Source organism: Spirosoma luteolum, assembly GCF_054778875.1.
Genome location: NZ_BAAGZE010000003.1, coordinates 115344 through 172451, shown reverse-complemented (window position 1 = coordinate 172451; position 57108 = coordinate 115344). Strand labels below are relative to the sequence as shown.

The window sequence follows — 57108 nt, the reverse complement described above, 5'->3', positions numbered from 1 at the left end:
GCAACCGGAAATAATGTAAAAACGCATGCCGGTCAGGGCTGTTCTGTTAGGTACAGACAACCTAGCAATGACAGACCAGACGATGGGTACCAAACCGATGAATGATGGCCATATGGGGTCGGGCAACTACCCGCGATTTTTTCTGATGCTGGGGGTGTCATTTGTGATTATGCACCTGACCATGTATCTGAACACCGAAACGCTCGACCATCTGTATCTGAGCACCAACCGGCTCTACATGACCACGCTCATGATTACGACGATGGCTGTCGTCATGCTGCTGTTTATGCGCCACATGTACCGCGATGCCCGAATCAATACACTCATTATCACCGGCAGTGTCGTTCTATTCGGGGCGGCCCTGTTTGCCGTTCGGAATCAGGTATTTATCAATGACAAACGGTTTATGCAATCCATGATTCCACACCATTCGATTGCGATTCTGGTAAGCAAACAGGCCAATCTTAATGATCCGGAAGTCAAAGCGCTGGCCACTGGCATTATCGACGCGCAGGAGCGGGAAATTGCGCAGATGAAACGCATACTGGCCCGTATGGATAACAAATAAAGGCCTGACCGCCGGCCCGGCCGCTGAACCGGCTGGCTGGCGGCAAGGCCGATCACCTAAGCCGCCGGCTCTGGCCGGTATACCCGCATGCGTCTGCTCCTGACCGGGCTGGCCGGTAGTTTCCTGCTCAGTCTGACTGCCTTTTTCGGTATGCCCGTAGCACCAGCGCTGGTTGGTCGTCCGGCGGCAACCGTAGCCGACTCAACCCGGCGGCTGGTGTGGGCCGATGAGTTCGACAGGGCCGGTGCGCCCGATCCCAAAAACTGGACGTTTGAGCAGGGCTTCGTTCGGAACCACGAACTACAGTGGTACCAGCCCGATAACGCCTTCTGTGAGAACGGGCTGCTGGTAATCGAAGGGCGCCGGGTCAGTCGGCCCAACCCGACGTACCAGCCCGGCAGCACCGACTGGCGCACGCAGCGGCCCACCATCGACTACACAGCGGCCAGCCTGACCACGCGGGGGCGTCACAACTGGCAGTATGGGCGATTCGAGATGCGGGCCCGCTTTGCTACCGATGCCGGACTGTGGCCCGCGTTCTGGACGCTGGGCGAGCGGGGTGAGTGGCCATCCAACGGCGAAATCGACATCATGGAATATTACCGGGGCGACCTGCTGGCCAACGTCGCGTGGGGCACCGCCAAACGCTACACGGCCAACTGGCGCACCACTAAAACGCCCGTAGCGCGCTTCAGCGATCCGGCCTGGAGCCGCCGGTTCCACGTCTGGCGACTGGACTGGGATTCCCGCCAGTTGCAGCTGTCGATCGATGGGCAGGTGCTGAACACCGTGTCGCTGGCCGAGACCCTCAACCCCGACGGGACGAACCCTTTTCGACAACCGCACTACCTGCTGCTGAACCTGGCGCTGGGGGGCGACAACGGGGGCGACCCCGCCCGGACCCCGTTTCCTACCCGCTACGAAATCGATTACGTGCGGGTCTATCAGTAGGCAACCGGAGCCTACCGGCTGCCTTTGCCGTCATCGTTCGAGATTTTCCGGCTTGTCTTGGCCGGACTGTCTTTCGCCGAGCCAAAGGCGTATGTAAATGTTAGCCGGGCCGATCGGTTCTGGAAGCGTCCTACGAGCTCGGAGCGAAAGGTGGGGGCATCAAGCCGGGCCGTTACGCGGTTGTAGGGAGTGAACGGATTCGACACGTTCAGTGTCAGGCTGGCTTTTTTGGTCCAGAATTCCTTCTTGGCCGATACGCCGTAAAAGTACCAGCCCGTGTTGGTACCCTGCAGGCTGATTTCGCCCGTATTCAGATAGCCATTTCCCTGCAACGTCAGATCATGGGGAAGCTTGTAGCTAAGGTTGGTGCTGACGCTGGCTATCCAGCCCGTATTGCGCTGCTGCAGGGCCGGGCTGGTTAGGTCAACGTATGTCAGGTCGGTGCCGAGCGTGATGTTCAGCGCTGTGGTAGGCTGCAGTACCCCGTTGAGGTTGATGCCATAGCTGGCGTTGCGGCCAATGTTCTGCGGGCCTGACAAACCCACGCCCGACCGGTCGACGGTGGTGACGTATTCGATGGAATTGTTGGTCTGCCGCCAGAACAGGGCGCCGTTGAACGACGAACCCGACTTGCCGAATGTGCTGTACGACAGTTCAGTAGCGTGGGTCAGTTCAGGATTCAGATAGGGGTTGCCGGTCGTTACGTTTTTGGCGTCGGTATAGTCACGGTAGGGGTTCAGGTACCAGACCAGCGGCCGCGAGATACGCTGCGTGTAGCTAAGTTTCAGCGTGTGTTTCTCCCGCAGGGTTTTGGCGATGGTTGCGCTTGGAATCAGGTTGTTATAATCGTTGGTAAACGAGGTGCTGGTGGTCGGGAAGTCGCCGGCGATGCGCGTATGTTCGAGCCGGCTGCCCAGTGTCAGGTTCCACTTGCGTCTGGTTTCCAGTTTCAGTGATACGTAGCCCGCCGTTACCTGCTGGTTGTAGGTGAATACGTTCGAGCGGTTTGGGTCGATCTGGTAATCGGCTTCGAGCCCCGTCCGCGCCGATTCGATGGTATAATCGCTGCCAATGTCGCGCCGGATGGTTTTGGCGCCCACTTCCAGTTTGCCGGTGGTGGTATCGCGGCTGCGTCGGATCGAGAAGGGGTGGGTATAGTCGGTCTGGAGGGTGTATTCCTTGTTGCGGCTGTAGTTGGTGGCCCGTTCGAGGTAGTTGGGTACTTCTGAGTTGATACCCGTCTGGGTAATCGAATAAAAGTAATTGTCGGGCATGCGCGCGTACTGCGTCAGAATAGCCAGCTCCCGGCCCGGCTGTTTGAAGGTGCGCGTCCAGCCGAGGTTGAATTCGGTGTTGCCAAAGGGGTTGCGGTGCTTCACATCACGCCAGTATTCCTGCACGACGGCCCCGGTCTGATCGGTCTGCCGGGTGTAGAGCTGGTTGTTGTTGGGGAAGTTGCCGCCCCAGGCATTGGCCGAGAAGCTGATGCGGTTGAGCGAGTCGGGATCATAGTCGAGGCTCAGGTCGCCGTTGCCCGACAGGCTGCTGTTGTCGCGGCTGTTGCGCTGCAGCAGCTCACCCGCCGGTTGTCCGTCCACCAGCGTGGTGCGCCGACTGTTCCAGTCGCTGATCCGCCGAAACTGATTGCCATTGAGTGAGGTCGCAAAAGCCAGCTTCTGCCCCTTGGTGGTCAGGTTGAGGCCGAGGCTCCGGTTCAGATTGCCCAGCGTAGCGTTCACCGAGCCATTGGTACCCGTAACGGCTTTTTTCGTGATGATATTGATGACCCCGGCCGAGCCGTCGGCATCGTATTTGGCGCCGGGGCTGGTAATGACTTCCACTTTTTTGATCGAACTGGCCGGCATCTGCTTAAGCGCGTCGGCCAGGTTGCGGGCCATAATGCTCGACGGTTTACCGTTGACCAGCACTTTGATGTTGCGGCTGCCCCGCATAGACAGGTTGCCGTCCAGATCGACGGTCAGCATCGGCACCTTGCGCAGTACATCCACGGCGGTGCCGCCCGTTATGGCGATGTCGTTTTCGGCGTTGTAGACCAGCCGGTCGCCCATATCTTCGACCAGCGCTTTCTGCGCTACCACCCGCACCTCGCTGAGCGTTTTGGTATCGGGCCGCAGCTGCAGCTCGCCCAGGTCGGCGGGCTGCCCGGGCTGCACCGTAACGCCCGCCCGAACGGTGGGCAGGTAGCCCACAAACGAAACAGACACCCGGTAGGTACCGGCGCCAACGGCGCTGAAGCCAAAGTGACCCTGTTCATCGGCGGTGGTGCCGGCGCCAAGGGTGCCGTCGGGTTTCAGCAGGGCTACCGTGGCATAGCCAACCGGTTTGTGGGTCGTCGAATCGACCACCGTGCCGGTCAGCAGCGTCAGGCTGGGGGTAGAGGACGTGACTTGAGCCCGAGCGACGCCAAAGGTGCACAGCAGACCCAGCAGGAGACCGAAAAAGTAGTTCATACGTGAGGGAGAAGAGTGGTCGACAGATCGGGTGTAAAAGTAGCGTTGCCCGGTCTGTCGGCTGGTGGGGTACTTGTTAAGGCTTGTTAACGCCCTCGTTAAAGATTGTTAAAGGGGCGTGAGGGACCAGAATCGGTCAAAGGATGCAGGCCATCGGGCCGGCGTTGCGTCGGGCAGAAAATAAAAAACGGGCGGCCCCGCAGGGTCGCCCGTTTGCTGAATACGGTGTGTCGGGCTAGAGGTACTTACCGTCTTTGAGGTAATTGCCTACGTAATCGGCAATGCCTTCCTCAAGCGTGCAGAAGGGACGGTCGTAGCCGATCGACCGGAGCTTGGCCATGTTGGCCTGGGTAAAATACTGGTATTTGTCGCGGATGTCGGCGGGCGTGTCGATGAAGCCGATGTTCGGTTCCAGATCGAGCGCCTTAAACGTGTTGTTGACCAGGTCGAGGAAGGTGCGGGCCTTGCCGCTGCCCAGGTTGTAGATACCCGAGTTGCGCCGGTGGTGCATCAGGTACGAGCAGACCTCAACCACATCTTTCACGTAGACGAAGTCGCGCATCTGCTCTCCGTCGGCAAAATCGGGGTTATGCGACCGGAACAGGTTCATGTGGCCCGTGTTGCGAATCTGGTTGACAGCGTGGAAAATAACCGACGCCATGCGGTCTTTGTGGTACTCGTTGGGACCGTAGACGTTGAAGAACTTCAGCCCGGCCCAGAAAAACGGCTTGCGCTCCTGTTCGAGCGCCCAGATATCGAATTCATTTTTCGAGTCGCCGTAGGGGTTGAGGGGTTTCAGCTGCGGAATCAGCGATTCGTTATCGTCGTAACCCAGCTCGCCGAGGCCATAGGTAGCTGCCGACGAGGCATACACGAGCGGAATCTGATAGTCGATACAGCGGTGCCAGATCTGCTTGGAATACTCGACGTTGAGGTGCTCGAAAATAGCCCGGTCGAACTCGGTGGTATCGGTGCGGGCGCCGATGTGAAAGATAAATTCGACCTCCTGGTAATTCTGATCGAGCCACTCGAAAAACACCTCCCGGTCGACCCGTTCCTGAATACGTTTACCAGCCAGATTGGCTTCTTTACGTGGGTCCGAAAAGTCATCGACCGCAATCACGAAATTGAAATTTTCCTGATTGAGTTTGCTGATCAAACAGCTACCGATAAAGCCGGCTGCCCCCGTAACGATAATCATAAGTCGGTGTAGTAAACGTGTTAGCTTCTATAAAAGGGTATAAATCAAGTTGAAGCCAGAAAAAGCGACCGTAAAGGTACGATTTAGTGGTTAAACAAAAGAATAGTCGATTTTTGGATTAAATTGTATTATTGCAGTACGGCCCGTTCTGAAACCCGTTTATATGGCTGATAACCAGCAGGGGCTTTGGCGAAAGCAATTCGGGAGCAGGGCGCATACGAACGGAGTTCGTACCTTTGCGGTTTAGTTGTTTCATCGGCGTTTCTGGCAACCGCCCCATCTAAACCAGAGCATGGTCTATATCAACAGAATTGAGCATTTCAACGCGGCCCACCGGCTGTACAATCCGAACTGGTCGGAGGAAAAAAATAAGGAAGTTTTCGGGCCCTGCGCCAATATGAACTGGCACGGCCACAACTTCGAACTGATCGTTACTGTCAAGGGTGAACCCGACCCGGATACCGGATTCGTGATCGACCTGAAAGTGCTGGGCGATATCGTCAAGCGGGAGGTAATCGAAAAAGTCGACCACAAGAACCTGAACCTCGATGTCGATTTCATGCAGGGCAAAATGGCCTCCTGCGAAATTTTCATCATGGAAATCTGGAAGATTCTCGAACGGGCCCTCGCCGAGGTGACCGAAGCCCACCTGCACCAGCTTCGGCTCTACGAAACCCCGAAAAACTTTGTCGACTACTTCGGCGAATAACCACCCGGATCGGCTGTGCCCGCACCGATGGGCCCACGAACGCGTATGACCTACTACCTGATTGCGGGCGAACGCTCCGGCGATCTTCACGGCGCCAACCTCATCCGGTCGATCCGGCAGCACGATCCGCTGGCACAGTGCCGCGCCTACGGGGGCGAGCAGATGGAAGCCGCCGGCGCCACGCTCGTGCGCCACTACCGCGAGATGGCCTTTATGGGGTTCATTGAGGTGGCCCGCAACCTGGGTACCATTCGCCGGATCATGCGCGAATGCCAGGCCGACCTGCTGGCCCATCGCCCCGACGTGCTGGTGCTGATCGACTATTCGGGGTTTAACCTCCGGATGGCGGCTTTTGCCAAACAGCACGGTATCCGGGTGTTCTATTACATTGCGCCCAAGGTGTGGGCCTGGAATCCGGGCCGGGCGCGGAAAATCAAAGCCAGTGTCGACCGGCTGTTTACGATTCTGCCGTTCGAAACCGAGTTTTTTGCGCGTTACGACTACCGGGTCGACTACGTGGGCAATCCGCTGCTCGATGCGCTGTCGGCATTCCGGCCCGACCCCGCCTTTCTGACCCGCCTGCCGGCCGATCCGCGCCCGCTGGTGGCGCTGCTGCCCGGTAGTCGCCGGCAGGAAATCAGAGGTATGCTGCCCACCATGCTCGCGGCCAGCCGTCACTTTCCCGAGTACCGCTTCGTGGTCGGCACGGTCAGCAACCTGCCCGCGTCGCTCTACGATGAGTGGATGCTGGCGTACCCCGAGGTAGCGCGGATGAGCGATGCCGCCTACGACCTGCTCCACGTGGCCACGGCCGCGCTGGTTACGTCGGGTACGGCCACGCTCGAAACGGCCCTGTTCAACGTGCCGCAGGTGGTGTGCTACAAAGCCTCGAAGCTATTCTATGCGCTGGGCAAACGCGTGCTGGCGGTGCGGTTCATCTCGCTGGTCAACCTTATTGCCGACCGCGAGGTAGTAAAAGAACTGATTCAGGACTTCAGCGAGCCGACGGCCGTGGCTGAACTGCGGCAGATTCTGCCGGGTGGCGCCCGCCGGGCCGATCAGCTGGCCGGCTATGCCGAGGTGTGTGCGCGCATGGGCGAACCGGGTGCATCGGAACGGGCCGGTGCGCTGATGGTAGCGGCCCTGCGCCAATCCGTATAAGCACAAAAACCGGCCGCTGGACAGGGCCAGGGCCGGTTCTGTAGGCCATATAATTACGGGTCTTACTTCTTGGCCGGGGCCAGCTCGATGGTATAGAGTTTCTGGCTGTATTTCATCATGGCACCCGTAGCGGCATCGACGGCCCAGCCCACCAGACCGAACAGGTTCAGTACGCTCACAGCGTTAAACTCCTTGTTGAGTTGAAATGTCCGGGACTCGAAATCGTCCAGTTCCATCGTCACCAGTTTAGAACCCAGTGTTCGCTGAACGCTTACATCGACCGGAGTGCGGCCCACGTCGAGCCCATCGATCCGGACGCGGGCAGCAGCCGGCTTGCTTTCAAAGCGAACCACGTCGCGCGTGCCCGTGAAGAGGGTGGCGCAGCTTTGTAACGACAGGGTGCCGGCCAGCAGAACTGCCAGACACCGTTGTTTGGTAGAGGAGAACATATGATTGTGTTAACTTTTAGGCGCAAAAATGCCAAAAGAGATCAATCATCAATCAGAAATTGAGTAGAAGGTAGCTAACCGGCCGCCTGGGGTTAGTTGCACTGCCGTTGTCGGTAACTAGTCGATGATGCCGGTCTGTTCCCACCGCAGCAGCCAGTCTTTCTTGACACCCTGAACCTGCGAGAAAAACTGGTAGAAGGGCAGCATGTCCTGCTGGTAGTTGCCCGTCACGTAGAGCGGTTCGCTCAGCAGCACGAGCTTGCGGGGCCAGTCGAAGCCCACCAGAATGAGGGGCACATTGGCTTTGAGGGCCATGTAGTAAAAGCCCGTTTTCAGTTTGGTAACGTTGGCGCGGGTGCCTTCGGGCGCGATGCAGATGTGCAGCCGCTCGCTGCGGTTAAAAACATCGGCCGTGGCGTCGACCATGTTGGTGGCGCGGTCACGGTAGACCGGCACCCCGCCGAGCGCCCGGAAGAGCCAGCCCGCATACCAAGTGAACAGCGAGCTTTTGGCCAGGTATTGAATCCAGATGCCGATGGTCGGGCGAATACCCAGCCCGATCGGGAAATCCCAGTTGGTCGAATGGGGGGCCACTACCCAGAGCGCTTTGGGAACGGTGGGGACGGGGCCGACGATGCGCCAGCCCCATTGTCTAAACAGCCAGCGCGTGAGGGCAGCAAGCATAAAAAAACAGTTTTCGGTTTACAGTCTGTTGTGTTCGGTTACTACCGGTACTACCGTGCGATGGCTCTGAGCAGGCAGAACATCGTAAACTGAAAACCGAAAACCGTATACACTATTTAGTACTTCCGGTCTTTACGCTCCAGCCATTTACCGGTAATAAACGAAGACACCAGCAGCACAACGTAGAAGAGAAGGGTCAACGGGGTTGATAAATCCATGTCAGTGATCGATTGAATACGGGGCAAAAATACGATGGAAAACCAAGGTCACAAAACGCCCTTGGTGCTTGGCAGGTTATCAAGTTCGCGAATGTCGCGCCGAACGGCCATTTTAATGGCTTTGGCAAAGGCTTTGAAAATGGCTTCGATTTTGTGATGCTCGTTGGTGCCTTCGACTTTGACGTTCAGGTTGCAAAGGGCCGTGTCGGAAAACGACTTGAAAAAGTGGTGGAACAGCTCGGTAGGCATATCGCCCACTTTCTCGCGCCGGAAGTCGGCTTCCCACACCAGCCAGGGGCGCCCCGAAAAATCGATGGCGACCTGCGCCAGCGCTTCATCCATGGGCAGCAGGTAGCCGTAGCGGCTGATGCCCCGTTTGTCGCCCAGGGCCCGCCGGAAGGCTTCGCCCAGCGCCAGGGCCGTGTCTTCGATGGTGTGGTGCTCGTCGATGTGGAGGTCGCCCTGCACCCGGATGGTCAGGTCGGAACCCGAGTGTTTGGCCACCTGGTCGAGCATGTGGTCGAAAAAGCCCAGCCCCGTATGAATATCGGCCTGGCCGGTGCCGTCGAGGTTCAGGTCGACCCGGATCTGGGTTTCGCGGGTGTTGCGCTCGACCGTAACGGTGCGGGCGGGCAGGCGCAGGAATTCGTAGATGGCGTGCCAGCTGCCGGTGGTGAGGGCAATGGCGGCTTTCATGGCGTCGGTCTGGCCCGACACGTCGGCCATCTGAACGGCTTCGAGCCCGTTGGGGGGCAGAAACAGAATGGCTTTGGCGCCCAGGTTAACGGCCAGCTGCACATCGGTGAGCCGATCGCCGATCACGTAGCTGTTGGCCAGGTCATACGTATCGGCGTCGAAATACTGGGTCAGCATACCGGTCCCGGGCTTGCGCGTGGTCGACTGCTGGTGCGGAAAATGCCGGTCGATATGGACGGCGTCGAACGTAATGTCTTCGCCGGCAAAGGTCGCCATCATTTTGTTATGGGCGGGCCAGAAGGTGTCTTCGGGAAAAGCATCGGTACCGAGGCCGTCCTGGTTGGTCACCATCACCAGTTTGTAATCGGTCTCCAGCGCGATCTGGCGCAGGGCCGAAAAAACGCCGGGGATATAATCGAGTTTGGCCAGCGAGTCGACCTGCTGGTCGGGCTGGGGTTCGGCAATGAGCGTTCCATCGCGGTCGATGAACAGAATTTTTTGCATAAAAAGCAGCGATATGACCCACAAAGATACCCCTGCCGGCCAGAATGCTGTTGAAAAACGTGTAGTTTTGCAGCCATCGGGCATGATGCTCAGGCTCTGGTCTATCCCTCCCTTATATAGTACATTAACTACCCCAATACAGCTATACTGTACGCCATACACCTTATCTGTTCAAACCCGTAACGATACCCTTTGTAACTACCAGTACGCATTCTACCAGTACTCTACCATACATACAAAATCAAGTACACATGCCAGCAGAATCCTCCCGATTGACCCGGATAGGGGTCTTTTATGACGGTAACTATTTTCTACACGTAAGCAATTATTACAACTATTCACACGAACGACGCAGCCGGATCAGCATTTCGGGGCTGCACGCCTTTATTCGTCAGCAGGTAGCCGAAAAAGAAGGTGTTAACGAACGCCTGTGCCAGATTGTCGATGCGCACTATTTTCGGGGGCGGCTTAATGCCCACGAAGCCAACCAGCGGGGAAATCAGCTTTTTTACGACCGCCTGTTCGATGATATTCTGATGTCGGAAGGCGTGGTAACGCACTACCTGCCCGTAAAGACCTACCAGGGCTTCCGGCAGGAAAAGGGCATCGATGTGTGGCTCGCACTCGAAGCCTTTGAACTGGCGCAGTATAAGAAATTCGATGTGGTGGTGCTCATCACCTCCGACGGCGACTACGTGCCGCTTATTCGCAAGCTGAACACCGTTGGCTCGCGCATTATGGTGCTGAGCTGGGACTTTGAGTTTCAGAACGAGCACGGCGAAAAACAAGTGACACGCACCTCGCAGGATTTGCTCGAAGAAGTATCGTATCCGGTGGCCATGCACGCCCTTATCGACGACCGTACCCGGCGCAGCGACACCATTATCCAGAACCTGTTTGTGAAGCAGCAGGCCCGGCCCACCTTTTCGCCGACGGCGGCTGCTGTTAATGGCAATAGCAGCTTTGTCAGCACCCCCAACGCTTACGCGGGGCAGTTTCTGGATGAAGACGAGCCTAATTTCAACCTGGCCGATGGCGTCGACGATGACCCGGAGGGCCGCAAGATCAGCACCATCCGCAGTTTAAAAACGGGCTACGGGTTTATCAATTACCCGCCCAACAACCTGTTCTTTCATTATACCAGTCTGATCGATACGGATTTCAACGAACTCCAGATCGACGACGAGGTGGAGTTCACGCTGGGCCGCAACGCCGAAGGCAAAGACATCGCTATCGACGTCCGGCTGATTCGCCCCTAACGCATGAATCGGGTACAGCATACCGTTGTCGACGGCGCGTTGTGGTGGCAGCAGGCCCTGACCTGGGCCGTGGCCACCCAGGCCGGTAACAGCGGTTTTGTGATGGCCCTGGCCAACCACGGTATCGAATACCCCAATGACCCGTTTCCCAACCGGCTTTTTGTCGGGGCGAAACGGGTCATTGCCGTTTCGGCGCTGCACGAGCCCGACGTACTGACCCAGCTGGCCGAGGCCCAGCGCCGGCAACCGTCCTTCTGGGCGGGCTATATCGGCTACGATATCAAAAACCAGCTCGAACACCTCGACAGTCGCCACCCCAACCGGCTGGGCTTTCCGGAGGCTTATCTGGCCGAGCCCGACTGGGTGCTCGATCGGTCCGGTAACACCATCACGATCTACGGCATGGATGATGTCGATGCGCTACTGCGCGCGATCGATACGACCCGGCCCACGGCGGCCCGGCCCGGGTCGGTGCCAGCGGTGCAGTGCCGCGTAACGCCCGAAACCTACCAGGCCAACGTGCGCCGGATTCAGGACGCTATCCGGGCGGGCGATGTGTACGAGCTAAACTACTGCGTCGAGTTTTTTGCCGAATCGGCCCTGCTGGAGCCGCTGGCGCTGTATGAAGCCCTCGGCACCCGCTCACCTATGCCGTTTTCGGCCTTTATGAAACTCGGCGACCGCTACCTGATGGGCGCTTCGCCCGAGCGGTTCCTGAAAAAAACGGGCCGGCAGCTCCGGTCGCAACCCATCAAAGGCACCATCCGGCGCGGCCTGAACCCGGTCGAGGATGCCCGGTTGCGGCAGCAGCTGCTGACTTCGGAGAAAGAACGCGCCGAAAATCTGATGATTGTCGATCTGGTGCGGAACGACCTGGCCCGCTCGGCCGAAACGGGTACGGTACGGGTCGACGAACTGTTTGGCATCTACGGTTTCCGGCACGTGTTTCAGATGATCTCGACCGTATCGGCCACGCTGCGCGCCGACCTGTCCTGGACCGATGCCATCCGCCACGCCTTTCCGATGGGGAGCATGACTGGCGCCCCCAAAATCCGGTCGATGCAGCTCATCGACGAGCTGGAAGTCAGTCGGCGGGGCGTGTATTCGGGGGCGTTAGGATACGTCACGCCCGACAGCGATTTCGATTTCAGCGTCGTAATCCGGTCGCTGCTGTATGATGCCCGGCAGCAGTATGCTTCCTTTTCGGTGGGCAGTGCCATTACCTACGACGCCGATCCGGCGCAGGAGTGGGCCGAATGCCTGTTGAAAGCCAGTGCCATCCGCGCGGTGCTGCGCGGAGAAACGGCGTAACGGCCATCGGGCCATACGCGTGAAGCCGGGCCTTAAAAGCGCGTTTAATAAATAAACCCATCGATTTTGTGGAAAAAGAAGGCACAACTACTCCCTCTGGGGAGTAGTTGTGCAACGGTATAGCGTCTTTTTGGCTCATTGACAGCAGTTTATGCCGATTACGAAATATATAACTAAGACTATAGTTAAATAATGTTAATCGCGTTGTTAGCCTGATTGCCTCCCTTAGCTTTGCCCGACCGCTTGCCCTAATTCCTTCACCCTATTCAACATCCCTATGAAAAACCTTTTCCTGCTGGCCATACTGTGCCTGCTGGCTACGGGGGTTTATGCGCAGAGCGCTACCCCGCCAACCCGTTTCACCCTGCAGGGGCGGGCCGTCGACACACTTGGTACCGCGCTCCCGTCGTCGACCGTGATGCTGCTCAGCCCGAAAGACTCCGTGATGGTCAATTTTGGCCGCGCCGACGAAAAGGGCGCCTTTACGTTCAGGAACCTCAAAACCGGCAGCTACATTCTCAAGATTTCGTTTGTCGGCTACATTCCCTACAGTCAACTCATCAAGGCCCCGGCCGAGGCCACGCTCGACCTGGGTAACCTGCGCATGAAACCCATCACCAAAGAACTGTTCGAGGTGGTAGTGCGGACGGCCAAGGCGCCCCTGACGATCAAGGGCGATACCATCGAATACAACGCGGCTTCGTTTAAGGTACCGCCCGGCTCGACGGTCGAAGACCTGCTGCGGAAGCTGCCCGGCGTGCAGGTCGATCAGGATGGCAACATCCGGGCGCAGGGGCAGGCGGTCAACCGGGTTACGGTCGATGGCAAGCAGTTTTTCGGCAGCGATCCCAAGCTGGCTACCAAAAATCTGCAGGCCGACGCCATTACCAAGGTGCAGGTGTTCAACGACAAAACCGAGCAGTCGAAGCTGACGGGGATCAACGATGGTAAGCAGGAAAAAACTGTCAACCTGCAGCTGAAGGAAGAATTCAAGAAAGGGGGCTTTGGCAAGGCCACCGTGGGGGCCGGTCCGGCATCGAACGGCATTTCGCCCCGCTACGACGGCCGGGGCAATTACAACAAATTCGACAGCAAGCAGCAGCTCTCGGCCGTGCTGCTGGGCAACAACGCCAACCAGGGGGGGCTGTCGTTCAACGACTACCAGGATTTCAGAGGCAGTAACGCCTTCAACTGGAACGACAACGCCGATTTCGGGTTTAGCAGTGGCAACCGCTTTATTTCGTTCGGCGACGACAACGAGAGTCTGACCATTCCGATCAGCGGGGGCGACAACCGGGGTTTCTCGCGCAACATGGCCGGTGGGGTCAACTACAACTATGACACCAAAAAAACCAAGCTCAGCACCAGCTACTACTTCAACCAGACCCGGCTGCAGCTCGACGCCCTGCGCGATCAGCAGCGGGCGCTGACCGGTTCGCTGCTGCACACCACCGATACCAGCAGCCAGAACAATTTCGGCGCCAACCACCGCGTCAGCCTGCGCTTTGAAAAGCAGCTCGATTCGATGCAGACGCTGATCGTAATCAGCAACAGCCGGATCGGTATTGGCAACAACAACCTGTTGAGCCGCCAGTTCATCAACCGCCAGATCGGCGATAATCCCGAGCAGCCCTACACCACCAGTCGCACGCAGAACACCAGCAATAGCAACCAGTTTGCCACGGCCAACACGGCGCTCTACCGGCTTAAATTCCAGAAAAAGGGCCGGAGCCTGGCCCTGTCGGCCACCTACCAGCTCAACCGCAACGACGGCGATCTGCTGCTGCAGGCCCAGAACCAGTTTTTCCAGGCGACAACGGTCAACCAGATGCAGCAGGCGATCAACCAGGCGCAGGCCTCCAACCTGCGCAGCGATCAGTACAAAGCCAACGCGCTGTTTGTGGAGCCCTTTGCCAAGAAATTTTACTGGGAAACGTTCTACAACTTTAACCTCCGATACGACGAAGTCGACCGCGATGTGCTGAACGTGGCCGACTCCCGCCGGCGGGTCGATTCGCTGAGTCTGTATTACAAAAATAATTATGTGTATAACCGCCTGGGCAGCAGTGTCCGGTACTCTTACAAGGGCCTCAACGTATCGGGCGGACTGGCTGGTCAGGTGTTTACCCTCGACGGAAAATTCTCCGCCGATCAGTCGCTGCCGCTGCAATCCATCCGGCGTACCTACACCACGGTGGTGCCGAACGTGGGGCTCAACTACGACCTCAAAAACAACAAGTACCTCTACGGCGGTTACGAAGTAGGCGTTCAGATACCCTCGTCGCGCGATCTGCAGCCGGTGACGATCAACACCAACCCGCTCAACGTGACCAAGGGAAACCCCACGCTGCTGCCGTCGCTGAATCACGAAGTATCGGTTGGGTTCAGTTACTTCAACCCCGGCAGTTTTATCAACTTCTGGTCGAACGTCTACACCACCTCCTACGTCAACCAGATCGTTTACAGCCAGACCGTCGATCAGGCCCTGATCACGACGACCATGCCGGAGAACATTACTGGGGGGCGCAACACGGGTACGTACCTGAACTTTGGCTTTCCGCTGAAGAAAACCAAAGCCACGCTGGGCCTCAACGCGCAGCTGAGCGCGGGCCGCAACCTGACCCGGATTCGGGAGGTGAACCGGGTCGACGGGCAGGAGCAGGAACTGACGAACCAACTCAACGAAACCAGGAATCAGAATTATAACGTGGGCGCCCGGCTCGAACTGACACCCAAAGACTGGCTGACGTTCTATGCCAACGCCAACATAGGTGTTACCAACGCCCGCTATTCTATCAATACGAGCCAGAATCAGACCATCTACAACAACAATTTCCGGGGCGACCTGAACCTGAAGTTTCCGGGCGACATTTACCTGAACACGACGTTCAACTACCGCTCGTACGTCAACGACCGGCTGGGGTTCCGGCAGCAGATTCCGATTCTGAACACCTCGCTCTACCATATTCTGGGCAAAGCCAAACGAGCCGAAATCCGGCTGTCGGCCTATGATCTGCTGAATCGCAACGTGTTCGTCAACCAGTATGCCGGCCAGAACTACACCCAGACCGAGCAGATTCAGACGCTGGCCCGCTATTTCCTGCTTAGCTTTACCTACAACATGCGGGGGGTAACGGCCAAAATGCGCCGGCAGGATTTCTATTGATGCACGGGGCGCCGGGCCCACAGCCCGGTGCCCGACTAACCACCCAAAATTGCAGACTGTTATGTATAAATGCTGTATTCTCCTGCTGTTGCTGACGGCATCGCTGGCCGCATCGGCCCAGAAAACCGAGGGCGTTGTCGAGTACCGACGGATCACCCACTGGTCTAAAATCTACCGGCGCATGACGTTCCTGAGCCAGGAACAGAAAGACCGGATCACGCTGCGCGAAAAGAACTGGGAGGAAGATAACAAGGGCGAAAAGATGAAGCTCCTGTTTTCGCCCACCCAGAGCCTCTACACCTACAGTGGCGATGCGGGCGAAAGCCAGGATGCGGGCTATTCGTGGCGGCAGAGCGACCTGATCATGACCCGCAATTTTGCCGGGGAGCACCAGACCGATATCATGGAAATGCTCGGCAAAGTGTACATCGTCGACGATTCGCTGCGAACTCCGGTCTGGAAAATTGGTAACCAGATCAAAGAAGTGGCCGGTTATATCTGCATGAAAGCCGAAACGCAGGATGTGATCAAAGGCCAGACCATTACGGCCTGGTTTGCGCAGGATATTCCGGTGCCGGCCGGACCCGAGCGACTGAACGGCCTGCCGGGCCTGATTCTGGAAGTCGACATCAACGACGGCGATCTGGAGATTGTGGCGCAAAGCGTTACGTTCCGGTCGCTCACGGCCGACGAGCTGAAAGTGCCCAAAACCAAGGGCAAGAAAATCTCCGACGCCGAGTATAACGACATGCTCAAAAAGAAGATTGCCGAAAGCATTGCCGCCCACGAGAATCCGTACTGGAACATCCGCTACTGACTGAGCCGGGGGTGGCAACTTCTCGTTGCCACCCCCGATTTGTTTAGTGGTAGCGCTGCAGAACCTGCATGATTTTCTGGTAGATAGCCGTGTTTTCGTAGACGCCCCGGAAGTCGAGCGAATGGGGGCCGTAGGCAAACACGGGCACCATAACCCCGGTATGGTCGCTGGTGCTGAACTGCCCGTCGACGTAGCCCCGCCGGATGTCGCCATCGAGCAGCGTCAGGCCACCGGTTTCGTGGTCGGCCGTAACGATCACGAGCGTTTCGCCGTTGCTGTCGGCAAAGCGCAGGGCTTCGCCAATGGCCCGGTCGAAGTCGAGCATCTCGCGCACCACGTAGGTCATGTTGTTGGCGTGGCCGCCGTAGTCGATCTGCGCGCCTTCGGCCATCACAAAAAAGCCATTTCGGTGGGTGCCCAGTTCAGTCATCGTTTTGCGCAGGCTCCGGCTCAGAAAATCGGTGCGCCCCTTCGTCACCGACACCACTGCCGAGTCGTCGAGCAGCACGAAGGGGGCCTTGAGGCCGTCGAGCTGGCCGAATTGGGTGCTGGTCTGGTAGCCCCGCTGCCGGAGCGTGTCGAGTACGCGTTGCTCCTCGAAATACCGTCGTCCACCGCCAATCAGCACCTCGACCGGATTGGTCAGAAAGTCGGCCGCGATTTCCCGTTCAAACACCCGGTCGGGCTGGTGGCCGTAGAAAGCGGCCGGCGTGGCGTCGGTGATGGCCCCGGCCGAGATCAGGCCCGTGGGCATGTGCCAGGCACGCAGGCGGGTTGGCAGCGCCACGAGCGCCCGCCCCGCCGAGTCGACACCAATGGCGCGGTTGTTTGTTTTCTGGCCGGTAGCCATGGCCGTTGCGCCGGCGGCCGAATCGGTGATGTAGGTATCGGCCGCGCCTGTTTTCGAAAAGCCGATATTCAGCAGGCGCGTCAGGTTGAGGTCGCCCCGGTTGGCTGTCAGCCCGGCGTAAATCTGGGCCAGCCCCATGCCATCGCCAATCAGCAGAATCACATTGCGGACCCGGCTGCGGCTGTCGTTGTTGCGGTAGGTGGGCTGGTAGAGGGTATGGGGGCTATTATGCTGGTATTCGGCCGAAGTACGTTTGTGCAGAAACGTGCCCAGTTCCGCAATACGGTCGGTGTTGAGGTAGTCGACGCCGAGATTCATAAGCGTTTTCCAGGCGTTGACCTGGTCGGGCGTGGCCCAGAACCGCACTTTTTTACCCTGTCCGTGAATCCGGTCGACCACCTCCTGAATCGTGGCCAGCTCTTTCCTTACCAGGCGACCCTTGCCATTCCAGCGGGTATAGCGCGTAAAATCCTGGCTGATGAGGCCCACGTGGGTGAGCTGCTCGGGCGTGTAGGTCTGCTCGGGCCGCCCGTCGAAAAGCAGCCACGCGGGGTAACTGGCAAACTGGTCGGGGGCGGGCGTATTTCCACTGACCACTACCCGCACCGGGCCACCCGTTCCAAATACGTCGGGGTAGGCGCTGAGGGCTGCCACCAGCAGCGGAAGCGACTGAGCGGCCGGCGTTTTCAGATCGATAAGCCACTGCAGGCCATAGGGTACATCGGCGTAGGGCCGGCCCTTGTTGGCCCGCACCTGCTCGACGATGGGCTTGATGTAGAGCGACTGGAGCGTGCGTTCGGGCCGGATGTCGGCGGGGCTGTGGGCGACCAGCAGCTGACCATCGCGGGCAAAAATATCGGCTTCGATGGAGCCAAATTCCTGCTCGTAGGCCTGCCAGAACGGAATGGTCTGTTCGTAATCGTTGTGCGAGTGGGCCTGAGCGGCCGTGTAGGTTGGGCGAGACTGAGCGAAAAGGCCGGTGGTGCCAAGCAGGCAGCACAGGCCCAGCAGCCGATGCAGCAGGGACATGGATAAACAGAGCGAAAGAAACAAGATACCGCACCCGGCCCGATGGGGTCAGGTGGCTGGTGCGCCAGCGGGGCCAAAAGTAACGGCTGCCGGCGGGGCCACCGGGGTAGCGGACGTTTCTTAACAGATTGATAATCGACCCGGGCTAGGGCGCGGGCAGGGGCGTTACGCGGATGTGACGCTGTTCGATGCGCGAGAGCTCGGTCATGTGCCCGGCCTGGTAGCGCTGATCGTAACGGGCCACACTGGTGGTATCGGCGTTGTCGCTCTTGTAATTGATGTAATCCTGAAACCGGATACCGCCCACCGTTTGCGGGTTGATGGCTTTGCGGAAGCGGGGCCCCCCTTCGCTGTAGGCCAGGTAGTCCATCGTGTGCGTCGTGCGGTTAAACCAGTACACAAACGTGTCGCCGTGGTCTTTGCCACCACCCTCGGCCCGAAACCGCACCCGCACTTTATCGTACAGCTGCCCCTCGACCTGAGCCGTGCCGATCACGTCGGCCAGCACGGCGGGGTCGCGCAGTTTGGCCGGCAGCAGCACAAAGTACGCCACCGAGTTGACAGCCCGGCTGTATTTGCCGGTTTGCGCTGTATCGAGGGTTTGCGGCTGGCCGTTGCGGGAGCGCGTAAACCCGTCGTTGCTGAGCACCTCCCGAATGGCGGTGCCGCTCGAATCGCGGTAGTTGCGTTCATAGCGGTAGCGCCCGCCCTGCTGCTCGAGGACAAGGTGATACTGCCGAAAGTCGAACGCGATCCGGGTGTTGTCGTAGGCAGTGCCCCCGTGGGCGGCAATGGCCTGATCGATGAGGTCGACCGCTGGGTTGTCGGGCTGGCAGGCGATCAGGAGTGTGAGCAGTACGGCAGGCAGACGCAGGCAGCGCATAGGCGGGGAGGGGTAAGGCACAAACCTACAAAAAAGCCCCGCCAACCCGTACCGAAACCCAGTCGGTGCGCCGTACATTCGCATAGACTAACCCGTAGCCTTCGTGTCGATACCAACGCCCAGCACCGACGAATTCCTGCAGCACATCCGTTTCGAAAAACGCCTGAGCCACCATACCGTTACGGCCTACAGCCACGACATGGCGCAGTTCAGCCAGTTTCTGGCTACCGAATGCGCGGTCAGCCAGCCGGCCCGGGCCGACTTCCGGCACGTGCGGTCTTGGATCGTGAGTCTGGTCGAAGCCGGCCTCGACAAATCGTCGGTCAACCGGAAAATTGCGACGCTGCGGGCTTTTTTCGGGTATATGCTGCGCCGGAACGTGATCACCGCCGATCCGATGGCGCGTATTCAGGCGCTGAAAATGACCCGCAAGCTGCCGGTCTACGTGGAGGAGAAACCCATGGAAATGCTGCTGAGCGACGTCGACTTTCCCGAGACCTTCGAAGGCGTCCGCGACAAGCTGGTACTGGAGCTGCTCTACGGCACGGGCATCCGCCTGAGTGAGCTGACGAGCCTGAAAACTGTGGATGTCGATCTGTATGCCAAAACCATACTGGTGCTGGGCAAGCGCAACAAACACCGGCTGGTGCCGCTTACCCAGCCGCTGCTGGAACTGATTCAGCAATACCTGCGGCAGAAAGAGGTCGAGTTTGGGGGGCAGGCCGATGCCAGTCTGCTTATCGTGAGCGACAAAGGCGTAGGGGCCTATCCGGTGCTGATTCAGCGCATTGTGAAGCGCTACCTGTCGGTCGTGACCACGCTCGAAAAAAAGAGCCCCCACGTGCTGCGGCATTCGTTTGCCACCCACCTGCTCAACCGGGGTGCCGACCTCAACGCCATCAAGGATTTGCTGGGCCATAGCAGCCTGGCCGCTACCCAGATTTACACCCACACCAGCCTCGAGCAGCTCAAGCACACCTACGACCAGGCTCACCCGAAAGCCAAAAAAGAATAGGTCCGGCCGGGTAGGTCCGGCCAGGTGGGTCCGTCTCAGTCGATATCGACAATCAGTTTGCTTTCATGGCCCGTTACGGCCTGCTCGAAGGCGCTTTGCAGCCGATCGAGCGGGTAGGTGCCGGAAATAATCGCCGACGGGGTGATTGTCTGGCGAGCGATCAAATCGAGGGTGCGCCGGAAGTCGGTGGGGTGCCGGTAAATAATTGACGGGATCAGCGAAATGCCTTCCCGGGCCATGCGCAGGGGCGTAAACTGGGCGGGCTGCTCCGACAGGCCGACGAGGATTATTTCGGCGCCCCGCGGGGCGGCCGCCGTTACCAGCGAGGCTGTCCCTGCCGATCCGGCACACTCGAACACCGCCACTACCTCGTGCGCTTCCCAGATCGTATTGAGTGCCGGCGCATCGCCAGCCACGGCGATGGCACCTTCGCGAACGGCCTGCTGGCGTTTGACGGCGTTTAGTTCGCTGACCAGTACGCGGTAGCCCAGCCGCAGGGCTACGTGACTGAGCAGCAGGCCGATGGCGCCCAGTCCGACAATGGCGATGGCATCGCCCGGCCGGGCCGACGACAGCGATAGCGCGTGCAGGCTTACGGCTGTTGGCTCGACACAAACGGCATCGGCCGTACTGACCGCATCGGGCACGGGCCAGCAGAAGGCTTCGGGCAGGCAGATGTACTCCGCAAAACAGCCGGCTTCGGTCAAGCCCACCACCCGCTTGTTGAGGCAGATGTTGCCCCGGCCCTGCCGGCAGAACCGGCAGTGCATGCAGGGAATATTGGGCTCGATCACCACGCGTTCGCCTGCCCTGCGGGTAGTGACGCCATCGCCCAGCGCATCGATATGGCCATAGCCCTCATGGCCAATGATAGTTGGTTGGGCGAGTGGTCGGTGGCCCAGAAACAGATGTACGTCGGAGCCGCAGATGCCTACCCGGCTGAGCCTGACCCGTACCTCACCCGCCCGCGGTTCGGGGATGGGGATCGTGCGGATAGTCAGCTGGCGGGGCGCATCCAGAAAAGCGGCCTTCATGGTGGCGTGGTGCATAGGCAGGGGTTACAGATTGCGGGATTTGAGCGACCAGATACAGCCGCCCATCACCAGCAGGGGTAGCGAAAAGGCCACGAAGAGCTGTTGCACGCTCAGGCCCGCATCGGCGAGGTAGCCAAACAGCAGCGGCCCCAGAATGGCCCCCAGCCGGCCGATGCCTACCGTGTAGCCAACGCCCGTGGCCCGGAACGACGTGGCGTACAGCCGCGACAGGGTTGGCCAGATACCGTTGAAACCTCCCTGAACGAAAAAGCCGATCAGCAGCACCAGCCCGAAAATAAGGCCAGTGGTGAGGGTGGCAAAGGCGTAGGTCTGCATCACCGCAAAGGCGATCAGCATAAACGTCAGGATAGTCTGGCGCAGGCCGAAGCGGTTGCCAATGGCGCCGATAGCCGCCGAACCCAGCGCAGCCCCGATGTTGAGCATGATGCCCACCCCGGTCGCCAGTTCAAACGGCAGCCCCGCATCGGTCGCCAGGGTCGGCACCCAGCTCATCAGTGTGTAGAGGGTGAGGAAACCGAAAAAAGCGGCTACCCAGATCGTGAGCGTGTCTCGTTTGTAGGCGGGGGCGAGCAGGGTCGAAACGCCCGGTGGGGGGGGAGTGGCCGGCCGGACCGGTAAGGCGTTGAGGGGTTCGGCGTTCATGCGGGTCAGCAACCGGTTCACGGCCGTCAGCGAGTCGCCCGTCCGGCCCGTCAGCATAAAGTCGAGCGAGTCGGTCATGAAGAAAAAAACGAGCAGCCACATTAGCAGGGCCAGTGTGCCCGCTACCAGAAACGCGCTGTGCCAGCCGTAGACGGGCAGGTATCGGGCACACAGCAGCCCCGTCAGGATGGCGCCGATGGGCCAGCCCGCCTGCACCAGGCCTACGTTGACATCGCGGTATTTCCGGTTCGAGAACTCCGCCCCGGTGGCGGCCATGGTGGGCAGAATACCGCCGATGCCCAGGCCCGTCAGGAAACGCAGCACCAGCATCAGCGCGTAGGTACGGCACAGGCCAACCCCCAGCATGCTGAGCGCAATGAGCCCCACCGATACCAGAAAGATCCGGCGCCGGCCCCAGCGGTCGGCCAGGGGGGCAATCAGAAAGCAGCCCAGTGTCATGCCGGCCAGTCCGGCGCTGAAGACGTATCCCATCCCGGCTTTGGAGAGGTTCCACTCGGCCATGATGGCCGTGCTCGAAAACGAAACAAGCAGCACATCGATGCCATCGTTGAAGTTGAGGACGAAACAAAGGCCAACCATGAGCCACTGGTAGGCCGACATGGGGCGCTCGTCGAGAAGCGGGCGGGCCGGTGGGGGGGAGGGCATGATCCGGAAACGAGTTTGTCAGTCTAAGAAACCGGCGGGCGCTTTTTTACCCGTTTTGGCCCATTGGCGCAGCAGATCGAAGGCCTGTCCGGTCTGGGCCGGCGTAAAGTTGCAGTGGCCCTGTCCGTTGGTGTAGCGAACGGTGAAGAAGGCGTCGCGCCCCTGCTGATGAACCATGTTCTCGAAATTAACCACCCCGTAGGTGGGCGGAATAAGCTGGTCGTAGAGCGTATGTAGCAAAACCACCGGCCGGTCGATGCGGCCGGTGCGGTCGTAGGGTTTGAAGAGCGGGTCGGGGCTTACCGTGGCTGCCAGCCGCTCGGCCCGCTGATTGACCAGCTGGTTATCGGGAAAACCACTGTATACGGTATTGGTATTGTCGAAGGGGTTTCCCCCGGCTTTGCGGGCGATATCGCGCAGCACGTTTTCGTTGAACAGCAGCGACATGGGCAGGTCGTCGAGCCGGAGATCGTAGCGTTGGGCGAAGGCCACGGCCAGCAGCGAGTCGCGGGCCAGGATGGCCGCCCGCAGGGCACTGGCCCGGTTCCCGGTCAGGCGGCTGTCGGCGGGTGGGGCGGGCTGACTCAGGTCGAATAGCGTCCGCAGCGGGGTAGCGAGACCCGGAAACAGGCCATTGAAGGTTGCGTAAAGGTCGAACTCTTTGCGGCACTGGAGGTAGGGGCGGCTGGACAGGGGACACATGGGCAGGCCACCCTGGTAGTGCTGGCCGAAGTTTTCAAGCGTAGCCAGCGTTACCCCGCCCCCCATTGAGTGACCCACCACAAACGTCGTGTCGGGCTGGCCGTAGGTGCTGACAACGTACTGGCGCAGCGCTTCGGTATCGTCGACACCCCGGGCCAGCGCCAGGCCCTGGTGCTGATAGTCGGAAGCCGCAACGGCGAAGCCCCGGTCCAGAAAGGGGGCCAGCCGGCTGGCCAGATCGGGGTTCTGGCTTTGCCGGGGGCTGCCCATAAACTCGTAGCCATGGGCGTACAGCACCAGCTTGTTTTTCCAGTTGGGTGGGAACATGATGCGGTAGGCCGCCGAGCCCGGACCGGGGCCTTTGATAACGCCCGAGTCAATACGGCTGACCGACTGGGCCAGGGTCGATAAACTGAGCAGGCAGAGCAGCATGGTTTTTTTCATGGGGAAGCCGGATGGGTAGTCGGCCGATCCAACCGAATCGGCTCGCCCAAGATACGGATGATACCGCAACGCAGACTACCGGCGGGGCTGTTGTGGTACCCAGACCGGGGGGCGTGGTGGTTGCTTAAATCAGAAACATTGCCAAAGTTTGCCCCATGATGATTCTTCCCCTGAGCCAGACGCTGTTTTACCTGCTCGAGCAACAGCCCGATTCGGCCGCTGGTGTCCAGTACCTGCGCCAGCAAACCGATCAGCTCCAGCTCGATCCCAAACCGGCGCTGTTCTACCGGGTGTTTACGGCCATGCCCCGCTTTGTGGGCCGCCAGTGGCTGACCGTCCCCGACGATATGGCCTTTGCGCTGCAACGCATCCGCCCCGGCTTCTCCGTGGCTGGCTGGACCCGCGACCGGCTGGCCCGGGTGTGGTGGCTGCTGCAGCTGCCCGCCGACGATGCCGACCGCTATGTACAGCTGATTACCGAGCTGTTCAAAGCCGGCGAACTGAACGAACTGGTGGCGCTCTACTCGGCGCTGCCTGTGCTGGCCTACCCCGAACGGTGGCGTTTTCAGGCAACGGAAGGCATCCGCAACAACATCGCCGATGTCCAGTCGGCCATCATGCTCAACAACCCGTACCCCGCCGAGCAATTTGACGAAGCCGCCTGGAATCAACTGATTTTGAAAGCCTTCTTCACCGATAAAGACATTACGCAGATCATTGGCCTCGACGAGCGCAAAAACGCCCGGCTGGCCCAGACACTGGCCGACTATGCGGCCGAACGGCGGGCGGCCGGGCGTTCGCTTCCCCCGCACATCGAGCGGTTGATGTAGGAGTATAGTTTGTGGTTTGGGGTTTGTAGTTTAAAGTCTACGGTTTATAGTGTACAGGGCAAGGTCGCGCCGGGTTGCCTAAAAGCAGTTTACAGTTTATAGTTTACAGTATATGGGGCAGGGTCGCGCCGGATTGGCTGAAAATGGGTAACGACTGTGTACGCTGAACGGCAGTCAATTGCCGCGACTGGCTGTAAGGATTGGATTGGCCCAGGCATCACTCCGTAAACTGTAAACCACAAACTGTAAACTACAAACCCCAAACCCCAAACTCCTTAATACATCCGATACACCAGACCGGCGGAGAGCATGAGCGAGGGGGCACTGTTGGGCAGCCGGTCGTAGTTAAAGCTAACCTGTTGGTACTGCGCCTGAATATCAACCCCGAGCCGCTGCTCGCGTTTGCCATAGTATTTAAGGCCGATAGCCGGCGCAAAGGCGCCTTTGAAGCCCTTCTGCTGGTCGGCTAGTCCGCCGAAATAGTTGGTGTAATCGACGTAGGCTGCACCACCCGCCAGCTGAATATACGGGCGGAATGCGGCTGAGTTTTGGGCAAAGTAATACGACAGCGACGCCATGGCCGGAATAATGGTCAGCGTGCGGGTCTGAACGGCCGAAACATCCTGCACGGCAGTACCGTCGGTATACGACACCAGCTGCCTGGGCAGCCGCTGCTGATTGTACTGATAGCCCGATTTGAGACCAATCGAGAAATGCTTCGGAAAGAGCCACTCCCCGTCGAGGGCGAGGTTGGTGGGCGAAACCCGGTCGATATAGGTTTTCTGGCCGCCTAGCGGCAGCGCCACGCCGTAGCGGGCCGACAGGCTAAACGAGACATACTCATCGAAAGGTGAGGCAAACACCTCGTTGCGGTAGGGGGGCTGCCCCTGCGCCCAGGCCACTGTCGTCAGACCAACGAGCAGCAGCGCCATGGTGACAATACGGTTCATGCGAAAAAAAGGTTAGTTGGGTCGCAGGTAGGGCGACTGGTTGAAAATGGCAGTGGTGGCCGCATCGACCGATGGCGAATCGGTAATGTCGGCACCCCGGATGGTCGCGTCGTAGACCACGTTATACTGTGGCTTGTCGGTGCCGGTGCTGCCGGTAGTCGGCGCATTTTTCAGATCGACAATCTGAATCTCCCAGTACTGATCCGTAACCTGGTAGGTGTAGTAGGTTGGATAGGCCGGGTAATAGCCATACCCGCCAAAGCCACCGCCATACCAGTAGTTGGAATAATACGAGCTGTAGGGATTGACGCCTACGCCCGTGTAGAGATTGCTGACCCGAATTACAGCCACGCCCAGATCGGCAGGCTGCCCTTTGGCCACGCGCGTAAAGCCCCGGCTGGTGAGCGCATTGGCCACGTTCGACACAAATCGACCCTCGATCGTGCCCAGCGCCGGTCGGTAGCCATCGTTCGACTCGATCAGCACCGAATCGGGCAGGCTAAACGTCTTATACTGATTGAAGTTGACCGACCGGTCGTAATTGGTGATGTATACCTGCGAGTCCTGCGGGCTCAGGTCGTTTATAGCCTTGTCGCGACAGGCCGTCAGACCACTGCACAGCAGCAGCATTGTAGCCACGCCCAGCAGCCACCGGCCAGCCGTGTTTCGTTTACCGTGTATCATAACGAAGTTCATTGAGTACTTACCTTTATAAAACGAACAGACCCGGTAGCAGGTTGTGAATTCGCCATTAAAAAGCGACCCGCGGTGGGGGGCGTAAGCCGTATTTTTGATGACCTTTGTCGATTCGTCGGCGCTGGCCGATGCCTGTCAAACCCGCTCTGTTATGGATTTTATGGATTCTATCCGTGGCATGTCGTTTTTCGATATGCACGTACACATGACCTCCCGCACCACTGATGATTACCAGGCCATGGCCGATGCCGGCGTGGTAGCCATGATCGAACCGGCTTTCTGGCTGGGGCAGCCCCGCACCGGTGTCGATTCGTTCCGCGATTACTTCGCGAGTCTGGTAGGCTGGGAGCGGTTCCGGGCGTCGCAGTTCGGCATCCGCCATTACTGCACCATTGGCCTCAACTCCAAAGAAGCCAACCAGGAAGCCCTTGCCGAACAGGTTATGGAAATTCTGCCTTTATTCATCTATAAGGAAGGCGTGGTGGGCATCGGCGAAATCGGATTCGACGATCAGACCCCGGCCGAAGAAAAATACTACCGCGCCCAGCTCGAATTGGCCAAAGAAGCCGGTCTGCCCGTGCAGATTCATACGCCCCACCGCGACAAGAAACAGGGTACCAGCCGCAGCATGGATATTGCCATCGAACACGGCATCGACCCCGGCATGGTCATCGTCGACCACAACAACGAAGAAACCGTGCGCGAAACCCTCGACCGGGGCTTTTGGGCGGGCTTCACCATCTACCCGTTTACCAAAATGGGCAACGAGCGGATGGTGGAGATTGTGAAGCAGTACGGGCCTGAGCGCATCATGATCAACTCGGCGGCCGACTGGGGCATCAGCGATCCGCTGGCTGTGCCCAAAACGGCGGCCCTGATGAAGCAGCACGGTATCTCGGACGAGGCTATCCGGCTGGTGACCTTTACCAACGCCGTTACGGCCTTTGCCCAGAGCGGACAGCTGAGCCTGGCGGAGCTGAGTCAGCCCCTGGGCATCGATCAGAGCGTACGCTTCAACGGTAGTTCGGTGCTGCGGGGCGGTCAGGCACCCCGGGTCGATAAAGAGTCAACCATTATCAACTAAGTACGGCTGGCCGGCTACCGTCCGGTCAACCGTTTTTTTCGATGCTTAAAGCCCTTCTTTCGCTGACCCGACCGGCCAATCTGGTCACCGCCGTGGCCGATGTACTGGCCGGTATGGCCATTGCCGGGTACTTCATGAACAGCAGTCCGCCACCGGCCCCCATCGGCTGGCTGGCGCTGGCAACGGTGGGGCTCTACGGTGGTGGCGTGGTGTTTAACGATGTGTTCGACGCCGATCTCGACGCCATCGAACGGCCCGAGCGCCCCATACCGAGCGGGGTGGTGCCCAAACAGACGGCTATTAGCCTGGGGATTGTGCTGTTCGGGCTGGGTATCGGGGCGTCGTTTGCCGTGAATCCGGTGGCAGGAGCCCTGGCGATCGCCATTACCGTGGCCTCGCTTGTCTACGACCGCTACGGCAAGCACAGCGATCTGCTGGGGCCGCTCAACATGGGTCTGTGCCGGGGGCTCAACCTGCTGCTGGGCGTCAGCATTGTGCCCGGGCAGGTAGGGCCCTGGGCCTGGATCGGGTTGGTACCGATTGCGTACATCGCGGCCATCACCATGATTAGCCGGGGCGAGGTACACGGGGGTAACCCCAAAACGCTGCGCGTGGCCGGACTGCTCTACGCGCTGGTTATTGGCTGCGTGTCGGCGCTGGCCCAGAGCCGGGGACAGCTCGGCACGGCCTTTCCGTTTCTGGTCCTGTTTGGTTATTATATTTTTCCGCCCCTCTGGCGGGCCGTGCGCGACCCTATCGGCCCCAACATCGGCTGGGCGGTGCAGGCCGGTGTCTTGTCGCTCATCGTTATGAATGCGGCCTGGGTAGCGGCCTTCGCGTCGTTTCCGCTGGCCATGCTGGTCTTCTGCCTGTTGCCCCTTTCGCGGCTGCTGGCTAAATTATTTGCTGTCACCTAACGTATGGCTACACTACACCGACTGCTGCTGCTGGTATGCCTGACCGGGCCGGCGCTGGCCCGCCCCCCGAAACCGACGCCGATTACCGGTCTGCTGGGCGCCTTCGGGGCCGAAGTAACGCTTGTGAAGCAATCCCTGCAGGCCCCGGAAACGGTGGTGGTCGAAGGGGTTACCTTTACCACCGGTAAGCTGGGCAACCAGTCGGTGGTAGTGGCCGAAACGGGTATCGGCAAAGTCAATGCGGCCCTGACCACCACGCTGCTCATCGCGCATTTTCACCCCGATCGGGTGCTGTTTACGGGCATTGCCGGAGGGGTCAATCCCAGCCTGCAACCCGGCGACATCGTGATTGCGAGTCAGACCGTGCACCACGATTATAAAACCATTACGTTCGATCAGAAACCCACCATCCAGACCCGGTCGCTGTCGGGCCAGCCGAATCCGGCTTATTTCCCGGCCGATTCGCTGTTGCTACGACGGGCGCAGACCGTGGCCCGGTCGCTGACCTTCGATCCCATTCCGCTCACCACCCGCCCGCCCACGGTGGTGACGGGCGTGGTCGCCACTGGGGATCAGTTTATTTCGTCGAGCCAGAAAGTGGCGCAGCTGCGGGCCGATTTCAACGCCGAAGCTACTGAGATGGAGGGGGCGGCCGTGGCGCAGGTGTGCCGCGAGCTGCACGTGCCGCTGCTGGTAATCCGGAGTCTGAGCGATAAGGCCGATGACAACGCCCGGCGCGATATGCTGTCGTTTTACCAGACGGCGGCCCGCAATTCGGCCCGGCTGGTGATGGCCATCGTACAGACCAACTAACAGGCTTCGCTCGAAAAATACGATTGTGCTTGGCTGTGGGCGCCTTTTTAGGGACCTTTAGCCCGACCAGACGCCCGTTGCCCAACGGGTTCGCGCATGCACATACCGTTACCGGCAACCCATACCGACAGTCCCTTCCAGTCTTTCTGGTGGGCAGGCTACGAATGTACCGACCAGCTCAACGCCTTCGGCAACCGGGTCGATTTTCTGACCCTGACGGGCCACCTGCAGCTTCTGCAGCAGGATTATGAAGCGTTGAGGCCGTTTCGGATCGGTACCGTTCGCGAGGGTATCCGCTGGAGCCAGGTCGAGAAAACGGCCTACCAGTACGACTGGAGCGTGGTCGAAACCATGCTGGCCGAAGGACACCGCCAGGGCATTCAGCAGGTATGGGATCTATGCCATTTTGGCTATCCCGACGACCTGACGCCCCTGCACCCCATGTTTGCGCGTCGGTTTGCGGCCCTCGGCCGGGCGTTCGTGCGCTTCTACCGCGACCGCTACCCCGACGATACGCTTATCGTAACGCCCATCAACGAAGTAAGCTTTATGTCATGGCTTGGGGGCGATGTGTGCGGCACCTCGCCCTACTGCACCAAACAGGGCTGGGAGGTGAAACGGGGGCTGATGCGCGGCTACATCGAATGTGCAGCGGCCATGCGCGAAATCGACCCCACCATCCGGATTCTTACCACCGAACCCCTGGTGCACATTGTACCGCCCATGCCGGCCACACCAGCGCAGCGCCGGCAGGCTGCCGAGGCTCATACCAACCAGTTTCAATCGGTCGATATGCTGGCGGGTCGGCTGGCGCCCGAACTGGGCGGGTCGCCCGCACTGCTCGATATCCTGGGTTTCAACTATTACTACAATAACCAGTGGGTCGTCGGTACCGGCACCTGGCTGGGCTGGGCCGACGCCACACCCGACCCCCGGTGGGTACCGCTGCGGCAACTGCTGACCCAGGCCTACGAGCGCTATGGTCGCCCCATTGCCCTCACCGAAACCAGCCACCCCGGCATCGACCGGCCGGTCTGGATCGACATGATTGGCCGGGAGTGCGCAGCCGTTATTCAGGCCGGTATACCGCTCTGGGGTGCCTGCCTGTATCCGATCATCGACCGACCCGACTGGGATCACCTGACACCCTGGCACCGGTCGGGCCTCTGGGATGCCGATCTAACCCAGAACCCGCCGGGCCGTTTGCTTTACGAACCATACGCGCAGGCACTGCTCCGTACACAGGCACAGCTGGAAGCCGCCACGCAGCCGGTAGCCGAGCCACTGGCCGGGTAAGCCGTATCTCGGGCCGTAGCCGCTTATACAGAAATGGGGCACTGTGCCAACCATCGCATCTGGCAGTGGGTTAATGCTGTGAAGTTTGGTTAGTGACCAGTTTAGGTATGTACGACTGCTTATGAAATCGACTCGGTACTTCGGTTGTCTGTTAGGTGTTATCATGGCCATGGCAGGGGCCAATGCTCAGAAGCTGAAACCCGGTTTCGACAGGGCCGAATACATCGAACTGATGAGCGTGTTTGCGCGGCAGGTCGATACGTTGCCGGCCAACACGCCCATTCCCAAACCCCAGCGGTTTCGGTTCGTCTACCGCTCGCCTGTGGTGGGCCTCGACAACCGCTGGGATCTCTGGACGTCTCCCGACTCGGTTGCGGTGCTCTGCATACGGGGCACCACCCTCGAACCGGCTGGCTGGCTCGAAAACTTCTATGCCGCCATGGTGCCTGCCAAAGGCCATATTGTGCTTACCAACGACTACAAGTTCGATTACCAGCTGGCCGAAGACCCGCGCGCTGCGGTACACGTAGGCTGGCTGATTGGGACCGCTTTTCTGGCGCAGGACATGCGGCCCCGGATCGACTCGTGTGTGAAGGCCGGCATTCAACACTTCTACATCATGGGCCACAGCCAGGGGGGCGCCATTGCTTATCTGATGACCTCGCACCTGCGCCAGCTGCAGCGGGCCGGGGCTATTCCGACCGGCGTAACGTTTAAAACCTACTGCAGCGCGGCTCCCAAACCCGGTAACCTGCAGTATGCATCGGAATACGAAGCCCTAACTGCCGGTGGGTGGGGGTTCAACGTGGTGAACGCGGCCGACTGGGTACCTGAAATGCCGGTGACGATACAGACCCTCGACGACTTCAACCCGATCAATCCGTTTGCGGGGGCGCCCGAGCTGATTCGTAAGCAGAAGTTTCCGAAGCGGCTGGCCATGCGCTACGTGTTCAACCAGCTGGCCAGGCCCGCTCGTAAAGCCCGTGACAACTACCGGAAATACCTGGGCAATTTTGCCGGCAAATACGTGAAAACCAATCTAAAGGAATACGTGCCGCCCACGTTTTATCCCTCAACGGCTTACGTTCGGACGGGCACCATCATTTCACTCATACCCGATGCCGAGTACTACAAAACCTATCCGCAGGAGAAAGGCAAAATCTTCGTCAACCACGTAATCATGCCTTATATCGACCTGGTTCGGCGCATGCCGGAACCCCGTCGATAAGTCAGGGAAAGAAACGTTCGGGTGAAGGGTAACCCGGCGGGGCTGACCTGGGGTCAGGCTGGCTGCGGGTCTGACTGGTTATAATCGGGCCAGTTGGGCGCGCTGGTAACCAGCCAGGGCGCAAAATGCTGATCGAACAGGGGGGCATAGTCCTGCACCGAGTTCGGCTTGACGAGGTAGCCGTTGGCACCCCGGTCCAGGGCGGCCTGTCGGGTAGCGGGGTCGTCGGCCGTCGAGAGCATCAGCACCGGGAGTTTGGCCCAGTAGGGGTTTTGTCGGAGCTGCACAAGGGCGTCGAGACCATTCAGGCGGGGCATATTGACATCCATAACAACCAGCCAGTGCATATCTTCGTCGGGCTGGTTGCTGGCGTCCTGCGACAGGTAATCGATCAGCGCCTGCCCGTCGCTGAATTCAAGTACGGGCAGCGTACGCTGGCCCTGTTCAAGCGCCAGGCGCATCAGCAGGCGGTCATCTTCATCATCATCAACGACGACATACGAAAGTTCGGCGTGAGTGTTCATCAGCGAGCCAAGTAACAGGTGAGGTTGCTTACTTTCGCAATTTGTCAAAAAAAAACATACGTCGGATGCCCGCTTCCTGGTGTTGCACGTGGGAGCCTGTGGAACCCTGTAAACGGCCCCGCGCGGCTAGGGCCGGGCGTCGACGGGCCGCGTAGCCGGTCTGGCTGCCTGCAGCGAATTGGTCCAGTTACGGATCAGGGCGGTCAGCGGCCGAAACTCGATCAGAAACCCATCGTGGCCGTAGAGCGAGTCGATTTCTTCGTAGGTCGCGTTGGGAATGTGGCGCGCCAGGAATTGTTGCTCGACGGGCGGAAACAGCAGGTCGGAGCGAATACCTACTACCAGTGTGTTCGACCGGATTTGCCCCAGCGCGTGTGGAATGCTGCCCCGGTTACGCCCGACATTGTGCGAATCCATTACTTTCGACAGCAGCCGATAAGTGAAGGCATTGTAGCGTTCCACGATTTTTTCGCCCTGGTAGCGCTGGTACGTGGCCGCCTTGAATTCGTCGAGCTGTTCGTTGTTGTCGAGGGCCTGGGTAAAGCCATAGGTATCGTAGTTACGATACGAAATCATGGCCATGGCCCGGGCGGCTTTCATGCCGGCGGCCCCGGCATCGTCGCGCCGTTCGGTCCAGGTCGGATCGGCTTCGATCGCCATACGCTGGGCTTCGTTGAAGGCAATACACCAGGGCGAGGCCACCGCGCCCGAGGCAATCAGAATCAGATGCTGAATGAGTTGGGGCTGTTCGATGGCCCACTCCACGGCCTGTTCGCCCCCGAGCGATCCGCCTACGCAGGTATGAATGGTGTCGATACCCAGTTCCTGCCGCAGCAGGTCGAGGGCTGCCACCATGTCGCGCACCGTCAGGGCCGGAAAATCGTGGTAAAAAGGCGCGCCGGTGTCCGGGTTCACCGACAGCGGACCCGTCGACCCGTAGCAGGAGCCCAGCACGTTGGCACAGACAATGAAATCGCGCTCCGGATCGAAATATTTACCCGGCCCGACCAGTCCGCCCCACCAGTTGCCAACGTCGGCATTGCCGGTGAGCGCGTGGCAGATCCAGACCACATTCGACTGGCCGTTCTCCTGCCGGAGGGTGCCGCGTGTGGTATAGGCCAGCCGGAAGCCCGGCAGGGTAGCGCCAGATTCAAGCGGAAATGAATATTTATGGTCGAAATACTGAAGGTCCAACGGAACAATACGGTTTAACGTCAACAACAGAAAACCGGGTTTGCCGGCCGCCATCGGCTACTGGCAAACCCGGCTGGTTTATACAGCAACAGGCTCGGCAATGGCTGCAAACGCCTGTACAAAGTCAGCTTTGATATCGTCAAGGTGTTCGATTCCGGCCGATACCCGCAGCAGCCCCGGTGCTACCCCGGCACTGGCCTGATCGAGTTCGCTCAACTGCTGGTGGGTAGTCGATGCGGGGTGAATGATCAGCGTTTTCGAGTCGCCCACGTTGGCCAGGTGGCTCACGAGTTTCAGGCTATTGACAAACTGATCGGCCGCTTCTTTACCGCCCTTCACCTTGAAGGTAAAGACCCCCCCAAAGCCGCGCTTGAGGTATTTTTTGGCCAGATCGTGGTAGTGACTGCTGGGCAGACCGGGGTAGTTGACCCGCTCGACCTGCTCGTGCTGCTCCAGCCATTCGGCCAGCGCCTGGGCGTTCTGCACCGTCCGGTCGACGCGCAGCGACAGCGTTTCGAGGCCCTGCAGCAGCAAAAACGAGTTGAACGGGCTGATGGCCGGGCCCCAGTCGCGCAACCCTTCGACCCGCGCCCGGATAATGAACTGAATGTTGCCAAACGGCCCGTTTACGCCGAACACATCGCTGAACACCATACCCTGGTAGCCTTCCGAGGGCTCGCTGAACTGCGGGAACTTCCCGTTACCCCAGTTGTAGTTGCCGCTATCGACAATGACCCCGCCAATGCTGGTGCCGTGGCCGCCAATCCATTTCGTGGCCGACTCGACCACCACGGCCGCGCCGTGTTCGATGGGTCGGAAGAGGTACCCACCGGCACCAAACGTATTGTCGACGATCAGAGGCAGATCGTGAGCCCTGGCCAAAGCCGCAATCGCGTCGAAGTCGGGGATATTGAACCCGGGGTTGCCAATGGTTTCGAGATAAATCGCCTTGGTATTGGCATCGATCAGCCGCTCGAATGACTCGGGTTTGTCGCCATCGGCAAAGCGGGCTTCGATACCAAACCGTTTGAACGACACTTTAAACTGGTTGTAGGTGCCGCCGTAGAGGAAGGAGGTCGTCACGAAGTTGTCGCCGGCGCCCAGTATGTTGGTGAGCGCAATGAACTGGGCGGCCTGTCCCGAGGCAACGGCCAGCGCAGCTACCCCGCCTTCGAGGGCGGCCACCCGCTTCTCAAACACGTCGGACGTAGGGTTCATGATCCGGGTGTAGATGTTGCCAAAGGCCTTGAGTGCAAACAGATCGGCACCATGTGCGGAGTCGTTGAAGGTAAACGACGTGGTCTGGTAGATCGGAACGGCCCGCGCGTTGGTGGTTGGGTCGACATCCTGCCCGGCATGGAGCTGGAGGGTATCAAAATGGTACGCCATGGGTGGTGATCAGTTGAGTGTATGGAAAAAGAGGCAATGGGAATTTGTGATGGCCGGCGCGGGGTGCGACCGGTTGGGTTGGCCGGATGAGGGCCAAACGCACGCGAAGCCACTCCCGGCTTGCTAGTGCGGTGAGTGGGTGTTACTTAGCAGGCCCCGGCGGGCATGCAGCGCTGGCTGTAGTGCATGTGTCTGTACGATTTATAGTTCCTAACGGACCGCCTTCCTGCCGGACAGGCGGTTCGTTCAGGCAGGAGTTAGCACCTTGCCGAGGGGTAGGTTGCCAGCGGTTCACAGAGCCTGATCTCTCCCCGCTTCTTTATAAATCAACTCGCGCCGGTAGATGAACGAGTGGCGCGTACGAATTGACTTGATACTGCAAGTATAACAGGCAGATGATCGCCAACCAAAACTGCCGGCCTAAATCTGCACGCTTACACATTTTTCGGTGTTTTTTTCGGCGTGCCCGGCCGAGTGCATGAACCTGTTTTTTACCTTTGACTACAGAACGCCAACTATGAGCCAGCCTACCTATCGTTACAACCGAGACAACGCTACCCGTGTGGCCGGCGTTACCTCCCTGAAAGACGCTATCGGTCAGCTGCTAAAGGCGTATCAGTTGCAGGGGCGGTTCAACGAAACCTACCTCGAAGCGTTCTGGGGCCGTATGATGGGCCCCGCCATCGCTACCCGCACCAAGCGGCTCTACGTGCGCGATCGCAAACTCTACATCGAACTATCGTCGGCGCCCCTGCGCAACGAACTCGTCAACGCCAAGCAAAAGCTCATCCAGCTCGTCAACAAAGACATGGGTACCGAGGTGATCGACGACGTGGTGTTTATCTGAGAAAAGAAAGGCAGAATTCGGTTTACGGTATTGGGTTTACAGTTTACGGTTTTCAGTGGGCTGCTGCCGGTATACCGTACACTGTTTTCAGTGCGCTGCCAGGCAACACTGAAAGCCCCGTGTCGACTATCGACCACAGTAAACTGTATACTGTAAACTCTTAACAGTATACTGCCTACCGTAACGTCTCCGCAAACTCGTTCATCGTGCTGAACTCACCCTGTGGTTTCAGAAACCGCAGCAGGTCTTCGACGCGGTCGAGCAGCCGCTCGTGCGAATGGCGCCGGACATAGGTCGGAATCCGGTCGTAGGCCGACAGGTCGGTAAACTCCCAGGGGTGCACATAAAGGTTCAGAAAACCGTCGGCCGCCAGGGTTTGCCGACAGAGCGTCTTGTAATAGGCAAACGGAAAGTTTTTCAGGCTCAGCCAGAACAGCGGTAGCCGAAGGGTGGGCGTTACCGACGCCGGAATCTGCCACACGCCCTGCTCACGGAACGGGTGCCGGGGCTCACCCCAGTGGTTGTAGCGGCCCGGAAGCCAGGTTGGGTGGAGCGACGAATTATAGCTATAGCCGGCCTGCGCCACGTCGGTTGGGTCGACAAAGCCCATGCGCGCCCGCCGAAACCCCGTTACGGGGCGCTCGAGCAGCGTTTCGAGCGCCTGCCGGGATTTGAGCAGGTCGGCCGGTTCGAACGTGGTATGATAATAGCCGTGCGACGCAATTTCATGCTGCTGCGCCAGCGATCGGATCAGGTCGGACTCGTGCAGCGCGTAGTTGGCCGTAGTAAACAGTGTGGTTCGGGCACCCACGGCGTCGAACCGGTCGGCCAGCAAGCGCAGTCCGCGGGTCGATACGGCAATCTGCTCCGGCAGCGGAATAGCGTGGCCGAACTCAACGGCCGTATCAAACTCCTCTACGTCAACGGTGAATAAAATGTGGTGTCGGCTTCGTCCGGCTGTGCCCATGCTACTGTCGTCTCCTCAATCTCGTCGGTGTCGCCAATGATGTAGGCGGGTCGTTTCTTGACCTCCACAAACGTTTTGCCCAAATATACGCCGATAATGCCGATCATGATAAACTGCACCCCGCCGATCAGCACCAGCAGTACCACCAGCGTGGTCCAGCCCGATACGGTAGCGTTGGTGAAGAAGTACTCGTAGGTGGCTTCGGCGCCAAAGAGCAGCGCAAACAGCGACATGGTGAAACCCAGCAGCACCGACAGGTAAAGGGGCTTGGTCGAAAAGGAGGTGATGCCCATGGCTGCCAGCTGCATCATCTTCCGGATCGAGTATTTCGACCGGCCGGCGTAGCGGGCTGCGGGCTGATACATGATCCGGCACTGCCGGAAACCTACCCACGAAATAGCCCCGCGCAGAAACAGATCGTTTTCCTTGAACTGTTTCAGCGTATCGACCACCTTGCGGTCGAGCAGGCGAAAGTCGGCCGCGCCATCCTCGATCTGCAGGCCCGATACGCGCCGGAGCAGACTATAGAATTTGGCCGAGCTGGTGCGTTTGAACCACGACAGTTTGGGATCGGGCTGCCGAACGGTGTACACGACCTCGTAGCCCTGCCGCCATTTGTCGATCAGGGTCGGAATCAGTTCGGGCGGATGCTGCAGGTCGGCGTCGAGGCAGATCACGGCCGAACCGCGGGCGTTGTCGTAACCCGCCCGGAGTGCCATCTGATGACCAAAGTTGCGCGAAAACGAGATAAACCGGACACAGTCATACGTGTTGCTCAACTGCCGGAGCACGTGCCGCGTCTGATCTGTACTGCCATCGTCGATGATCAGAATCTCGTAGTCACTGTATGGCGATAACACAGCCATGAGTCGGTGAACCAAAACCGGCAGATTTTCCTCTTCGTTGTAGGCCGGTACAATTACACTGATCATGCCTTTGGGCGTAGTCGGGTACATGGTAGCTAAATGACAGCAGGCTGTCCTGAAAATTCAAGCTAAATTAAGTATATCTACTTAATAAGTAGGTATTGTACGTATTAAAATAACAGCGTACGTAACCATAAGTTCGTCACGAACTGATCACCTGTCGCTATAATGGAGGGAAAAAAAAGAGGTCCTGTACAGGCTGATAGCCCTAACCTGCACGGAATCAACAGCCAACTGGTTGTTCAGGAGGAGCAGCGACTCGACCCGGGTTTCGGTACCAGGCTGAACGACACCAACACCCGGCTCATCAATCACGATGGCAGTTTTAATATCCGGCGCAGCGGGCAGCGCTTTTATGACTGGCTCAATCTGTATAACCGGCTGATCACGATGGGATGGCGGCAGTTTATGGGGTGGGTGCTGGTGTTCTACGTGGTTGTCAACGGCCTGTTCGCCCTTATTTACCTGCTGGCCGGAGCCGATCAGTTGCAGAGTTCAGTCGAGAATCAGCCGTATGGACCGTTCTGGAAAGCGTTTTTTTTCAGCTCCCAGACCATGACCACCGTGGGCTACGGCCACATTGCGCCCGTCAGCTTCACCGTCAGTATCATTGCGGCCATGGAGTCGATGATCGGGCTATTGTCGTTCGCGCTGGTAACGGGCCTGCTATACGGACGCTTCTCGCGGCCGGTGGCCCACATCCGGTTTTCGATCCAGTCGGTATTTGCGCCTTATCTTGACGTGAATGGCTGGATGTTTCGGGTTGTCAACACCCGCGCCAATCAGCTGATCGACGTGGAAGTAGAAGTATCGCTGACCCGGCTCGAAACCAGTGCCGATGGTGTACGGCAACGGCGATACTACCGCCTGAATCTCGAGCGGAACAAGGTGACGTTTTTTCCGACCAACTGGACGCTGGTGCATCCAATCACAACCACCAGTCCGCTCCACGGCTGTACGCCGGAAGCACTGGCTGAATCTGATGCCGAATTTCTAATTTTGCTGCGGGCTATGGACGATACATTCTCACAGGTGGTGCATAGCCGGTATTCGTATCGGTATAATGAAGTGCTGTGGGGCCAGAAATTCAGCCCTATGTACGATGGTACGCAGCAGGGCAATACAACCCTTGATTTTGATAAACTGGACGATACCCAGCCGGCGGCACTGAACTGACGGGGTGGGTGAACGCCGGCAACATCCGTTCAGTGATGCCGGCCAAAACAAATGTCCGGAACCCGGGAGGCCCGGAGTGGACTCTCTACAAACCCAATTTAGCTTGCTTATTCCTCCTTTTCTGAAACCGGGCGATACGGTAGCGGTGGTGTCGCCCGCCAGCCGCCTGCCCTACGAAGCCCTTGAGGCTGGTTTGCGTGTGCTGCGCGACGACTGGCAGCTGACGGTACTCGAAGGCGATAGCCTGCGCGCGGCCGATGGCCCATTTGCCGGCTCCGACGCCCTGCGCCGGGCCGATCTCCAGCGGTTCTTCGACGATCCGTCGGTGAAGGCCGTGTTTGCGTCGCGGGGTGGCTACGGCTGCTACCGCATTGCCGACGACCTCGACCTGACGGGCCTGCGGGCCAACCCCAAATGGCTGGTTGGCTTCAGCGATGTAACGGTGCTGCTCAGTTTGCTGTATCGCCATGGTTTGCCCAGCCTGCACGGCATCATGCCGGGCCAGTTTGGCCGGCCCGAACGGGCGGGTTCGCTGGCGCTGCTGCGGCAATGGCTCTTTGGCGAGGCCCCCGCGCACTACGCAACCTCGCCCCACGCCCTCAACCGGGCGGGGCAGGCATCCGGACCGCTGCTGGGGGGCAACCTGACCATGCTCATCAACTCGATCGACACGCCCACCGACCTGCCCTACGAGGGGGCGGTGCTGTTTCTGGAAGATATCGACGAAACGCTGTTTTCGCTCGACCGGATGATGCGGCAGCTGCATCGGTCGGGCCGACTGGCCGTACTGGCCGGGCTGGTAGTGGGGCAGTTTTCTGATATGCGGTCAAATCCCTCCCTGCCGTTCGGCACCGATGCCTATGGAATCATAGCCGAGGTAGTAGCCAACTACCGGTTTCCGGTGCTGATGGGGCTACCCGCCGGTCACGACGACGAAAACCTGCCACTGCCCATCGGCCAAAAGGTCGACCTGCTCGTCGACGCCAGTGGCGGTGTGCTACGTTTCTGATTTATCCCGGAAAGAGGCAATTTTTTCGTAGTTTCGGCTAGATTCAGGCAGTATTGATCGATGGAACACGGAAGGTTTAACTGGGTTAGCTGGGTGGCGCTGCTGCTGACGGTGGCGGGTTGCGGGTCGGCCGATCCGGGGGCGCAGCGCTTTCGGGTAGTTCGGGCCTCGCAACTGAATTTCGATCAGCGTGTAACGCTGACCTATCAGTATGATCAGCAGGGACGGCTGGCGCGGGTGGTCGAGTATCCCGATACGGCTGCTGCCGGCCCTATAACGGCGCAGGCTACCATTACCTATGATCCCGCCAAGCCTGCCCACCTGGCCACGGTCGACAAGCAGTTGACCAGGCCCTACTACGATAGCGATGGCCTGGTGGTAGGTATTCGTCGAACATACCAGTACGACGATCGGGATCGGCTGACGATCATTACGGAGTCGCGCGCGATGGGCGATTTCAGTCAGCTAAAGCCGACCCAGCGGTACGAGTATATCTACGGCGAGGGTCGTGAACCCGCCACGCTGACCATTACCGGGCCGGGGCCGCTGTTTGCCCGCGATATGTATACCTACACCTTTGCCGATGGTAACGCCGTGGGGATCAGTACAGTCAGTACGACGTCGCAGCGCAACACGCCCGTTATCACGCAGAGTACCGTAACGTTCGATAAAAATCCCAATGTGTTTGGGGGCTTCTGGGCGGTTTATCCGGGCATCACCTCGTTCAACCGCAATAACATTATCGCTTCCGGCGTCACGCTTTTCCACGACAGCCGCGGACTGCTGGTACGTCGGGTCAAAGCAGGCGCCTACATCGACGACGTGACGACGTATTGGTACGAAGCGTATTAAAGAGTGAAAGAGCGAAAGCGAGCGCTGCAGCCGGTACATGACAACGAGCCCGCTGTTGGCGCGTCCGTGTCGAAACGGCCACGCCAACAGCGGGCTCGCAACCCGTAAGCGCCTGACTTACTTGATATACCGGAAATCTTCGTTGCCTTTGAGGGCCAGCAGCGTTTCGTACATAAGCTTGATTACATTCTGCACGTCATCCATGTGTACCGTTTCGACGGTAGTATGCATGTATTTAAGCGGCAGCGAAATCAGCGCTGAGGCAATGCCTTCGGTTGCATAGGCAAACGCGTCGGTATCCGTACCGGTCGACCGGCTGACGGCCTGCCGCTGAAACGCAATGTCTTTCTCCGTCGCCACGTTGATCAGAAAATCGAGCACGTTGTTCTGCACGGCAGGACCATAACACAGCACAGGCCCGTCGCCACACTTCAAATCACCCTGTTCTTTCTTGTCGTACTTGGGCGATTGGGTGTCGTGGGTCACGTCGGTGCAGATGGCGAGGTCGGGCTTGAGCCGCCGGGCAATCATCTCGGCACCGCGCAGGCCAATTTCTTCCTGCACGGCGTTGACCACGTAGAGCGTGTAGGGCAGCGTAATGTTGTTCTCCTTGAGCAGGCGCGCCACTTCGGCGATCATGAAGCCACCCATCCGGTTGTCGAGCGCCCGGCCCACGTAGAAGCGGTTGTTCAGTTCCATCAGCCCGTCGGAGAAGGTGCAAACCGTGCCGACGTGGATGCCCATGGCCAGCACTTCCTCTTTATTGGCGGCCCCCACGTCGATAAACAGATCGGTTACTTTGGGGGCGGTATCTTTGCTCAGGTCGCGGACGTGGATGGCGGGCCAGCCGAAAACGCCTTCGACAATACCCTGCTTCGTGTGCAGGTTGACCCGCATGGAGGGCGCGATGAGGGCATCGGAGCCGCCATTGCGCCGGACAAACAGGTAGCCATCGTCGGAGATGTAATTAACAAACCACGAAATCTCGTCGGAGTGGGCTTCAATCACCACTTTGTAGGGCTGCCCCGGGTTGATGACGCCAACGGCCGTGCCGTAGGTGTCCACGATATACTCGTCGGTGTAGGGCTTCAGGTAATCAAGCCAGATCTGCTGCCCCGACGATTCGAAACCCGTTGGGGAGGCATTGTTCAGGTATTGATACAGGAAAGTTTTACTTTGTTCGTTCATTGCCGGAATAGACGTAACAGGCCGGACGAAATGCCCGGTTCACAAATGTACAACGGGGGCCCATTGCCTGATGGTTTGTGGCCCTACTTTTGACCGCTACCCGGCAGCGTGATGATGACCTTAACCGACTGATTGCAGCACCCCATGGAACCTTTACCCAACACCCCCGTAACGGGGCCCGTCACCGAAACCGAACGGACCTACGCCCTAAACGCCCTCCAGACCACGCAGGGGCTGCTCCACGAAGCCGTGGCCGGTTTGAGCCCGGCGCAGCTAACGTTTAAAACCGAGCCCGGCCGCTGGTCGATTGCCGAGTGTGTCGAGCACATCGTGCTGGTGGAGCGCGGTATCTTCAAGTATATGCAGCGCAGCATGGACGAACCCGCCGACGCAGCCCGCCGGGCCGAAATCAAGGTGTCGGATGTCGACATGGTGCGGGCGGTGCGGAGCCGGGGTGTAACGCTGGCTTCGCCCGCGCCCTTCGTGCCAACGGGCCGCTACGGCGATACCGACGCCACGCTGGCTGCGTTCGACGAGGGCCGCAGCGCCGTGACAGACTGGTTGTCGACCCAGGCGGGCGACCTGCGCACCCACTTTTTTCCGCATATCGCCTTCGGTACGCTGGATGGCTACCAGGCCATGCTGCTTATCAGCGCGCATGGCGAACGCCACCGCAAGCAGATCGAAGAGATCAAAACCAACCCTGCTTTTCCGCGTGACTGATTCGATTGACGAAACGGGCGACGGGCCACCGCGCCCGTTGCTACCCATACTGTACCAGACCGATACACTGGTTGCCATCAACAAACCCCATGGCCTGCTGGTACATCGGTCGCCCATCGCCAGCGATGCGAGTGAATTTGCCGTTCAGCTCCTGCGCGATCAGCTCGGGCAGCGCGTGTATCCGGTGCACCGGCTCGACCGCAAAACGGGGGGCGTACTGCTCTTTGCTCTCAACGAGAGCCAGAATGCCGCCATGCAGCAGCAGTTTATGGATGGGCTGGTCGATAAAACCTACCTGGCCATCGTGCGCGGCTATACCGACGACGAACAGGTAATCGACTACCCCCTCCGGCGCGACGATGGGCTGCTGCAGGACGCCCGCACGGTGCTGATCACCCGGCAGCGCACCGAAGTGCCTATTCCGTTTGGCAAACACGCCACCTCCCGCTATTCGCTGGTCGAGCTGCGCCCCACCACGGGCCGGATGCACCAGCTGCGCAAGCACATGGCCCACATTCTGCACCCCATCATTGGCGACCGGCCGCACGGGTGCAACAAACAGAACAAGCTGTTTCTGGCGCATTTCGGCATGAACACCATGTTGCTACACGCCTGGTCGATTCGGTTTCAGCCGCCCGGAGCCGATGCGCCGGTAACGATCGAGGCCCCGTTTCAGGCGGAGTTTACGCGGATGCTGTCGGCGCTGTTCGCGCCGGTAGGGACCTGATCCGGTGGCAGTGCCGTGAGTGGCTAAACGCCCTGCAGGTTGAATTCGTCGGTGTCGAGGATTTCGACGCGCCGGCCCATTTTCTTCTGGATGATCTTGAAGTGGTGCTCGTCGTCGGGGGTGATAAGCGAAATAGCTTCGCCCGGCGACTCGGCGCGGCCCGTCCGGCCGATGCGGTGGACGTAGTCTTTGGGCGAGCGCGGCAGTTCGAAGTTGATGACGTGGGGCAGAAACTGAATGTCGATCCCGCGGGCCAGCAAATCGGTCGATACCAGCACGGGCAGCCGCCCGGCCTTGAATCGGGCCAGCACCTCGTTGCGGGCCTGCTGCCCCTTCTGGCTGTGGATGGCGGCCGCCTGAATACCGTTTTTGTTCAGCTTCACCACGACGTTGTCGGCGGTGCGGGTCGATGACACAAAGACCAGCACCTGCCGCATGGCGCCTTCCTTGATGAGGTAGCGCAGCAGTGGCCCCTTTCGTTCGGCACTGGTGCGGTAGGCAATCTGCTGAATCAGATCGAGCGAGGCTACGTCGTCGGTTACCTCGATCTTGACCGGTTTGCGGAGCAGCTGCTGATCCATCGCCTGGATGGCGTCGCCCAGGGTAGCCGAAAACAGCAGCGTTTGCCGGCGCGCTGGGAGCCGGTCGAACAGCTCGTTCATTTCGTCGGCAAATCCCAGTTCAAGCATCTTGTCGGCTTCGTCGAGCACAAGCGTGCTGACGGCGGAGAGCGAGAGTGCATTTTCGGCCAGCAGATCGAGCAGACGGCCGGGCGTGGCCACGACTACATCGGCCCCCTGCAGGGCCATCATCTGCGGGTTGATCGATACGCCCCCGTACACGGCTACCGTTTTGACGCGCCGGGGCAAGTCGGCCGCGAAGGCCTGAAACACATCGGCGATCTGACCCGCCAGCTCGCGCGTAGGAACCAGCACGAGGGTGCTGATGGCCCGCGACCGGTTGGGCTGGGTAGTCTGGAGCCGCTGCAGAATGGGCAGTACGAAGCCCGCCGTTTTGCCGGAGCCGGTTTTGGCAATGCCCAGCACATCGTGGCCCGCCAGAATGGCCGGAATGGCCTGCTCTTGAATGGGATACGGGCGGGCGTAGTGCTGCCCGGCAATGGCCTGGAGCAGTGGGGCCGACAGGCCAAGACTGGAAAACGACATCGAAAGGAGAGATTAACACCCTGTTTCGCAAGTCGGCTGTGAACCGGCCCACGAATCAGCTGACTTATTTTTTACCACTGTTTTTACCGCTGCGCCTGATGGGGCGGCCGTACTTGAGCATTTTTTCAGCTGCGTGGTCCCGGCGCACGTTTACTTTCTGGTTTTTGGGCAGCTTCTCGTGGAAAGCCGGGCCAACGGCTTCGCGCGGGGGCGCTTTTACCTCGATAATTTTCATGTGCACCTTCGGCTTTTCATCCTCCGTCAGCTCGTCGGTAATCACGAGGTTGTCGGGCAGGGGCACTACGGGCACCGGGTATTGCATCAGGGCCTCGACCGCGCTGAGCGGCTCGGCATCTTTGGGCGCCACCAGAGCAATGGCCGTGCCGGTCTGGTCGGCGCGGCCCGTCCGGCCGATGCGGTGGATGTAGCTTTCGGGCTCCTCGGGCATATCGAAGTTGACCACGTGCGATACGTGGGCCACATCGATCCCGCGGGCCAGCAGGTCGGTGGCTATCAGCACCCGGTGCTCACCCGATTTAAATTTCTCGACGGCGTTGAACCGCTGGTTCTGGGCCTTGTTGGCGTGAATGATGCCGATCTGGTCGGGAAAGCGGGGCGACAGCTGCTCGTACAGGTCATCGGCCAGGCGTTTGTTGGCTACAAATACCAGCACCTTGTTCATGCCGGCATCGCGGCTGAGCAGCAGATCGAGCAGGTTGACCTTCGTGTAGAAATTGGGAACCTCGTAGGCAAGCTGCGCAATGCTGGCGAGTGGCGTGCCGGCGGGGGCCGCTTCGACCCGAACGGGGTTGGCAAAATACGTGTCGATCAGTTCGCTGACCTCGCCCGTGAGCGTGGCCGAAAACAGCAGGTTCTGCCGGCGCGGGGGCAGCAGATCGAGCACGAGTTTAAGCTGGGTGCGGAACCCCAGCGTCAGCATTTCGTCGACTTCGTCGATCACCAGCCGCTTGATGGCTTTGGTTTTCAGCGTTTTGGTGGCCAGCAGATCAACCAGCCGGCCGGGCGTACCAACCAGCACATCGACGCCTTTCATAACCTCGGCCTGCTGCGGCTTCAGGTTCACACCCCCATACACCCCCAGCACCACCAGGTTCATGTAAGCACTCAGTTGCTTGATGGTGTCGACTACCTGCACCACCAGTTCGCGGGTAGGCACCAGAATCAGCAGCTGCGGAATCCGTTCTTTCGAAAACTGGTACTGCCGCAGACAGGGCAGCAGGTACGCAATGGTTTTGCCGGTACCCGTCTGGGCGATGCCGCACACATCCCGCCCCGACATCACCACCGAAAACACCTGCTCCTGAATGGGTGTGGGGGTGGAATACCCCAGATCGTCGAGGGCGTTGAGGAGGGGTTTGTTGAGATTCAGGTCGGCAAACGTCATAGCAGTACGTGTCTTATCGGCCACAAAGGTACGGCGAAACGGTGGCGAAACGCGATCCTGTTCCCGAACTGCCGGAGAAAGCGCTGATTGTCAGCTGGTCTGGTGCCGCCAGCGTGCCTGTTGGCGGGAACAAACCGGTCCTGGATCGGTGCGATGGCCCGGCGCGTCAACCAGAAGCCCCCGGAATAGCCGTACCTTTGCGGTATGACAACCGACCCCCGACACCCGACGATCCTGGCGAGCCTGGGCATCGATCAGTTGAACCCCATGCAGGCGGCTGCGCTGGCGGCCATCACGGCCGATACCGATACCGTGCTGGTATCGCCCACGGGCTCGGGCAAAACCCTGGCGTTTCTGCTGCCGCTGGTGGCGCTGCTGCGCCCCGGCGTAAACACCGTACAGGCGCTTGTGCTGAGCCCCTCGCGCGAACTGGCCCTGCAGATCGAACAGGTCTGGAAAAAAATGGCGACTGGTTTCAAGGTAACGGTTTGCTACGGTGGCCATTCGGTCGAAACGGAGCAGAACAGCCTGACCAACCCGCCCGCCCTGCTTATTGGCACGCCGGGCCGTATCTGCGACCACATCACACGCCGGAGCGTGGCTCTCGACGGTGTACAGACACTGGTGCTCGATGAGTTCGACAAGTCGCTGACGCTGGGCTTTCACGACGAGATGGCGTTTATCGTCGAGCGGCTGACGGGGCTGCGCCAGCGCGTGCTGGTATCGGCCACGTCGGGCATCCGGATTCCAGACTTCGTGGGGCTGCGACACCCGCAGAAACTGCTGTTTGCCCCCGACGAAGAAACGCGCCCCGACCTGACGATGGCCGTGGTGTACTCGCCCGACAAAGATAAAATCGATACGCTGTTTGCCCTGCTGTGCTCGCTCGAATCCGAGCCGGCCCTCATTTTCTGCAACCACCGCGACGCAGCCGAGCGCACCGGACAGCTGCTGGCCGATCGGGGCATTCCGAACCGGGTGTACCACGGCGGGCTGGAGCAGGATCAGCGCGAGCGGGCGCTCATCCAGTTTCGCAACGGCAGTGTTCGTTACCTGGTGACAACCGATCTGGCGGCCCGGGGGCTCGATATTCCCGATATGAAGTACGTAATTCATTACCACCTGCCCCTACAGGCGCATGAGTTTACGCACCGTAACGGCCGCACGGCCCGGATGCACGCGTCGGGAACGGCCTACGTGCTGCTCCACGCCGATGAACCTCGCCCCGATTTCCTGCCCGATAACCTAGCCGAGGTGGCCGTACCCACGCCCGCTGGCCTGCCGCTGCCGCCCGCGTTCCAGACGATCTACGTGAGCGGAGGGCGCAAGAACAAACTGAGCAAAGGGGACATTGTTGGGTTTTTCTGCCAGAAGGGCGGTCTCGACAAGGCCGACCTGGGGCTGATCGAGGTAAAAGACAGCAGCTCCTATGTCGCCGTTCGAACGGAGCGGGTCGAGGCCCTGCTGGCGGCTTTGCGGCCTGAGAAAATGAAGGGAAAGAAATATAAAATCGAGGCAGCGCGCTAGGTGTTGCCCTGCTGGGCACTGGCCCCGTAGACTGAGGGTGATTGTCCGTACACTTCCTTAAACGTCTGGGCAAAATAAGACAGGTTGTTGAGCCCTACCTGATAGGCGGCTTCGGCACTCGGATGGCCCTGCCGGAGCAGTTCGGCCGCCCGTTTCAGCCGGTAGTTCCGAATCACATCGGTAGCCGGCATATTCAGGAGCGATTTAATTCGGCGGTGCAGCGTAGACCGGTTCATGGCCAGATCGTTCGCCAGCTGTTCAACACTATAATCGGCGTCGGAGAGGTGGCTGTCGAGCTGCTTGTAAAATTTAATCAGGAAAGCGTTGGTGGGGGGCGTATCGGTGGGCTCGGGACCAACCCGGATCAGTTCGGCCTGGAGCCGCTGCTGTAGCTGCCGACGGCTCTCGAGCAGGTTATGTACCCGTAGCTGCAGTTCCCGCACGTTGAAGGGCTTGGTGAGGTAATCGTCGGCGCCGAGCGAGAGGCCTTCGAGCCGGCTGTCGAGTGAGGCTTTGGCCGTCAGCAGCATGACGGGGATATGGCTGGTAGTGTCGCCTGTTTTGAGCGCTTCGACCAGCGCATAGCCGTTCATGCGTGGCATCAGCACATCGCTGATAATCAGATCGGGCAGGCTTTCCTGTGCCCGCGCCAGGCCATCGACCCCGTCGACCGCCCGCCGAATCTGGTAGGTCTCCGGCAGACTGTCGGCGATAAACCGGGCCAGCTCATCGTTGTCTTCGACCAGCAGGATCGATAAACGCTCGCCCGGCGCGGCCGTCTCCTGCGTCACGGCTGGGTTGGTCGGGGGGGCGGTTGCTATCAGAGCGGTTTCGGTTTCCGGAGCGGCCGGGCGGTAGGGGAGTACCACGCGCACAGTGGTGCCCTGCCCCGGCCGACTTGTTACGTCGATGGTGCCCTGCTGCAGCGTAACGAGTTCTTTCACCAGCGCCAGGCCCACGCCGGTACCGCCCCACTGCCGGGTCGACGAGCTGTCGCCCTGGTAGAACCGTTCGAAAATATGCGCCAGCTGCTCGGGCTGAATCCCTACACCCGTGTCGGCTACGGTCAGCACCACCGCTCCGTCGGTTTGCTGCGTGAGCGAGACTGTTACCCGACCGTCGGCTGGCGTAAATTTAATTGCATTGGTAATGAGGTTGTTGACGATGCGTTCGAGCTTGTCGTTGTCGAACAGGTAATCGCCGGTGAGTGTGCTGCTGAACGTAAGCTGCGGGCCGTTCTTATCGGTAGTGGGTCGGAAAAGATCGATCAGTTGCTGCACAAAATCGGTCAGGTCGCCCCGCGCTTCGCTGACCCGCATCGACTGGGTATCGATCTTCGACAGGTCCATCAGCTGATTGATGAGTCCCAGCAGCTGCCGGGCGTTGCGCCCTACACTGGCCAGCCGGGGGGCATAGGGCGTGTCGCGCAGCTCCTGCTGCAGCGCGTCGACGGGCGACAGAATCAGGGTGAGCGGGGTTCTGAACTCGTGGGTGATGTTGGTAAAAAAGCGGCTTTTCAGTTCTTCCAGCTTCCGCATTTCCTCGGCCTGCTGCACGCTGAACGCCAGTTCCTGCTGTTGCCGGATACGGCTGGTGTAGAAGCGCAGATACGCGTAAATCAGTCCGGCCAACACCAGGGCATACAAGCTGTAGGCCCACCACGTTGCCCACCAGGGCGGCTGAATCTGGAGGTGCAGGGCCGTATGCGGAGCCGTCCAGACGCCGTCGCTGTTGGCGGCCCGGAGCCGGAACGTGTAGGTGCCGGGGGGCAGGTTGGTGTAGTTGGCAAAATGGCGGGTGCCGCTCGACACCCAGCCCGGATCGACGCCGACCAGCTGATAGGCATAGCGGTTACGCTCGGGAAGCCGGTAGTTGAGGGCGGCAAACTCGAACGAAACGGCGTTCTGGTCGTGCCGCAGGGTAAAGGCGCTGTCGGTGAGCGGCTGGTGCTCGTTCTGCACCATAAAACGGGTCAGGTAAACCGGAAACGACTGACGATCATTGCGCAGGCGGCCAGGGTCGAAACTGATAAACCCGTTGAGCGTACCAAACAGCAGCTGGTTGGGTTGCCGGTACACGGCGTGGGCCAGAAACTCGTTGCTCGGCAGGCCGTCGTTGGTGGTATAGGTGCGCAGCTCGTGGGTGGCGGGGTTGAATCGGCATAACCCCTTGTCGGTGCCGAGCCAGAGATGGCCGGCCTCGTCGCTGCTGATGGCGGCAATGCGGTTGCTCGGCAGACCATCGGCCACGGTAAAAAGCCTAAAACGGCCCTTTTTGGGGTCGAAACAGGTGAGCCCGGCCTGGTTGGTGCCCGCCCAGATTCGGCCGCTGGCATCTTCGTAAAGCGTCAGCACATCGTTGACACCTGTATCGGTCTGGTGGCGGGGTCGTACCAGATACGTCGTGAACCGCCCCGAAACCGGATCGAATCGACTAATGCCTTTGCCATTGATAGCCAGCCAGACCTGGTTGCTATGCCGACTCACCAGCAGACTGCGCAGCAGCTTCAGCGAGGGGTCGGGCCGGCCATCGCGCCCGATCAGCTGAATGTAGCTATAGCGCTGGCTGGTGGGCGAAAAAACGGCCAGTCCCCCTTCGCCCCCGGTCCAGATACGGCCCTGCCGGTCGCGACTTATCAGTTCGGCTGGTATGCGGGCGGGGTAATGCTGGTACCGATCGGTGTCGAGCGGGTGGTAAAACAAGCCCCGGAGCGTACCGAACCAGAGGCCCCGCTTTTGATCCGGCAACATCGATACCACGTAGTTGGTCGCCTGCGGGGTGGTACCCAGCCGGTCGTAGGGTACCTGCCGCACTACCTGCCGGTTTGGGTCGATCCGAAAAACCGTGTGCGTGTTGGTTACCCAGTACGACTGCCGGCCATCCCGGGCCAGCACGTTGGTTTTATTCTCGGTCATGTTGACCGTGCCTACCACGGGCTTGATCTGGAAACTGTCGAACGGCCGCGTATCCAGATCCTGCTTGTCGATACCGTTGTTGGTACCCACCCACAGGGCGCCGTTCCGATCGTGGTATACCGCCTGGGCGGCTACACTACTCAGGCCGTCGGCCGTTTGCGGGTCAGGTCGGTAGGTGACCAGGTGCCGGTAGGTTGGATCGAGCCGGTGCAGGCCCTCAGTGCTGCCCACCCACAGGTTTCCCTGCGTATCGTGGTGCAGGGCATTCAGAAACAGAAACTGGCCAATCGGCGCGTCGGCGCTTACGGGGGTCAGCGAGGGGCTGGGCTGCCGCAGATCGAGCCGGTAGAGCCGTTCGCCAATGGTGCTTACCCAGAGCTGGTCGGCTTTGTCGAGGTAGAGAAAGTCGACGTGAATCACGTGCCGGGGCTGCCCTGCAAACCGCTGAAACAGCCCCGTGCGCGGGTCGAGCTGATACAGCCCGTGCGACGAGGCCACCCATACCGTACCCCGCCGGTCTTTACACACGTTCTTGATACGCATATCCCGGATCGGGGAAGGATAGAGTCGAAAGTGCCGGCGGTCGGGGTCGTAATGCGCCACGCCCTCATAGGTGCTTAGCCAGAGGCCGCCGGCATCATCGTCGCAAACAGCCCACTGCAGATTCCAGCGGCTGCCCTGACGCGTGCGGATGGGGTGGGGGTCAACGTCGCCCGTTCGTTTATCGACCTCGTGCAGACCCCCGCCCTCGGTAACGGCCCAGAGCCGTCCCCGCCGGTCTTCGGTGATGGTGATCACCCGGTTATTCTGGAAACTGCGCTGCGGCCGGTCGGGGTTGGGCTGGAGTACGGTGAAGCTGTAGCCGTCGTATTTGTTGAGTCCGTCGTCGGTGGCAAACCACATGAAGCCTTCACGGTCCTGCAGGATGCAGTTGACGGAATTATGCGAAAGCCCGTTGCGGGTCGACAGGTGTTCGAAGTGGTTGTTGATAGATTGGGCACGGGTTATCGAAACAGCACTGACCAGCCATAGTATGAATTGCCACCGCAGCCGTGAGCCAGCGCGGCAACGCATCGAAACCGGAAAAATCAGTGGTAATAGTTGTGGCATAGAAGACAAATCGGGTACTGGGTACGCAAAAGGATAGCTAAACTATATGAACAGGATACTATGTGCAAATACGTGGATGCTTCCGCTGGATCGATGGGTGTGATAGGCTTACCCGCCGGTAGGTTTGGCACGCCACAGCCTGCAACAGGCGGATCGCTTTATTGCCCGGAAAAGAGCCCGTAACGGGCTGTAGGACCGTTTTGCAACCTGAGTGGCAGGATCTGCAACCTCCGCGGCAGTTGCCCGGCAGTGGCTGTATTATTTTTGTGCGGTTAACTATTGACCGTGTAAAGAGCGGGTTTTTCGGCACCGATTTACCCGTCTGGCCGGTAGGTAACCAGGCAGTGCCGCGGATTTCTGCCTATTCGCACCATTAATGATGAAGTACTGATGCTGGCAATCACGGAGCCCCCGGGCCAACCCTGTCAGCAACTCACTGCTTCCTGTTCACACCGACTTTAGCCCCTGAAAAAGCCGACCCTTACTGGGGTCGGCTTTTTTTGTTTCGGTGTTGGGCCACGCAACCGCCCAGCCGGCAAATGCGTATGTACGGTATGCGATTCATGGCCGTTTTCGTACAGTATCACAAGCCCTGCGCTGTCGGGTTCGACACGCCGACCGATGCGCTGGACTTTCTGTTCTGGGGCTACGAAGCCCGGGAGCTGCTGCCGTGTGGCACCTACGATCTGTTTACCGATGAGGTGCAGCTCTACAGGCATCAGGGAATCGAGACCGATTATGCCGATCCGGAGCTGATTCGCCAAACGGCCCGGGCTTACCTGACCGACCTGCGCCGGCTGGGTCGTTTCTAGACCTGCCTCGTCAGTCGGTGGCCGACGTGTCGCGCTCGCCGTATTTGGCATTACGGATGGTGATCCACTCACTCACGGTGCCGCCTTTGCTGAAATGCTCGTCTTCATCCTGCATCTCCTGATCCCAGCTGAAGTCAGCCGTAAATTGCCCCGTCGATGCCAGATCGAACTGGAGCTGATTGGCGGCCGGCGCTCCCGACTGGCTGTGCAGCAGATAGAGCGCCCGCACCGCACCAATCACTTCGTCGGGAAATTCGGTCGGCATGATCTCGGGCTCCCCATCGGGCGTGAGGTAGGTGCCGTCGAACTCGATGTCCTGCCCACCGTCGAGAAACTGTACATTGAGTCGGGCAATGGTCCACTCGTCGGGAATAACCGAGCTGATGGCGTCGGTCAGAATGATATAAATGTCTTCGGTTGTCATGCGTCGAAACAGGAAACGTTTACGGGGCCTGTCCATCGTCTGTATGGATGACGACGAGCAGGCCCCGTTGGTATAACACGAAACCGGTCTTAAAAATCCGTATGTCCGTTTTTGAGGTCGGTCTTTCTGATCCAGATGTTGCGGAACAGCACATCGTGTCCTTCGGCCTGCAGTTTCAGCCCCCCCGGTGTGTCGGTAATGCCTTTGCCACCGTCGTTGCCGCCATCGATGCCTGAATTGGGCCCGCCCCACACCTGCAGAATGGGCTGGTTGGTATGCACCTTCTGGCCGTTGAAATACATCGTCACTTCGGCCGGGGCCACTTTCGTTCCGTTTTCGAAGCGGGCTGCCCGGAAATTGATGTCGTAGGCGTTCCACTGCCCGATGCCTTTGTAGGCCCGATAGGGCGAAGGCGTTTCGTTGATAACGGCGCCAATACCATGGTCGGTCGTGTCACCATCGAAGATCTGTATCTCGTAGCGATTTTGCAGGTACACGCCACTGTTGCCGCCGGGTTTACTCACGTAAAACTCAACGTGCAGCCGAAAATCGCGGAACGTTTCGTTCGTGACAATGTCGGCCGCTCCGTATTTGCCCCCCGCCGAAGCTGGATCGTTGCTGTTGAGTACGGTGCCTTTTCCGGCCGGGTCGGCCACGATCTGCCATTTGATGGGGGCTGTGCCAGCCAGACGCGGGCCTGCCCAGTAGTGCCAGTTCTGGTCGAGCGATTGCCGCGACCCGTCGAACAGCACTTGAGCACCTTTGGGTGGTTTACTACCCACGCCGGTCTGGGCCTGGGCGGTGGTCAGGCCGATCGAGATGGTCAGCGCGGTGAGCAGAAAACGGGGATTCAGCAAAGAAGGTGTCATAAACGTTGGCGTAAAAAGGGTTAGAAAACAGACGGAGCGGGGGGCGGCTGGTCAGGGTTTGGCGTGGCGAAGTTCGAGCCCGACGCTGGTGCGGGGCTTGAAACCCGTCCAGCTGCCTTCGTTGGCCTGCTCGGGCAGAGCGAAATACGTGGCGTAGTCGAGTTTTTTGAGGTGCATCCCCAGAAAGGCCGTGACGAAGTGCTGGTTGATGTTGTTGATCCGCCGTTCGTTCCAGGCCGGTTCGGCATAGCGCAGGTACTCGTCGAGCGGCAGGCCGGGCTTCATGGCTTCGGCCGGGGGTGGGTTGGGCGCCACGTTGTGCCGGGCGTTGACGTAGGTAAGCAGGTACCGATCGGCGTTGACGGCACCGTCGTAAATAGCTTTGATACCTTTTTCATAGCCCGAAATATCGTCTTTGCTACCCGCCACGAACAGGGTGGGCCGGGTGAGGCCAGCCAGTCCGTCGGCGTCCCAGACGCCCCGTTCCATTCCCCAGGGGGCAAAAGCCACGACCGCCCTGATGCGGGGATCCTGCGACGCCGTATAAGCGGCATTGCCCGTACCCCGAATCTGCAGCGCCGTGCTGCCGGCCGTCAGTTGCCCGAACATAGTCTGGGCTTTGGGGCTGTAGCCCGCGCCGGCCGCGTTGAGCGCCCCGTAGCCGCCCATCGAATACCCGATGAGGGCGGTGTTGTTGGCATCGGCCAGGCCCGCCAGAAAGGAGTCGCTTCCGGCTTTGGTCAGTCGCGCCAGTTCGTTCAGCACGAACAGATCGTCCTGCGCCCGGTTGAGCAGCGTACTGGCAAAGCCCCCCGCGTTACGATAGGTCGACTCGAAATGGTCGATCGAGGCCACCACATAGCCCTTGGACGCCAGGTTTTCGGCCAGGTAGCTGAACATGAGCCGCGAACCGAGGTAGCCGTGCGACAGAATGACCAGCGGATAGGGCGATGCCCCGGGCTCAGGTGTCGCGTCGCGAAGGGCCCGCCCCGCAAACGTAAACGGAATCAGGGGGCGTTTGGGGTCGTTCGACGCACCCATCACCTCATTATACTGGGTCAGCTCGGCTTTGCCCGCCGGAATCCGGGCCGGATACCAGACTTCGAGCGTCAGGGGCCGGTCGTAGGTGGGCACTGTGCCCGCCGTGGCGTGCAGAATGTCGGGCTGGCTGGTATGCGTCACGGTCAGTGTCCGGACGCCCACGCGCTGCGGGCCGCGGGGCGCCAGGGCCGGCGCATCGGGGAGGGCATCGCCATACACAAACGGTTCGGGCTGGGCCGAGAGGGTAGCGGCTGTCAGGCTGAGCATCAGCCCCGATAGCAGCAGGGAAGTGGCAAACGAAGCCATAGGGTGCCCACGCAGGGCTGGGGTTTAGGTGGTTTAAAGCAGAACGGGCTGGCCGGTGCGCACCGACTCATCGCAGGCGAAGGCAATCAGCAAACTGTTGACGGCATCCTGCATGTGGTCGGTCAGATCCAGATCGTCGTGGATGGCGCGCAGGAAATACCGCTGCTCGCGGTTGCACAGCTCCTGATGGTCGGGTTCATCCTGCATATCGATCCAGGTATCGGCCCGCGTAAAGTTATCGGTCGCGTCGAGGTCGGCGTAGTGAACCCGCAGCGATTCGGTTTTGGTATGCGAATCGACGTTATCGGATTTGCCGGCCGCGCCCGCGTTTTTAGCCACGATCGATACGCAGCCTTTGGGGCCGATCACGTCTTTGACAAAGAAGGCGGTTTCGCTCATCATGGGCCCCCAGCCGGCTTCGTACCAGCCTACCGAGCCGTCGGCAAACCGGATCTGCAGCTGGCCGTAGTTGTAATTGTCGGCCGGGATATCGTCGGTCAGGCGGGCGCCGATGGCGTTGACCTGCACCGGTTTGGAGCGCGTCATCTGGCACATCACGTCGATGTAGTGCACCCCGCAGTCGACAATGGGGCTGAGGCTTTTCATCAGGTTGCGGTGTACGGTCCACATCTGACCATGGCTTTGCTGGTTGAGGTTCATCCGCATCACCAGCGGTTTGCCCATTTCCTGCGCCACCTCCACAAACTTCTCCCACGACGGATGATGCCGCAGAATGTAGCCCACCACCAGCTTCTTACCGGCTTTCTGGGCGGCTTCCATCACCCGGCGCGAGCCTTCGACGGTGTCGGCCAGGGGTTTCTCGATAAAGACGTGACAACCCTGCTCCAGCGCCATCAGGGCGTAGGCTTCGTGGGTATCGGGGTAGGTCGAAATACAGACCGCGTCGGGCTGGGTGTCGGCCAGCGCCGTGGCGTAGTCGTCGTAGAGCGCGTAGCCGCCACCCAGCCGTTCGTTCAGGACTACTTTGCTGAGGCCCGTCGAAACAAGGCCGCAAATCGTGAACCCGTCGAGGGTATGGTAAGCCTGGGCGTGCGACGCCCCCATGTTGCCGCAGCCGACAACGAGTACGCGGAGAGAGGAAGGAGTGTTGAGCATAAAGGGTTGCGTAAGCCGGAGGCCGCCAGGGCGTTCCGACTGATGAAGAAACAGTGCAAGTTACTGGCCGTACGGATAGGTTGTGCCGAATGACCGAACAAAGCCCCGCCAAACGGTGTTCGGCCCGTAAACTCCAGCAACATGGCGATCCGAGCGATTATTACCGGCGCTACCGGTATGGTAGGCGAAGGTGTTTTGCACGAATGTTTACTGAACCCGGCCGTCGAGCGGGTGCTGGTCATCAACCGTCGGCCGGGTGGGGTGTCCCATCCCAAACTCACCGAAGTGATTCACGCCGACTTTTTCGATCTGTCGGCCATCGAGTCGCAGCTGTCGGGCTATAACGCCTGCTTCTTTTGCCTGGGTATATCGTCGGTGGGTGTCAGCGCCGATGCGTATGCGCGCATGACCTACGACCTGACGCTGCATACGGCCCGGACGCTTGTGCCATTGAACCCCGACATGACCTTTTGTTACGTATCGGGAGCAGGGACCGACAGCACCGAGCAGGGGAGCAGCCGCTGGGCCCGTGTGAAGGGAAAAACTGAAAATGATTTGCGTGAACTGCCTTTCCGACAGGCGTTTATGTTCCGGCCGGGCTTCCTGCGCCCTACGCCGGGCCTGCGCAATACCAAGTCCTACTACCGGTACCTGGGCTGGCTGTTTCCGATTCTGCGTTCGGTACTGCCCCGCTACGTATCGACGCTGGCCGAACTGGGGCGGGCCATGATCCGCGTGGCCGAATCGGGCTATCCCAAACCCGTGCTCGAGGTTCCCGATATCGTTAAACTGGGTCAGGCCGGGTAATCGATGCCGAGTACGGTTAGTTGCTCGTCGCCCTGCGCGGTGCGTAACACGCCCGTTTCGCCTACACGCCGGCCTACCAGCAGGCGGGCCAGTGGAGCCGTGAAGGCGATCAGGCCGTGATCGGCATCGGCCTCGTCGACACCTACAAGCGTAAACTGCCGCTCAGTTGGGGTCGCCTTACCCCGCTGACGACGTACCCGCACTGTAGCACCAAACCGGACCACGTCGTGCGGCTGCTCGTGCGGGTCGATCAGGCGGGCGCTGGCAATGCGCTGATTCAGGTTGGCCAGCCGCCCATTGAGCAGGGCGAGCAGGCGGGTTCGTTCGTTTTCGTCCGGCTCATCGTGTGCCTGCGCGCGTTCGGCCTCGAGGGCCTCGTGTTCAGTATGCAGCAGCGCCAGTCCCCGGGGCGTTACGTAGTTGGTAGCGCCGGGTGGCAGGGGCGCCCGCGCCGGAATTACGACGGGATCGTCGGCACTTTCGTTCTTCAGGAAGGCTCTGCTCATGGTGTAAAACGGTTGACCTGTAGGCTATAACCGCCAGTAGCTGTCATTGGTTGACCAACCGCCAGGCTAGCCGGATGGTGTGCGGAAATTACTCAGGTAAAGGCGCAACAGAATTGGGTAATTATCGCCCCGCCAATCGCGTTGTTGATTCGTTATAGTTTACTTTATTTAGCTATAAATGTCGACAAATCAATGCGTTAACTCATTGCCTGAGGGGCTGGCATGGTTTTAGACTTTTTGTGATCGAAGCTGGTAGCGAATAGCGAGATGAAGGTGCCGAAGCGTGAGCCCTGGTGCCGACGAGCCACTGCCAGTCC

The 57108-nt window shown here is 59.5% G+C and carries 50 protein-coding genes and 1 riboswitch; of the genes, 24 read left to right on the top strand and 26 right to left on the bottom strand.

Going from position 1 to position 57108, the window contains the following annotated elements; all coding sequences use genetic code 11:
• Positions 1-97: 97 nt before the first annotated feature.
• Both ACYVAC_RS03515 and ACYVAC_RS03510 read left to right on the top strand, forming a co-directional pair.
• Positions 98-568 (top strand): DUF305 domain-containing protein, encoded by a 471-nt coding sequence (locus ACYVAC_RS03515; RefSeq protein WP_461096186.1) that lies wholly within the window; start codon positions 98-100, stop codon positions 566-568.
• Between the two features lie 87 nt (positions 569-655).
• Positions 656-1519: a glycoside hydrolase family 16 protein gene (locus ACYVAC_RS03510; RefSeq protein WP_461096185.1), complete on the top strand. Its 864-nt coding sequence runs from the start codon at positions 656-658 to the stop codon at positions 1517-1519.
• Between the two features lie 11 nt (positions 1520-1530).
• Here the strand turns inward: ACYVAC_RS03510 and ACYVAC_RS03505 are convergent, their stop codons facing one another.
• Positions 1531-3990 (bottom strand): TonB-dependent receptor domain-containing protein, encoded by a 2460-nt coding sequence (locus ACYVAC_RS03505; protein ID WP_461096184.1) that lies wholly within the window; start codon positions 3988-3990, stop codon positions 1531-1533.
• Positions 3991-4225: 235 nt separating this feature from the next.
• Complete coding sequence (gene rfaD / locus ACYVAC_RS03500) at positions 4226-5191, bottom strand: ADP-glyceromanno-heptose 6-epimerase (RefSeq protein WP_461096183.1); 966 nt, start codon at positions 5189-5191, stop codon at positions 4226-4228.
• A gap of 292 nt (positions 5192-5483) precedes the next feature.
• On the opposite strand from rfaD, the gene ACYVAC_RS03495 reads away from it, so the two are divergent.
• Both ACYVAC_RS03495 and lpxB read left to right on the top strand, forming a co-directional pair.
• Complete coding sequence (locus tag ACYVAC_RS03495) at positions 5484-5900, top strand: 6-pyruvoyl trahydropterin synthase family protein (protein ID WP_461096182.1); 417 nt, start codon at positions 5484-5486, stop codon at positions 5898-5900.
• A gap of 45 nt (positions 5901-5945) precedes the next feature.
• Entirely contained in the window at positions 5946-7061 is a 1116-nt protein-coding gene (gene lpxB, locus ACYVAC_RS03490) for a lipid-A-disaccharide synthase (RefSeq protein WP_461096181.1), read from the top strand.
• A 62-nt stretch (positions 7062-7123) separates the two neighbouring features.
• Here lpxB and ACYVAC_RS03485 read toward each other — a convergent pair whose 3' ends face one another.
• The 3 genes from ACYVAC_RS03485 to hisB all read right to left on the bottom strand — a co-directional run bounded on the left by ACYVAC_RS03485 (position 7124) and on the right by hisB (position 9612).
• Positions 7124-7510, bottom strand: coding sequence for a PEGA domain-containing protein (locus ACYVAC_RS03485; protein ID WP_461096180.1), 387 nt, complete (start codon positions 7508-7510; stop codon positions 7124-7126).
• Positions 7511-7627: 117 nt separating this feature from the next.
• Positions 7628-8194, bottom strand: a complete 567-nt coding sequence (locus ACYVAC_RS03480) for a 1-acyl-sn-glycerol-3-phosphate acyltransferase (protein WP_461096179.1) — start codon at positions 8192-8194, stop codon at positions 7628-7630.
• A 266-nt stretch (positions 8195-8460) separates the two neighbouring features.
• Positions 8461-9612 carry a bifunctional histidinol-phosphatase/imidazoleglycerol-phosphate dehydratase HisB gene (hisB, locus tag ACYVAC_RS03475; protein WP_461096178.1) on the bottom strand — a complete coding sequence of 384 codons (1152 nt, stop codon included), beginning with the start codon at positions 9610-9612 and terminating at the stop codon, positions 8461-8463.
• Positions 9613-9863: 251 nt separating this feature from the next.
• On the opposite strand from hisB, the gene ACYVAC_RS03470 reads away from it, so the two are divergent.
• The 4 genes from ACYVAC_RS03470 (at position 9864) to ACYVAC_RS03455 (ending at position 16165) form a co-directional block, all read left to right on the top strand.
• On the top strand, positions 9864-10871 hold the full coding sequence (locus ACYVAC_RS03470; protein ID WP_461096177.1) for an NYN domain-containing protein: 1008 nt from the start codon (positions 9864-9866) through the stop codon (positions 10869-10871).
• A 3-nt stretch (positions 10872-10874) separates the two neighbouring features.
• Complete coding sequence (pabB, locus tag ACYVAC_RS03465; RefSeq protein WP_461096176.1) at positions 10875-12182, top strand: aminodeoxychorismate synthase component I; 1308 nt, start codon at positions 10875-10877, stop codon at positions 12180-12182.
• Between the two features lie 277 nt (positions 12183-12459).
• Entirely contained in the window at positions 12460-15348 is a 2889-nt protein-coding gene (locus ACYVAC_RS03460; RefSeq protein ID WP_461096175.1) for a TonB-dependent receptor domain-containing protein, read from the top strand.
• A 61-nt stretch (positions 15349-15409) separates the two neighbouring features.
• Positions 15410-16165: a GLPGLI family protein gene (locus tag ACYVAC_RS03455; protein ID WP_461096174.1), complete on the top strand. Its 756-nt coding sequence runs from the start codon at positions 15410-15412 to the stop codon at positions 16163-16165.
• Positions 16166-16208: 43 nt separating this feature from the next.
• Here ACYVAC_RS03455 and ACYVAC_RS03450 read toward each other — a convergent pair whose 3' ends face one another.
• Both ACYVAC_RS03450 and ACYVAC_RS03445 read right to left on the bottom strand, forming a co-directional pair.
• The gene (locus ACYVAC_RS03450; protein ID WP_461096173.1) at positions 16209-18044 is read right to left on the bottom strand and encodes an alkaline phosphatase; all 1836 of its coding nucleotides are present in this window, start codon (positions 18042-18044) and stop codon (positions 16209-16211) included.
• Positions 18045-18189: 145 nt separating this feature from the next.
• Positions 18190-18927: a DUF6503 family protein gene (locus ACYVAC_RS03445; protein ID WP_461096172.1), complete on the bottom strand. Its 738-nt coding sequence runs from the start codon at positions 18925-18927 to the stop codon at positions 18190-18192.
• Positions 18928-19036: 109 nt separating this feature from the next.
• Here ACYVAC_RS03445 and ACYVAC_RS03440 point away from each other — a divergent pair, with 109 nt between their 5' ends.
• Entirely contained in the window at positions 19037-19942 is a 906-nt protein-coding gene (locus ACYVAC_RS03440; protein ID WP_461097001.1) for a tyrosine-type recombinase/integrase, read from the top strand.
• 35 nt (positions 19943-19977) lie between these two features.
• On the opposite strand, the gene ACYVAC_RS03435 is transcribed toward ACYVAC_RS03440, so the two are convergent.
• Genes ACYVAC_RS03435 through ACYVAC_RS03425 form a run of 3 tightly spaced genes read right to left on the bottom strand, consistent with a single transcriptional unit; the run spans position 19978 to position 23451 of the window.
• Entirely contained in the window at positions 19978-20991 is a 1014-nt protein-coding gene (locus tag ACYVAC_RS03435) for a zinc-dependent alcohol dehydrogenase (RefSeq protein ID WP_461096171.1), read from the bottom strand.
• Between the two features lie 9 nt (positions 20992-21000).
• Entirely contained in the window at positions 21001-22305 is a 1305-nt protein-coding gene (locus tag ACYVAC_RS03430) for an MFS transporter (protein ID WP_461096170.1), read from the bottom strand.
• A gap of 18 nt (positions 22306-22323) precedes the next feature.
• Complete coding sequence (locus tag ACYVAC_RS03425) at positions 22324-23451, bottom strand: alpha/beta hydrolase (protein ID WP_461096169.1); 1128 nt, start codon at positions 23449-23451, stop codon at positions 22324-22326.
• Positions 23452-23606: 155 nt separating this feature from the next.
• On the opposite strand from ACYVAC_RS03425, the gene ACYVAC_RS03420 reads away from it, so the two are divergent.
• On the top strand, positions 23607-24281 hold the full coding sequence (locus ACYVAC_RS03420; protein WP_461096168.1) for an EboA domain-containing protein: 675 nt from the start codon (positions 23607-23609) through the stop codon (positions 24279-24281).
• Positions 24282-24556: 275 nt separating this feature from the next.
• Here the strand turns inward: ACYVAC_RS03420 and ACYVAC_RS03415 are convergent, their stop codons facing one another.
• A complete protein-coding gene (locus tag ACYVAC_RS03415) occupies positions 24557-25231 on the bottom strand; it encodes a hypothetical protein (RefSeq protein ID WP_461096167.1) in 675 nt (224 codons plus the stop codon).
• A 12-nt stretch (positions 25232-25243) separates the two neighbouring features.
• Positions 25244-25915 carry a DUF4136 domain-containing protein gene (locus ACYVAC_RS03410; RefSeq protein WP_461096166.1) on the bottom strand — a complete coding sequence of 224 codons (672 nt, stop codon included), beginning with the start codon at positions 25913-25915 and terminating at the stop codon, positions 25244-25246.
• Positions 25916-26078: 163 nt separating this feature from the next.
• On the opposite strand from ACYVAC_RS03410, the gene ACYVAC_RS03405 reads away from it, so the two are divergent.
• From ACYVAC_RS03405 to ACYVAC_RS03385, 5 genes are all read left to right on the top strand, one after another.
• Positions 26079-27011, top strand: a complete 933-nt coding sequence (locus ACYVAC_RS03405) for a TatD family hydrolase (protein WP_461097000.1) — start codon at positions 26079-26081, stop codon at positions 27009-27011.
• Between the two features lie 41 nt (positions 27012-27052).
• Positions 27053-27928 carry a UbiA-like protein EboC gene (gene eboC / locus ACYVAC_RS03400; protein ID WP_461096165.1) on the top strand — a complete coding sequence of 292 codons (876 nt, stop codon included), beginning with the start codon at positions 27053-27055 and terminating at the stop codon, positions 27926-27928.
• Positions 27929-27931: 3 nt separating this feature from the next.
• Complete coding sequence (locus ACYVAC_RS03395; RefSeq protein WP_461096164.1) at positions 27932-28741, top strand: 5'-methylthioadenosine/adenosylhomocysteine nucleosidase; 810 nt, start codon at positions 27932-27934, stop codon at positions 28739-28741.
• A 96-nt stretch (positions 28742-28837) separates the two neighbouring features.
• On the top strand, positions 28838-30037 hold the full coding sequence (locus tag ACYVAC_RS03390) for an amine oxidase (protein ID WP_461096163.1): 1200 nt from the start codon (positions 28838-28840) through the stop codon (positions 30035-30037).
• A 121-nt stretch (positions 30038-30158) separates the two neighbouring features.
• Positions 30159-31265, top strand: a complete 1107-nt coding sequence (locus ACYVAC_RS03385) for a lipase family protein (protein ID WP_461096162.1) — start codon at positions 30159-30161, stop codon at positions 31263-31265.
• A gap of 53 nt (positions 31266-31318) precedes the next feature.
• On the opposite strand, the gene ACYVAC_RS03380 is transcribed toward ACYVAC_RS03385, so the two are convergent.
• The 3 genes from ACYVAC_RS03380 to ACYVAC_RS03370 form a co-directional block, all read right to left on the bottom strand.
• The gene (locus ACYVAC_RS03380) at positions 31319-31789 is read right to left on the bottom strand and encodes a response regulator (RefSeq protein WP_461096161.1); all 471 of its coding nucleotides are present in this window, start codon (positions 31787-31789) and stop codon (positions 31319-31321) included.
• 126 nt (positions 31790-31915) lie between these two features.
• Positions 31916-32983, bottom strand: a complete 1068-nt coding sequence (locus ACYVAC_RS03375; RefSeq protein WP_461096160.1) for a homoserine O-acetyltransferase family protein — start codon at positions 32981-32983, stop codon at positions 31916-31918.
• Positions 32984-33061: 78 nt separating this feature from the next.
• Entirely contained in the window at positions 33062-34372 is a 1311-nt protein-coding gene (locus ACYVAC_RS03370; protein WP_461096159.1) for an O-acetylhomoserine aminocarboxypropyltransferase/cysteine synthase family protein, read from the bottom strand.
• Positions 34373-34611: 239 nt separating this feature from the next.
• A riboswitch (SAM riboswitch) is annotated at positions 34612-34700 on the bottom strand.
• 189 nt (positions 34701-34889) lie between these two features.
• Between ACYVAC_RS03370 and ACYVAC_RS03365 the strand changes: the two genes are divergently transcribed.
• Positions 34890-35219, top strand: a complete 330-nt coding sequence (locus ACYVAC_RS03365) for a DciA family protein (protein WP_461096158.1) — start codon at positions 34890-34892, stop codon at positions 35217-35219.
• Between the two features lie 175 nt (positions 35220-35394).
• On the opposite strand, the gene ACYVAC_RS03360 is transcribed toward ACYVAC_RS03365, so the two are convergent.
• Positions 35395-36186 (bottom strand): polysaccharide deacetylase family protein, encoded by a 792-nt coding sequence (locus tag ACYVAC_RS03360; protein ID WP_461096157.1) that lies wholly within the window; start codon positions 36184-36186, stop codon positions 35395-35397.
• Positions 36135-37142 carry a glycosyltransferase family 2 protein gene (locus ACYVAC_RS03355; RefSeq protein WP_461096155.1) on the bottom strand — a complete coding sequence of 336 codons (1008 nt, stop codon included), beginning with the start codon at positions 37140-37142 and terminating at the stop codon, positions 36135-36137. Before ACYVAC_RS03355 ends, ACYVAC_RS03360 begins: the two co-directional genes overlap by 52 nt.
• A gap of 138 nt (positions 37143-37280) precedes the next feature.
• Between ACYVAC_RS03355 and ACYVAC_RS03350 the strand changes: the two genes are divergently transcribed.
• From ACYVAC_RS03350 to ACYVAC_RS03340, 3 genes are all read left to right on the top strand, one after another.
• Complete coding sequence (locus ACYVAC_RS03350) at positions 37281-38288, top strand: ion channel (protein WP_461096154.1); 1008 nt, start codon at positions 37281-37283, stop codon at positions 38286-38288.
• 103 nt (positions 38289-38391) lie between these two features.
• Complete coding sequence (locus ACYVAC_RS03345; RefSeq protein WP_461096153.1) at positions 38392-39297, top strand: S66 peptidase family protein; 906 nt, start codon at positions 38392-38394, stop codon at positions 39295-39297.
• Positions 39298-39357: 60 nt separating this feature from the next.
• Positions 39358-40149, top strand: coding sequence for a hypothetical protein (locus tag ACYVAC_RS03340; protein ID WP_461096152.1), 792 nt, complete (start codon positions 39358-39360; stop codon positions 40147-40149).
• A 117-nt stretch (positions 40150-40266) separates the two neighbouring features.
• On the opposite strand, the gene ACYVAC_RS03335 is transcribed toward ACYVAC_RS03340, so the two are convergent.
• Positions 40267-41337 carry a M42 family metallopeptidase gene (locus ACYVAC_RS03335; RefSeq protein ID WP_461096151.1) on the bottom strand — a complete coding sequence of 357 codons (1071 nt, stop codon included), beginning with the start codon at positions 41335-41337 and terminating at the stop codon, positions 40267-40269.
• A 144-nt stretch (positions 41338-41481) separates the two neighbouring features.
• Between ACYVAC_RS03335 and ACYVAC_RS03330 the strand changes: the two genes are divergently transcribed.
• Both ACYVAC_RS03330 and ACYVAC_RS03325 read left to right on the top strand, forming a co-directional pair.
• Entirely contained in the window at positions 41482-42060 is a 579-nt protein-coding gene (locus ACYVAC_RS03330; protein ID WP_461096150.1) for a DinB family protein, read from the top strand.
• On the top strand, positions 42053-42787 hold the full coding sequence (locus ACYVAC_RS03325; RefSeq protein ID WP_461096149.1) for a pseudouridine synthase: 735 nt from the start codon (positions 42053-42055) through the stop codon (positions 42785-42787). Before ACYVAC_RS03330 ends, ACYVAC_RS03325 begins: the two co-directional genes overlap by 8 nt.
• Before the next feature lie 23 nt (positions 42788-42810).
• Here ACYVAC_RS03325 and ACYVAC_RS03320 read toward each other — a convergent pair whose 3' ends face one another.
• Both ACYVAC_RS03320 and ACYVAC_RS03315 read right to left on the bottom strand, forming a co-directional pair.
• Entirely contained in the window at positions 42811-43953 is a 1143-nt protein-coding gene (locus tag ACYVAC_RS03320; RefSeq protein ID WP_461096148.1) for a DEAD/DEAH box helicase, read from the bottom strand.
• 64 nt (positions 43954-44017) lie between these two features.
• A complete protein-coding gene (locus ACYVAC_RS03315) occupies positions 44018-45358 on the bottom strand; it encodes a DEAD/DEAH box helicase (protein WP_461096147.1) in 1341 nt (446 codons plus the stop codon).
• 204 nt (positions 45359-45562) lie between these two features.
• On the opposite strand from ACYVAC_RS03315, the gene ACYVAC_RS03310 reads away from it, so the two are divergent.
• Positions 45563-46885 (top strand): DEAD/DEAH box helicase, encoded by a 1323-nt coding sequence (locus tag ACYVAC_RS03310; RefSeq protein WP_461096145.1) that lies wholly within the window; start codon positions 45563-45565, stop codon positions 46883-46885.
• Here the strand turns inward: ACYVAC_RS03310 and ACYVAC_RS03305 are convergent.
• On the bottom strand, positions 46882-50910 hold the full coding sequence (locus ACYVAC_RS03305; RefSeq protein WP_461096144.1) for a two-component regulator propeller domain-containing protein: 4029 nt from the start codon (positions 50908-50910) through the stop codon (positions 46882-46884). The two genes, ACYVAC_RS03310 and ACYVAC_RS03305, sit on opposite strands and share 4 nt — an antisense overlap.
• A gap of 563 nt (positions 50911-51473) precedes the next feature.
• Here ACYVAC_RS03305 and ACYVAC_RS03300 point away from each other — a divergent pair.
• On the top strand, positions 51474-51722 hold the full coding sequence (locus ACYVAC_RS03300) for a hypothetical protein (protein WP_461096143.1): 249 nt from the start codon (positions 51474-51476) through the stop codon (positions 51720-51722).
• Positions 51723-51732: 10 nt separating this feature from the next.
• Here the strand turns inward: ACYVAC_RS03300 and ACYVAC_RS03295 are convergent, their stop codons facing one another.
• The 4 genes from ACYVAC_RS03295 to ACYVAC_RS03280 form a co-directional block, all read right to left on the bottom strand.
• Positions 51733-52146, bottom strand: a complete 414-nt coding sequence (locus ACYVAC_RS03295) for a hypothetical protein (RefSeq protein ID WP_461096142.1) — start codon at positions 52144-52146, stop codon at positions 51733-51735.
• An 89-nt stretch (positions 52147-52235) separates the two neighbouring features.
• Positions 52236-53015 (bottom strand): 3-keto-disaccharide hydrolase, encoded by a 780-nt coding sequence (locus ACYVAC_RS03290; protein WP_461096141.1) that lies wholly within the window; start codon positions 53013-53015, stop codon positions 52236-52238.
• Between the two features lie 51 nt (positions 53016-53066).
• Positions 53067-54362, bottom strand: a complete 1296-nt coding sequence (locus ACYVAC_RS03285; protein ID WP_461096140.1) for an alpha/beta hydrolase family protein — start codon at positions 54360-54362, stop codon at positions 53067-53069.
• 33 nt (positions 54363-54395) lie between these two features.
• Positions 54396-55478 carry a Gfo/Idh/MocA family protein gene (locus ACYVAC_RS03280; RefSeq protein WP_461096139.1) on the bottom strand — a complete coding sequence of 361 codons (1083 nt, stop codon included), beginning with the start codon at positions 55476-55478 and terminating at the stop codon, positions 54396-54398.
• A gap of 141 nt (positions 55479-55619) precedes the next feature.
• Here ACYVAC_RS03280 and ACYVAC_RS03275 point away from each other — a divergent pair, with 141 nt between their 5' ends.
• On the top strand, positions 55620-56285 hold the full coding sequence (locus tag ACYVAC_RS03275) for an NAD-dependent epimerase/dehydratase family protein (protein WP_461096138.1): 666 nt from the start codon (positions 55620-55622) through the stop codon (positions 56283-56285).
• Here the strand turns inward: ACYVAC_RS03275 and ACYVAC_RS03270 are convergent.
• Positions 56273-56791 (bottom strand): GreA/GreB family elongation factor, encoded by a 519-nt coding sequence (locus ACYVAC_RS03270; protein ID WP_461096137.1) that lies wholly within the window; start codon positions 56789-56791, stop codon positions 56273-56275. The genes ACYVAC_RS03275 and ACYVAC_RS03270 overlap by 13 nt on opposite strands.
• Between the last annotated feature and the right edge of the window lie 317 nt (positions 56792-57108).

Coding starts and splice junctions, on each gene's coding strand:
- ACYVAC_RS03365 (WP_461096158.1), top strand. CDS start 34,890: ATGAGCCAGCCTACCTATCGTTACAACCGAGACAACGCTACCCGTGTG.
- ACYVAC_RS03360 (WP_461096157.1), bottom strand. CDS start 36,186: ATGGGCACAGCCGGACGAAGCCGACACCACATTTTATTCACCGTTGAC.
- ACYVAC_RS03430 (WP_461096170.1), bottom strand. CDS start 22,305: ATGCCCTCCCCCCCACCGGCCCGCCCGCTTCTCGACGAGCGCCCCATG.
- ACYVAC_RS03305 (WP_461096144.1), bottom strand. CDS start 50,910: ATGCCACAACTATTACCACTGATTTTTCCGGTTTCGATGCGTTGCCGC.
- ACYVAC_RS03460 (WP_461096175.1), top strand. CDS start 12,460: ATGAAAAACCTTTTCCTGCTGGCCATACTGTGCCTGCTGGCTACGGGG.
- ACYVAC_RS03275 (WP_461096138.1), top strand. CDS start 55,620: ATGGCGATCCGAGCGATTATTACCGGCGCTACCGGTATGGTAGGCGAA.
- ACYVAC_RS03445 (WP_461096172.1), bottom strand. CDS start 18,927: ATGCGCTGCCTGCGTCTGCCTGCCGTACTGCTCACACTCCTGATCGCC.
- ACYVAC_RS03385 (WP_461096162.1), top strand. CDS start 30,159: ATGAAATCGACTCGGTACTTCGGTTGTCTGTTAGGTGTTATCATGGCC.
- ACYVAC_RS03470 (WP_461096177.1), top strand. CDS start 9,864: ATGCCAGCAGAATCCTCCCGATTGACCCGGATAGGGGTCTTTTATGAC.
- eboC (WP_461096165.1), top strand. CDS start 27,053: ATGCTTAAAGCCCTTCTTTCGCTGACCCGACCGGCCAATCTGGTCACC.
- ACYVAC_RS03330 (WP_461096150.1), top strand. CDS start 41,482: ATGGAACCTTTACCCAACACCCCCGTAACGGGGCCCGTCACCGAAACC.
- ACYVAC_RS03380 (WP_461096161.1), bottom strand. CDS start 31,789: ATGAACACTCACGCCGAACTTTCGTATGTCGTCGTTGATGATGATGAA.
- ACYVAC_RS03495 (WP_461096182.1), top strand. CDS start 5,484: ATGGTCTATATCAACAGAATTGAGCATTTCAACGCGGCCCACCGGCTG.
- ACYVAC_RS03335 (WP_461096151.1), bottom strand. CDS start 41,337: ATGAACGAACAAAGTAAAACTTTCCTGTATCAATACCTGAACAATGCC.
- ACYVAC_RS03295 (WP_461096142.1), bottom strand. CDS start 52,146: ATGACAACCGAAGACATTTATATCATTCTGACCGACGCCATCAGCTCG.
- ACYVAC_RS03510 (WP_461096185.1), top strand. CDS start 656: ATGCGTCTGCTCCTGACCGGGCTGGCCGGTAGTTTCCTGCTCAGTCTG.
- ACYVAC_RS03310 (WP_461096145.1), top strand. CDS start 45,563: ATGACAACCGACCCCCGACACCCGACGATCCTGGCGAGCCTGGGCATC.
- ACYVAC_RS03425 (WP_461096169.1), bottom strand. CDS start 23,451: ATGAAAAAAACCATGCTGCTCTGCCTGCTCAGTTTATCGACCCTGGCC.
- ACYVAC_RS03505 (WP_461096184.1), bottom strand. CDS start 3,990: ATGAACTACTTTTTCGGTCTCCTGCTGGGTCTGCTGTGCACCTTTGGC.
- ACYVAC_RS03350 (WP_461096154.1), top strand. CDS start 37,281: ATGGAGGGAAAAAAAAGAGGTCCTGTACAGGCTGATAGCCCTAACCTG.
- ACYVAC_RS03320 (WP_461096148.1), bottom strand. CDS start 43,953: ATGTCGTTTTCCAGTCTTGGCCTGTCGGCCCCACTGCTCCAGGCCATT.
- ACYVAC_RS03390 (WP_461096163.1), top strand. CDS start 28,838: ATGCACATACCGTTACCGGCAACCCATACCGACAGTCCCTTCCAGTCT.
- ACYVAC_RS03270 (WP_461096137.1), bottom strand. CDS start 56,791: ATGAGCAGAGCCTTCCTGAAGAACGAAAGTGCCGACGATCCCGTCGTA.
- ACYVAC_RS03415 (WP_461096167.1), bottom strand. CDS start 25,231: ATGAACCGTATTGTCACCATGGCGCTGCTGCTCGTTGGTCTGACGACA.
- ACYVAC_RS03450 (WP_461096173.1), bottom strand. CDS start 18,044: ATGTCCCTGCTGCATCGGCTGCTGGGCCTGTGCTGCCTGCTTGGCACC.
- ACYVAC_RS03410 (WP_461096166.1), bottom strand. CDS start 25,915: ATGATACACGGTAAACGAAACACGGCTGGCCGGTGGCTGCTGGGCGTG.
- ACYVAC_RS03455 (WP_461096174.1), top strand. CDS start 15,410: ATGTATAAATGCTGTATTCTCCTGCTGTTGCTGACGGCATCGCTGGCC.
- ACYVAC_RS03280 (WP_461096139.1), bottom strand. CDS start 55,478: ATGCTCAACACTCCTTCCTCTCTCCGCGTACTCGTTGTCGGCTGCGGC.
- rfaD (WP_461096183.1), bottom strand. CDS start 5,191: ATGATTATCGTTACGGGGGCAGCCGGCTTTATCGGTAGCTGTTTGATC.
- ACYVAC_RS03285 (WP_461096140.1), bottom strand. CDS start 54,362: ATGGCTTCGTTTGCCACTTCCCTGCTGCTATCGGGGCTGATGCTCAGC.
- ACYVAC_RS03355 (WP_461096155.1), bottom strand. CDS start 37,142: ATGTACCCGACTACGCCCAAAGGCATGATCAGTGTAATTGTACCGGCC.
- ACYVAC_RS03300 (WP_461096143.1), top strand. CDS start 51,474: ATGGCCGTTTTCGTACAGTATCACAAGCCCTGCGCTGTCGGGTTCGAC.
- ACYVAC_RS03480 (WP_461096179.1), bottom strand. CDS start 8,194: ATGCTTGCTGCCCTCACGCGCTGGCTGTTTAGACAATGGGGCTGGCGC.
- hisB (WP_461096178.1), bottom strand. CDS start 9,612: ATGCAAAAAATTCTGTTCATCGACCGCGATGGAACGCTCATTGCCGAA.
- ACYVAC_RS03290 (WP_461096141.1), bottom strand. CDS start 53,015: ATGACACCTTCTTTGCTGAATCCCCGTTTTCTGCTCACCGCGCTGACC.
- lpxB (WP_461096181.1), top strand. CDS start 5,946: ATGACCTACTACCTGATTGCGGGCGAACGCTCCGGCGATCTTCACGGC.
- ACYVAC_RS03395 (WP_461096164.1), top strand. CDS start 27,932: ATGGCTACACTACACCGACTGCTGCTGCTGGTATGCCTGACCGGGCCG.
- ACYVAC_RS03515 (WP_461096186.1), top strand. CDS start 98: ATGAATGATGGCCATATGGGGTCGGGCAACTACCCGCGATTTTTTCTG.
- ACYVAC_RS03435 (WP_461096171.1), bottom strand. CDS start 20,991: ATGCACCACGCCACCATGAAGGCCGCTTTTCTGGATGCGCCCCGCCAG.
- ACYVAC_RS03370 (WP_461096159.1), bottom strand. CDS start 34,372: ATGGCGTACCATTTTGATACCCTCCAGCTCCATGCCGGGCAGGATGTC.
- ACYVAC_RS03485 (WP_461096180.1), bottom strand. CDS start 7,510: ATGTTCTCCTCTACCAAACAACGGTGTCTGGCAGTTCTGCTGGCCGGC.
- ACYVAC_RS03315 (WP_461096147.1), bottom strand. CDS start 45,358: ATGACGTTTGCCGACCTGAATCTCAACAAACCCCTCCTCAACGCCCTC.
- pabB (WP_461096176.1), top strand. CDS start 10,875: ATGAATCGGGTACAGCATACCGTTGTCGACGGCGCGTTGTGGTGGCAG.
- ACYVAC_RS03405 (WP_461097000.1), top strand. CDS start 26,079: ATGGATTTTATGGATTCTATCCGTGGCATGTCGTTTTTCGATATGCAC.
- ACYVAC_RS03420 (WP_461096168.1), top strand. CDS start 23,607: ATGATGATTCTTCCCCTGAGCCAGACGCTGTTTTACCTGCTCGAGCAA.
- ACYVAC_RS03340 (WP_461096152.1), top strand. CDS start 39,358: ATGGAACACGGAAGGTTTAACTGGGTTAGCTGGGTGGCGCTGCTGCTG.